At 55.7% G+C, this 57023-nt stretch carries 53 protein-coding genes and 6 pseudogenes (1 of these 59 running past the window's edge); 36 read left to right on the top strand and 23 right to left on the bottom strand.

From position 1 onward, the window contains the following. The 5 genes and pseudogenes from EYC95_RS30340 to EYC95_RS10335 all read left to right on the top strand — a co-directional run. A pseudogene (locus EYC95_RS30340) lies at positions 1–197 on the top strand (CopD family protein); the annotation flags it as partial. Positions 198–433: 236 nt separating this feature from the next. Further along, positions 434–2038, top strand: a complete 1605-nt coding sequence (locus tag EYC95_RS10320) for a tetratricopeptide repeat-containing response regulator (RefSeq protein WP_131060257.1) — start codon at positions 434–436, stop codon at positions 2036–2038. Beyond that, positions 2035–2727 (top strand): sensor histidine kinase KdpD, encoded by a 693-nt coding sequence (locus EYC95_RS10325; protein WP_131060258.1) that lies wholly within the window; start codon positions 2035–2037, stop codon positions 2725–2727. The genes EYC95_RS10320 and EYC95_RS10325 overlap by 4 nt, the downstream gene beginning before the upstream one ends. 200 nt (positions 2728–2927) lie before the next feature. Further along, positions 2928–4169: a glutamine synthetase family protein gene (locus EYC95_RS10330; RefSeq protein WP_178083831.1), complete on the top strand. Its 1242-nt coding sequence runs from the start codon at positions 2928–2930 to the stop codon at positions 4167–4169. A 70-nt stretch (positions 4170–4239) separates the two neighbouring features. Continuing rightward, the gene (locus EYC95_RS10335; RefSeq protein ID WP_131060260.1) at positions 4240–5610 is read left to right on the top strand and encodes an MFS transporter; all 1371 of its coding nucleotides are present in this window, start codon (positions 4240–4242) and stop codon (positions 5608–5610) included. 64 nt (positions 5611–5674) lie between these two features. Here the strand turns inward: EYC95_RS10335 and EYC95_RS10340 are convergent, their stop codons facing one another. The 4 genes from EYC95_RS10340 to flgA form a co-directional block, all read right to left on the bottom strand. Next, a complete protein-coding gene (locus EYC95_RS10340; RefSeq protein WP_131060261.1) occupies positions 5675–6418 on the bottom strand; it encodes a flagellar brake protein in 744 nt (247 codons plus the stop codon). A gap of 92 nt (positions 6419–6510) precedes the next feature. After that, positions 6511–6978, bottom strand: coding sequence for a flagella synthesis protein FlgN (locus tag EYC95_RS10345; RefSeq protein ID WP_131060262.1), 468 nt, complete (start codon positions 6976–6978; stop codon positions 6511–6513). Between the two features lie 48 nt (positions 6979–7026). Continuing rightward, positions 7027–7353 (bottom strand): flagellar biosynthesis anti-sigma factor FlgM, encoded by a 327-nt coding sequence (gene flgM / locus EYC95_RS10350; RefSeq protein ID WP_131060263.1) that lies wholly within the window; start codon positions 7351–7353, stop codon positions 7027–7029. Positions 7354–7518: 165 nt separating this feature from the next. Next, complete coding sequence (gene flgA, locus EYC95_RS10355; protein ID WP_131060264.1) at positions 7519–8280, bottom strand: flagellar basal body P-ring formation chaperone FlgA; 762 nt, start codon at positions 8278–8280, stop codon at positions 7519–7521. Positions 8281–8362: 82 nt separating this feature from the next. Here flgA and EYC95_RS10360 point away from each other — a divergent pair, with 82 nt between their 5' ends. The 7 genes from EYC95_RS10360 (at position 8363) to EYC95_RS30345 (ending at position 14177) form a co-directional block, all read left to right on the top strand. Continuing rightward, positions 8363–9295, top strand: coding sequence for a chemotaxis protein CheV (locus tag EYC95_RS10360; RefSeq protein ID WP_131060265.1), 933 nt, complete (start codon positions 8363–8365; stop codon positions 9293–9295). A gap of 46 nt (positions 9296–9341) precedes the next feature. Further along, complete coding sequence (gene cheR, locus EYC95_RS10365; RefSeq protein ID WP_010457158.1) at positions 9342–10169, top strand: protein-glutamate O-methyltransferase CheR; 828 nt, start codon at positions 9342–9344, stop codon at positions 10167–10169. A 360-nt stretch (positions 10170–10529) separates the two neighbouring features. Beyond that, positions 10530–10937: a flagellar basal body rod protein FlgB gene (flgB, locus tag EYC95_RS10370; protein ID WP_131060266.1), complete on the top strand. Its 408-nt coding sequence runs from the start codon at positions 10530–10532 to the stop codon at positions 10935–10937. Positions 10938–10940: 3 nt separating this feature from the next. Further along, positions 10941–11384: a flagellar basal body rod protein FlgC gene (gene flgC, locus EYC95_RS10375; protein ID WP_007899122.1), complete on the top strand. Its 444-nt coding sequence runs from the start codon at positions 10941–10943 to the stop codon at positions 11382–11384. A gap of 15 nt (positions 11385–11399) precedes the next feature. Beyond that, complete coding sequence (gene flgD, locus EYC95_RS10380; RefSeq protein ID WP_131060267.1) at positions 11400–12122, top strand: flagellar hook assembly protein FlgD; 723 nt, start codon at positions 11400–11402, stop codon at positions 12120–12122. 31 nt (positions 12123–12153) lie between these two features. Then, on the top strand, positions 12154–13467 hold the full coding sequence (gene flgE / locus EYC95_RS10385; RefSeq protein ID WP_131060268.1) for a flagellar hook protein FlgE: 1314 nt from the start codon (positions 12154–12156) through the stop codon (positions 13465–13467). 395 nt (positions 13468–13862) lie between these two features. After that, positions 13863–14177: a histone-like nucleoid-structuring protein, MvaT/MvaU family gene (locus EYC95_RS30345; protein ID WP_256656946.1), complete on the top strand. Its 315-nt coding sequence runs from the start codon at positions 13863–13865 to the stop codon at positions 14175–14177. A 308-nt stretch (positions 14178–14485) separates the two neighbouring features. Here the strand turns inward: EYC95_RS30345 and EYC95_RS10395 are convergent, their stop codons facing one another. The 7 genes and pseudogenes from EYC95_RS10395 to EYC95_RS10430 form a co-directional block, all read right to left on the bottom strand. Beyond that, positions 14486–14926 (bottom strand): DUF411 domain-containing protein, encoded by a 441-nt coding sequence (locus EYC95_RS10395; RefSeq protein WP_131060269.1) that lies wholly within the window; start codon positions 14924–14926, stop codon positions 14486–14488. A 27-nt stretch (positions 14927–14953) separates the two neighbouring features. Beyond that, positions 14954–15226, bottom strand: coding sequence for a heavy-metal-associated domain-containing protein (locus tag EYC95_RS10400; protein WP_131060270.1), 273 nt, complete (start codon positions 15224–15226; stop codon positions 14954–14956). 113 nt (positions 15227–15339) lie between these two features. Continuing rightward, positions 15340–17527 (bottom strand): annotated as a pseudogene (locus tag EYC95_RS10405) (heavy metal translocating P-type ATPase). A 72-nt stretch (positions 17528–17599) separates the two neighbouring features. Continuing rightward, on the bottom strand, positions 17600–17836 hold the full coding sequence (locus EYC95_RS10415) for a DUF2933 domain-containing protein (RefSeq protein ID WP_256656936.1): 237 nt from the start codon (positions 17834–17836) through the stop codon (positions 17600–17602). 124 nt (positions 17837–17960) lie between these two features. Further along, positions 17961–18359: a hypothetical protein gene (locus tag EYC95_RS10420; protein ID WP_131060272.1), complete on the bottom strand. Its 399-nt coding sequence runs from the start codon at positions 18357–18359 to the stop codon at positions 17961–17963. Between the two features lie 99 nt (positions 18360–18458). Continuing rightward, positions 18459–18854, bottom strand: coding sequence for a hypothetical protein (locus tag EYC95_RS10425; protein WP_131060273.1), 396 nt, complete (start codon positions 18852–18854; stop codon positions 18459–18461). A gap of 802 nt (positions 18855–19656) precedes the next feature. Beyond that, the gene (locus tag EYC95_RS10430; RefSeq protein WP_131060274.1) at positions 19657–22551 is read right to left on the bottom strand and encodes a ribonucleoside-diphosphate reductase subunit alpha; all 2895 of its coding nucleotides are present in this window, start codon (positions 22549–22551) and stop codon (positions 19657–19659) included. 732 nt (positions 22552–23283) lie between these two features. On the opposite strand from EYC95_RS10430, the gene EYC95_RS10435 reads away from it, so the two are divergent. Next, positions 23284–23997, top strand: coding sequence for a response regulator (locus tag EYC95_RS10435; protein ID WP_131060275.1), 714 nt, complete (start codon positions 23284–23286; stop codon positions 23995–23997). Then, a complete protein-coding gene (locus EYC95_RS10440; protein WP_131060276.1) occupies positions 23994–25604 on the top strand; it encodes an ATP-binding protein in 1611 nt (536 codons plus the stop codon). The genes EYC95_RS10435 and EYC95_RS10440 overlap by 4 nt, the downstream gene beginning before the upstream one ends. 54 nt (positions 25605–25658) lie before the next feature. Here EYC95_RS10440 and EYC95_RS10445 read toward each other — a convergent pair whose 3' ends face one another. After that, on the bottom strand, positions 25659–26384 hold the full coding sequence (locus tag EYC95_RS10445) for a 4'-phosphopantetheinyl transferase (RefSeq protein ID WP_218568840.1): 726 nt from the start codon (positions 26382–26384) through the stop codon (positions 25659–25661). Positions 26385–26610: 226 nt separating this feature from the next. Beyond that, positions 26611–26754 (bottom strand): annotated as a pseudogene (locus EYC95_RS10450) (dienelactone hydrolase family protein); the annotation flags it as partial. Positions 26755–26926: 172 nt separating this feature from the next. On the opposite strand from EYC95_RS10450, the gene EYC95_RS10455 reads away from it, so the two are divergent. From EYC95_RS10455 to EYC95_RS10470, 4 genes are all read left to right on the top strand, one after another. After that, positions 26927–27529 (top strand): hypothetical protein, encoded by a 603-nt coding sequence (locus EYC95_RS10455; RefSeq protein ID WP_131060278.1) that lies wholly within the window; start codon positions 26927–26929, stop codon positions 27527–27529. A 222-nt stretch (positions 27530–27751) separates the two neighbouring features. Further along, positions 27752–28429 (top strand): response regulator transcription factor, encoded by a 678-nt coding sequence (locus EYC95_RS10460; RefSeq protein WP_131060279.1) that lies wholly within the window; start codon positions 27752–27754, stop codon positions 28427–28429. Then, positions 28426–29772, top strand: a complete 1347-nt coding sequence (locus EYC95_RS10465) for an ATP-binding protein (protein ID WP_131060280.1) — start codon at positions 28426–28428, stop codon at positions 29770–29772. The genes EYC95_RS10460 and EYC95_RS10465 overlap by 4 nt, the downstream gene beginning before the upstream one ends. Positions 29773–30084: 312 nt before the next feature. Next, a complete protein-coding gene (locus EYC95_RS10470) occupies positions 30085–32109 on the top strand; it encodes a hypothetical protein (protein ID WP_131060281.1) in 2025 nt (674 codons plus the stop codon). 85 nt (positions 32110–32194) lie between these two features. On the opposite strand, the pseudogene EYC95_RS30860 reads toward EYC95_RS10470, so the two are convergent. Beyond that, a pseudogene (locus tag EYC95_RS30860) lies at positions 32195–32295 on the bottom strand (IS110 family transposase); the annotation flags it as partial. Between the two features lie 391 nt (positions 32296–32686). Between EYC95_RS30860 and EYC95_RS10475 the strand changes: the two are divergent. Further along, positions 32687–33043: a DUF6124 family protein gene (locus EYC95_RS10475; RefSeq protein ID WP_131060282.1), complete on the top strand. Its 357-nt coding sequence runs from the start codon at positions 32687–32689 to the stop codon at positions 33041–33043. A gap of 147 nt (positions 33044–33190) precedes the next feature. Here EYC95_RS10475 and EYC95_RS10480 read toward each other — a convergent pair whose 3' ends face one another. Beyond that, on the bottom strand, positions 33191–34189 hold the full coding sequence (locus EYC95_RS10480; RefSeq protein ID WP_131060283.1) for an AraC family transcriptional regulator: 999 nt from the start codon (positions 34187–34189) through the stop codon (positions 33191–33193). Positions 34190–34528: 339 nt separating this feature from the next. On the opposite strand from EYC95_RS10480, the gene EYC95_RS10485 reads away from it, so the two are divergent. Then, entirely contained in the window at positions 34529–35863 is a 1335-nt protein-coding gene (locus EYC95_RS10485) for a dicarboxylate/amino acid:cation symporter (protein WP_131060284.1), read from the top strand. A gap of 144 nt (positions 35864–36007) precedes the next feature. Then, positions 36008–37189, top strand: coding sequence for a CaiB/BaiF CoA-transferase family protein (locus EYC95_RS10490; RefSeq protein ID WP_131060285.1), 1182 nt, complete (start codon positions 36008–36010; stop codon positions 37187–37189). Positions 37190–37299: 110 nt separating this feature from the next. Here EYC95_RS10490 and EYC95_RS10495 read toward each other — a convergent pair whose 3' ends face one another. After that, positions 37300–37794, bottom strand: coding sequence for a SprT family zinc-dependent metalloprotease (locus EYC95_RS10495; protein ID WP_046046499.1), 495 nt, complete (start codon positions 37792–37794; stop codon positions 37300–37302). Between the two features lie 150 nt (positions 37795–37944). Next, positions 37945–38547 (bottom strand): Yip1 family protein, encoded by a 603-nt coding sequence (locus tag EYC95_RS10500; RefSeq protein ID WP_131060286.1) that lies wholly within the window; start codon positions 38545–38547, stop codon positions 37945–37947. Positions 38548–38827: 280 nt separating this feature from the next. Here EYC95_RS10500 and EYC95_RS10505 point away from each other — a divergent pair. From EYC95_RS10505 to EYC95_RS10525, 5 genes and pseudogenes are all read left to right on the top strand, one after another. After that, positions 38828–38956 (top strand): annotated as a pseudogene (locus tag EYC95_RS10505) (tRNA 2-thiocytidine(32) synthetase TtcA); the annotation flags it as partial. 392 nt (positions 38957–39348) lie between these two features. Further along, on the top strand, positions 39349–40356 hold the full coding sequence (locus EYC95_RS10510; RefSeq protein ID WP_256656937.1) for a site-specific integrase: 1008 nt from the start codon (positions 39349–39351) through the stop codon (positions 40354–40356). Further along, positions 40353–42005: a hypothetical protein gene (locus EYC95_RS10515; RefSeq protein ID WP_131060287.1), complete on the top strand. Its 1653-nt coding sequence runs from the start codon at positions 40353–40355 to the stop codon at positions 42003–42005. Before EYC95_RS10510 ends, EYC95_RS10515 begins: the two co-directional genes overlap by 4 nt. After that, a complete protein-coding gene (locus tag EYC95_RS10520) occupies positions 41968–44298 on the top strand; it encodes a hypothetical protein (RefSeq protein WP_131060288.1) in 2331 nt (776 codons plus the stop codon). The genes EYC95_RS10515 and EYC95_RS10520 overlap by 38 nt, the downstream gene beginning before the upstream one ends. A 1-nt stretch (position 44299) precedes the next feature. Then, positions 44300–44710 (top strand): hypothetical protein, encoded by a 411-nt coding sequence (locus EYC95_RS10525; RefSeq protein ID WP_131060289.1) that lies wholly within the window; start codon positions 44300–44302, stop codon positions 44708–44710. Between the two features lie 321 nt (positions 44711–45031). On the opposite strand, the gene EYC95_RS10530 is transcribed toward EYC95_RS10525, so the two are convergent. Beyond that, positions 45032–45262, bottom strand: a complete 231-nt coding sequence (locus tag EYC95_RS10530) for a helix-turn-helix domain-containing protein (RefSeq protein WP_131060290.1) — start codon at positions 45260–45262, stop codon at positions 45032–45034. A 102-nt stretch (positions 45263–45364) separates the two neighbouring features. Between EYC95_RS10530 and EYC95_RS10535 the strand changes: the two genes are divergently transcribed. The 4 genes from EYC95_RS10535 (at position 45365) to EYC95_RS30580 (ending at position 48073) form a co-directional block, all read left to right on the top strand. Further along, positions 45365–45955, top strand: a complete 591-nt coding sequence (locus EYC95_RS10535; protein ID WP_131060291.1) for a hypothetical protein — start codon at positions 45365–45367, stop codon at positions 45953–45955. Beyond that, a complete protein-coding gene (locus EYC95_RS10540; protein ID WP_131060292.1) occupies positions 45952–47352 on the top strand; it encodes a DEAD/DEAH box helicase in 1401 nt (466 codons plus the stop codon). Before EYC95_RS10535 ends, EYC95_RS10540 begins: the two co-directional genes overlap by 4 nt. A gap of 144 nt (positions 47353–47496) precedes the next feature. After that, the gene (locus EYC95_RS30865) at positions 47497–47769 is read left to right on the top strand and encodes a BPSL0761 family protein (RefSeq protein WP_305955862.1); all 273 of its coding nucleotides are present in this window, start codon (positions 47497–47499) and stop codon (positions 47767–47769) included. A 181-nt stretch (positions 47770–47950) separates the two neighbouring features. Next, positions 47951–48073, top strand: a complete 123-nt coding sequence (locus tag EYC95_RS30580; protein ID WP_256656938.1) for a hypothetical protein — start codon at positions 47951–47953, stop codon at positions 48071–48073. A 110-nt stretch (positions 48074–48183) separates the two neighbouring features. On the opposite strand, the gene copD is transcribed toward EYC95_RS30580, so the two are convergent. The 4 genes from copD to EYC95_RS10565 form a co-directional block, all read right to left on the bottom strand. Then, the gene (gene copD / locus EYC95_RS10550; RefSeq protein WP_131060293.1) at positions 48184–49128 is read right to left on the bottom strand and encodes a copper homeostasis membrane protein CopD; all 945 of its coding nucleotides are present in this window, start codon (positions 49126–49128) and stop codon (positions 48184–48186) included. Between the two features lie 3 nt (positions 49129–49131). Next, a complete protein-coding gene (copC, locus tag EYC95_RS10555; protein ID WP_131060294.1) occupies positions 49132–49515 on the bottom strand; it encodes a copper homeostasis periplasmic binding protein CopC in 384 nt (127 codons plus the stop codon). Between the two features lie 332 nt (positions 49516–49847). Continuing rightward, the gene (locus EYC95_RS10560) at positions 49848–51236 is read right to left on the bottom strand and encodes a heavy metal sensor histidine kinase (protein ID WP_131060295.1); all 1389 of its coding nucleotides are present in this window, start codon (positions 51234–51236) and stop codon (positions 49848–49850) included. Further along, positions 51233–51916 (bottom strand): heavy metal response regulator transcription factor, encoded by a 684-nt coding sequence (locus tag EYC95_RS10565; protein WP_131060296.1) that lies wholly within the window; start codon positions 51914–51916, stop codon positions 51233–51235. The genes EYC95_RS10560 and EYC95_RS10565 overlap by 4 nt, the downstream gene beginning before the upstream one ends. Positions 51917–52119: 203 nt before the next feature. Between EYC95_RS10565 and EYC95_RS10570 the strand changes: the two genes are divergently transcribed. The 6 genes from EYC95_RS10570 (at position 52120) to EYC95_RS10595 (ending at position 56911) form a co-directional block, all read left to right on the top strand. After that, positions 52120–52479: a co-regulatory protein PtrA N-terminal domain-containing protein gene (locus EYC95_RS10570; protein WP_131060297.1), complete on the top strand. Its 360-nt coding sequence runs from the start codon at positions 52120–52122 to the stop codon at positions 52477–52479. Positions 52480–52640: 161 nt separating this feature from the next. Beyond that, positions 52641–53201: a plastocyanin/azurin family copper-binding protein gene (locus EYC95_RS10575; protein ID WP_131060298.1), complete on the top strand. Its 561-nt coding sequence runs from the start codon at positions 52641–52643 to the stop codon at positions 53199–53201. A 149-nt stretch (positions 53202–53350) separates the two neighbouring features. Beyond that, complete coding sequence (locus EYC95_RS10580) at positions 53351–53887, top strand: plastocyanin/azurin family copper-binding protein (protein WP_131060299.1); 537 nt, start codon at positions 53351–53353, stop codon at positions 53885–53887. A gap of 97 nt (positions 53888–53984) precedes the next feature. Next, positions 53985–54236 carry a DUF2933 domain-containing protein gene (locus EYC95_RS10585; RefSeq protein ID WP_131060300.1) on the top strand — a complete coding sequence of 84 codons (252 nt, stop codon included), beginning with the start codon at positions 53985–53987 and terminating at the stop codon, positions 54234–54236. Between the two features lie 2 nt (positions 54237–54238). Continuing rightward, on the top strand, positions 54239–56599 hold the full coding sequence (locus EYC95_RS10590) for a heavy metal translocating P-type ATPase (RefSeq protein WP_131060301.1): 2361 nt from the start codon (positions 54239–54241) through the stop codon (positions 56597–56599). Between the two features lie 111 nt (positions 56600–56710). Next, complete coding sequence (locus EYC95_RS10595) at positions 56711–56911, top strand: heavy-metal-associated domain-containing protein (protein WP_131060302.1); 201 nt, start codon at positions 56711–56713, stop codon at positions 56909–56911. Positions 56912–56966: 55 nt separating this feature from the next. On the opposite strand, the pseudogene EYC95_RS10600 reads toward EYC95_RS10595, so the two are convergent. Then, a pseudogene (locus tag EYC95_RS10600) lies at positions 56967–57023 on the bottom strand (transposase) (its annotated part continues 204 nt past the right edge of the window); the annotation flags it as partial.

Raw genomic sequence — 57023 nt, forward strand, 5'->3', positions numbered from 1 at the left:
TGCTGGTGCTGGCCGCACTGAACCGATTTCACCTTGGCCCGCTTTTGGAGCGGTCGTTGCGGGAGGGGGAATATCGAGTGGCGGCGAATGCGTTAAGGCGCAGCGTGTTGGTCGAGTTATCGACAGCGGTTTTGATTGTGGGGCTAGTGGCTTGGTTGGGAACGTTAAGTCCTGATATGGAGATAACATCCAAATAGCGTTGCCAAAATTCGTTCATCATCGCTATTGCGAGCGAGCAGGAGCTTGACTTCCTGATTGGCCATGGGTACGTCGGGCTCATCCATGAAACCAAAGTGCAGGACAATCCCGTTTCTGAATAACACCTTCAAATATTTAGAGACACTTGAAAGGCGGGATTTCTCAAGGGAACTGCACTACTGGCCGATAACCCGAACGGTCATGGTCTTCTTCTCAAATTGCCTGGAAATCTTCGATGCTGTCGTATCACCAAAAGAGTTTTCTGATCGTCGATGATTTCTCGGATTTCCGCAGTTCCGTCAGGTCCATGCTGCGTGAACTGGGGGTCAAGGACGTCGACACCGCGGATACCGGTGAGCAGGCGCTGCGCATGTGTTCGCAGAAGGCCTACGATTTCATCCTGCAGGATTTCCACCTCGGCGACGGCAAGAAGAACGGCCAGCAAGTCCTCGAAGACTTGATGATCGAGAAGCTGATCAGCCATGAAAGTGTGTTCGTCATGGTTACCGCCGAAACCAGCCAGGCCATGGTGCTCAGCGCGCTGGAACACGAGCCCGACGCTTACCTGACCAAACCGTTCAACCGTTCCGGCCTGGCCCAGCGCCTGGAGCGTCTGGAACAACGCAAGAATTTGCTCAGGCCGATCCTGCAAGCGCTTGATCGTGGCAAACCGCTCGAAGTACTCAATGCCTGCATCGAGCTGTGCAAGAAGGACATCCGTTATTCGCCGCTGTGCCTGCGTTACCGCGCGGACGCCTTGCGCGACCTGAATCAGAACGAAGCGCTGGAACGCCTCTACGACAGCATCATTGCCGATCGCCCCTTGCCGTGGGCGTTTGCCGGGCTGGGCAAGTTGCTGTTCAAGCGCGGCCAGGTTAGCCAGGCCAAGGGCATCTACGAAAAAGCCCTGAAAGTGTTTCCGATGATGCCGGCGCTGTATGACGGCATGGCCGACGTGCTGGTGGTCGAAGGGGATAACAAGGGCGCGCAGAAAGTATTGGAAGAGGCCATTCGCCTGTCGCCGCTGGCCGTGCGCCGGCAAGCGCTGCTGGGCAAACTGGCGATGGCCAACGAAGATTTCGACACGGCCTCCAAGGCGTACCGCCAGGCTGTGTCCCAAGGCGCTCAATCGCGTTTCAAGGATGCCGAAAGCAACCTCGGCCTGGCCCACGCCTTGATCAGCAAAGGCAGCGAGAAAGGTCTGGATACCCGCACTCGACTGGAAATCAACACGACCCTCAGTCTGGTGGCCAAGGAAAACCCCAGCGATCCCGGCTTGCAGATTCGTGCGCGCCTGATGAAAGCCACCAGCCTGTTGCTCAACGACGCAGAAACCGCCGAGAAGCTCACCGAGCAGGCGATGATGCGCCTCGATGGCATGGAGCAGTTCATGAGCGCCGAAGCGGCGCTGTTAGTGGCCAAGCAGCTGCAAATGCTTGGCCAGGCGAGCGCCGGCGCGTCGATGCTGAAAAACTGTGCGGAAATCTACGGTGACGATCCGGTGGTGATGCAAGGCATCGCCAAACTGACCGATGACCCGACGATTCTCAACCAGAGTAACGCGGCCTCCGACCTCAACCGTCAAGGCGTGCAGGTGTACAAGACCGGCAACCTGGTCGAAGCTCGAGCGGTGTTTCGCAAGGCCCTGCACATGCAACCGAAGAACATCAGTATCGCGCTGAACATGGCGCAGTCGCTGCTGCACGGCACGGACACTAGCGTACCGTCGGCCGAACTGGATGAATGCCGGGCCTGCCTGAAACTCGTCGGCATGATGCCCGACACCGACGCGCGTTATCCGCGCTACCAGAAACTGAAAATCAAGGCGTTCAGCGGATGAGCCAAGACAACTCTGCACTGGATTTTTCCACGGTGATTGCCTCCACCGTCCACGACATGAAGAACTCGTTGGCCATGCTGATGCAGGCTCACAGCCAATGGCTGGCGCGCTTGCCGGATCCCGAGCAGCACAGCCCGGAGCAGGGTGTCATCGAGTACGAGTTCGCTCACCTTAACGGCATGCTCGTGCAGTTGCTGGGGCTGTACAAACTGGGCGTCAATCAGATGCCGTTGCAACCGGCCTACCATGATCTGGATGACTTCCTCGAAGCGCAGTTGGCCTGTCATCAAGAGGTGTTCGCCAGTCGCGGCATTGTCGCGACCTACGAAGTCGACCCGTTGAGCCCCCTGGGTTTCTTCGACCGGGAGCTGGTGGCCTCGGTGCTGGCCAATACCATCACCAACGCCATTCGTTACGCCCGCCAGTCGCTGCTGATCAGCGTCAGCGATGAGGGCGGTCAACTGGTGCTGACCATCAACGACGATGGCGACGGTTATCCACCCGCGATGATCGAGCTTCAGTCGGATTATGTGCAGGGCATCAACTACAGCAGTAGCAGCACCGGTCTGGGCCTGTACTTCGCCGGACGGATCGCCGCGCTGCACCAGCGTAATGGCGTCGGCGGGCGCACCAAAATCAGTAACGGCGGCCCGTTGGGCGGCGGCCTGTTCAGTCTCTATCTGCCCTGACGTTCTTTTTGTGTGGCGCTGCTTGATATTCCGAACAGGCGGAGCCTATTTTGTACGGGTCGCCGCTCGCGGCTCCCACAATTACAAAGGATTGCGTCATGACAACCGATGGCCAGCGTTCACTCGCGCAGCGATTGACGGGCATTGATGAGATTGAATGTGTTACGCCGGATTTGAACGGCGTGCCTCGTGGCAAGGTAATGACGGCCGAGGGGTTTCTCGAAGGGCGGCGTTTGCAGATGGCGCGGGGTGTGCTGCTGCAATGCATCATGGGCGGATATCCGCCAGCACGTTTTTACGGCAGCGATGATGGCGACCTGGCACTGGTGCCTGACCCTGCGCACATCCACCGCTTGCCCTGTAGCGATCAACCGCGGGCATTGGCCATTTGCGACGCCGATGAACTGACCGGTGAGAGCTCGAAGCTGTCGACCCGCGGCCAACTTAAAGCGGTCATCGCGCGTTACGCGGCCCTGGGCCTGGCGCCAGTGGTGGCGACCGAGCTGGAATTTTTCGTGTTCGCGCCCAATCCCGATCCGACGCAACCGTTCCAGCCGCCGCTGGGCCTGGACGGTCGGCGTGAGGAAGGGCATTCGGCGTTCAGTGTCAGTTCCAATAACGGCTTGCGGCCGTTCTTCAGTGAAGTCTATGCCTGCATGGCGGCGCTGGGCTTGCCCCGGGACACGTTCATGCACGAGATGGGCGTCAGCCAGTTCGAGATCAACTTGCTGCACGGCGATCCGTTGCTGCTGGCCGACCAGACGTTCCTGTTCAAGCATCTGCTTAAAGAAGTCGCGCTCAAGCACGGCCTGATCGTGGTCTGCATGGCCAAACCGCTGGCGCACACGCCGGGCAGTTCGATGCACATTCACCAAAGCATCGTCGAGATCGGCAGCGGGCGGAATGTGTTCAGCGACGAGGCCGGTCAGCCGACGGCGACCTTCCGGCATTTCATTGGTGGTCAGCAGGCCGGGATGGCGGATTTCACCGCGCTGTTTGCGCCGAACGTGAATTCCTATCAGCGCTTGTGCCATCCGTTTGCCTCGCCGAACAATGCCTGCTGGTCCCACGACAACCGTGCCGCCGGATTGCGCATTCCGGCCAGTTCGCCGGCCGCTCGTCGGGTCGAGAACCGCTTGCCGGGTGCCGACGCGAATCCCTATCTGGCGATCGCCGCCAGCCTTGCCGCCGGTTTGCATGGTATCGAAAACGAACTGGAGCCGAGCGAGGCGATCCAGGGTGAATTCGACGTCCCGGATAATCTTGCGTTGCCGTGTACCTTGCATGCCGCTCTTGAACGTCTGAAACGTAGCCAATTGGCGAATGAACTGTTTGGCAAGGAGTTCATCGAAGGCTACGTCGCTTCGAAGACCATGGAGTTGACCAGCTTCTTTGATGAAATTACTCCCTGGGAGCGCCGTGTCCTGGCCGCCCAGGCCTGACGACCTGTCGTCTTCGGGCTATCTTTTCGGATAGCCCGTTTCTCACCGCAAGGAGCCGCTCGGAACGCCGATGCGCCAAATCTGGAAACCTTTTCGAGCGCTTTATTTTGCCTCGCTGATGATGTTGATCGGCTCAGGCTTGCTGAGTACGTATCTGGGCTTGCGCCTGGCGGCGGATAACGTCGACAGTTTGTGGGTCGGTGCGTTGATGGCGGCCAACTATTTTGGCCTGGTACTGGGCGGCAAGATCGGTCACCGACTGATCGCCCGGGTCGGGCATATTCGTGCTTATTCAGCCTGCGCCGGGATTGTCGGCGCGGCAGTGCTGGGTCATGGCCTGGTCGACTGGCTGCCGGCCTGGATATTCCTGCGGGTGATCGTCGGCCTCGGCATGATGTGCCAGTACATGGTCATCGAAAGCTGGCTCAATGAGCAGGCCGAAGCGTCGCAGCGCGGCACGGTGTTCAGCGGCTACATGATCGCTTCCTACCTGGGGCTGGTGCTGGGTCAGCTGATTCTGGTCATGCACCCGGCCCTGGGCCTGGAGTTGCTGATGCTGGTCGCTTTGTGCTTCGCGCTGTGCCTGGTGCCGGTGGCCCTCACACGTCGTATTCACCCGGCACCGCTGCATCCTGCGCCAATGGAACCGCGATTCTTCATCAAGCGGGTGCCGCAGTCGTTGAGTACGGTGCTGGGAGCGGGGCTGATCATTGGCTCCTTCTACGGTCTGGCGCCGCTGTATGCCTCGCAGCAAGGGTTATCCACGGAGCAGGTCGGTCTGTTCATGGGTAGCTGCATTTTTGCCGGGTTGCTGGTTCAGTGGCCGCTGGGCTGGCTGTCCGACCGTTATGACCGGGCGTTGTTGATCCGCTGTTTTGCGGTGATCCTGGCCCTTACCGCGTTGCCGCTGGCAATCATGCAACAGGTACCGCTGGAGGTATTGTTTGTCACCGGGTTCTTCTGTTCGCTGGTAATGTTCTGCCTGTATCCGCTGGCGGTGGCGTTCTCCAATGATCACGTCGAAGGCGATCGTCGCGTGTCCCTGACCGCGATGTTGCTGGTGACCTACGGCGTTGGCGCCAGTATCGGGCCGTTGGTGGCCGGGGTGCTGATGAAGCTGTTTGGCAGCCACATGCTGTATGCCTTCTTCAGTTTCTTCGCGTTGGTGCTGGTGTGGCGGATTCGCCCGAAAGCGGTCACCAACCTGCATCAGGTCGACGATGCGCCGCTGCATCACGTGGCCATGCCGGACAGCATGTCGAGTTCGCCACTGGTGGCGTGCCTTGACCCGCGGGTCGATGAGCAGGTGGTGCAGGATCAGATGCAGAACCCGATCAACCCAGAACCTGCGCCTGAACCCGAACCGGAACCCGAAACCGATCCACCGCCCGAAGACCCGGGCGCGGGCCGCGAGCAAAGTTTTACCGAAGCCAGGCCTTAAAACCGGCGTATAAAAAACGGGCAGTCACCGCAAGGGACTGCCCGTTTTTTGTTGAAGCGTTGTATCAGATGTCGTCTTTGTCGAAGCGGCGCGCTTCACGCTGAAGCTGATAGACGAACCGTTCGACCTGGCGCTGCACCAGTCCGCTCATGTTGTGAAAGCGGATGCCGGCGAAGGTGGTGGAGATTCTTTCTTCGAAGTGCAGGTAACGCAGTTCCACCGGCGCGGTCATGCTGCCGAATGGCAGATTGGCAACAAAGCGGTCGTAGACCTGACCCAGTTGCAGCTTGGCGGTGATGTCACCTTCAAAGCGCAGCTTGCAGCCAGTGGCCGAGATGTCCAGCAACTTGCCCCTGATCGGGAACTTGAGCTTTTCACCGCCCAGTTCGACATCGATCAGTTGCGCCAGCTTCAATGCCGCCCGAAAAGCATTGCGGCGCTGGTGGTAGACCACTTCATCAGGGAGAGTGCCACGGTAGCAGCGATCACCGGATTCATCGATGGTCAGCAGGCCATTGCTTTCCCAGGCAATGCGCACGCCGTCGTGGAAGCCTTCAACGCGAAATGGCTCGCCGGCCAGCAGATAACGTTCGCCGTCGCGAGGCACCATTTCGTCCAGGGCAATGCTGTTGCCGTCACGGTCGACGTCCACCAGATAACTCTGGAAGCGCTGGCTGCGTTCGTGGAACGTTATGATCAGCGGGTCATGGCTCTCTTGCAGCTGCCGCAGGTTACCGGCGATTTCCATCGGCGTGGATAGCACCTTGGGTGGCTGCGGAGCATCTTCCGCGTTTAAGGCATTGAACACGGTTCATCATTCTCCAGACAAAATATGACTGCGACTTGCCAGCATACTGCCAGCATGTGAGGCGTCTTCATAGAGCGTGCTCATTAACAGGCTCAAGCCTGACTAAGCGGGCGCGGCTTCGCTAGCATGGAGGTTGATCCGCGGGCATCGTAAAGCGCTGGCGGTTCACCGCCGTTGAGGATTTTCAGCTGATTGGCCGTGGCGGCCTGCTGGACCAGGATCGACTGGCCATTTTTGATGTTGGCCACCTGGCATTGAGCCAGGAGATCGGTCAGTTTGTCGCTCTGCTCCCGCAATTGATCGCCGATGCTCGACTGGCTGGCAAGTTGTTCCAGGCCGTTGCGATTGGTCGGCAGATTGAGGCTGGCGAGGATTTCACTGCGCTTGCGGCCATGCTGATCGAGCAAAATGATCAATGCCTGTTTCTGCGCCAGAATCTCTTCGAGCAGTGGCATGTCGCGACCGTGCAAGGCGAGGGACTCGGTTTGCAGTAACTCCAGCAAGTGCTGTGCTGGGGCGAAATCGTCGGTGATCAGTTGCAGTAAATTAGTGTCGTGCATGGCTGGCCTTGGGGTTTAAGCGTCCAAAAGCCTGGCGCGGGCCTTGGCCTAGCGCTGGGCTTCGAAGTTGAGCAGTTTGTTGGCTACACGGTTGCTGTCGACTTTATAGCTGCCATCGGCAATAGCTGCTTTCAACTCGGCCACGCGGGCGTTGTCGACGGCAGGCTGATCGCGCAGCTTGTCAGTGACCTTCTGCAACTGTTGAGCCTCATTGCTGAGGTGTACCGATTCCCCGCTTTTGGCGGTACTGGCCTGTTCGGCCGGGGTATTCAGCGGCGCGGATTTGCCGGTTTCGGCAGTTTCCTTCGCGGTGCTGGTACGCGTACTACCGGTAAGTGACGAGGAGCTGTTCAAACGGCTGAAATCGATGACCATGATAAAAACCTCTGGGTATTTGGACGCTTGCCATGTTTTCGGCTATCCCTGCGAAAACTTTAGGCCCATTTATCAATGAGCTTGCATGCGCCAGCGCTAGTCCTGCCTGCGGCACAGTTTAGGGAACAGCCGGGCGGAGCGCCATCTCTTCACCAACAGATCGCTCTACATGGCCACTTCCACCTGGCCCGGCGCTGTGACTTGCGCCTTGATGACCCGCTGGGAGTTAAGGTTTTTCACACGAATCTGTTCACGCAGGCCGCCGTTGGACAGGGCTTCGCCCGGCATACGCACACTGAGCGTACCACTGCGGGCGGTAATCACCACTTGATCGCCCTTGCTGATGACTTCCGCCTGTTCGAGATGAACCAGCGTCAGCACCTGATTGGCGACCGTTGGTCGGGTAAGTTTCTGCCCGACGGCCTGATCCATGGAGGTGAAGTAACCCTGGTTGATCAGGCTGATATCCCGCTCGCGCAACATGACGTCGCCGGGCTCGATGACCCCGGCGCGTTTAAGCGGGCGCGTGGTCGTGACAACGTCTCGAAACAGGCGGACTTGAGCGGGCACGAAGACTGTCCAGGGGGACATACTGTCGCAACGAACCTTGACCGTCACCCGCCCGATCGGGGTCGCCGGGCTCTCGAGGGTGGCTGTCAATTCCTTGTCGCACATGGGCATGCGCAGTCGCGGATCGAGCTGGTTGACCTCGATTTCGTAGCGTCCCTCCGTTTGACTGGTAGCCAAATAGTCTTCTACGGTGAATTCAAGAAAGCCCTGAGTGACGCCGATAAGCATGTCAGGCAAGGTAACCGCGTCAGCAAGGGCAGGGCTGCCAGCGTTGAACAGGCAAACGGCCGACATCGCGCAAAGCAATTTGCGGGAAGTTGATGTCAGGCGTCGGAAAAATGTCGGTTCTGTGTTCATAAGAGTTAAAAAGCAAGCGCCGTGCCGTTTAGCAATGAATGTGCGTCGCAACACACTTAAGCGTTGGTGTAGGAGTCTGTGCATGGCTGGTGTAATGGATGCGGTAAACCAGCGCACGCAACTGGTTGGGCAGAATCGCCTTGAGCTGTTGTTGTTCCGTCTCGACGGCCAGCAGCTGTATGGGATCAACGTGTTCAAGGTTCGGGAAGTGCTGCAATGCCCCAAACTGACCGTGATGCCCAAGTCCAGTCCTGTCGTGTGCGGTGTGGCAAATATCCGGGGGGCGACCATTCCGATTCTTGATCTGGCAATGGCGACTGGCTCCGGCGCACTTAAAGATCAGAGCAATCCCTTCGTGATCATCACGGAGTACAACACCAAGACCCAGGGTTTCCTGGTGCGATCGGTGGAGCGCATCGTCAACATGAACTGGGAGGAGATACATCCGCCACCCAAGGGCACGGGACGCGATCATTACCTGACGGCTGTGACTCGGGTCGACAATCAGTTAGTCGAAATCATCGACGTCGAGAAAGTGCTGGCAGAAGTGGCGCCGACACCGGAAGCGATTTCGGTTGGCGTGGTGGATGTCGAGACTCAGCACAAGGCGTTGTCCTTGCGGGTTTTGACGGTCGATGACTCGTCGGTGGCGCGCAAGCAGGTGACCCGCTGCCTGCAAACGATCGGCGTCGAAGTGGTGGCGTTGAACGACGGTCGGCAAGCGCTGGATTATCTGCGCAAGCTGGTCGACGAGGGTAAGAAGCCGGAAGAAGAGTTCCTGATGATGATTTCCGACATCGAGATGCCGGAGATGGACGGGTACACCCTCACGGCTGAGATCCGCAGCGACCCTCGCATGCAAAAGCTTCACATCATCCTGCATACTTCGTTGTCGGGTGTATTCAATCAGGCGATGGTCAAGAAAGTCGGTGCGGATGACTTCCTTGCCAAATTCCGTCCTGATGACCTGGCATCCCGGGTAGTCGACCGGATCAAAGCAGCAGATATCAGCTAGGGGCCTTCTGTCCCTGGTGGTTAACACGATTTAAGAGGCGGCATCTTTGTCTACGGGTAATTTGGATTTCGAACAGTTCCGGGTATTTCTGGAAAAAGCCTGTGGCATTTTGCTCGGTGAAAACAAGCAGTACCTGGTCTCGAGCCGTCTCAACAAACTGATGGAGCAGCAAGGCATCAAGTCCCTGGGTGAGCTGGTTCAGCGCATCCAGACCCAGCCGCGCAGCGGTTTGCGCGAGATGGTGGTGGATGCCATGACCACCAACGAAACCCTGTGGTTTCGTGACACCTATCCGTTTGAAGTGTTGAAGAACAAGGTGCTGCCCGAAGCGATCAAGGCGGCCCCCGGCCAGCGTCTGCGGATCTGGTCGGCGGCGTGTTCGTCGGGGCAGGAACCGTATTCGCTGTCGATGTCCATCGATGAGTTCGAGCGCGTCAACATGGGCCAGCTGAAGATGGGGGCGCAGATTGTGGCCACCGACCTGTCCGGCACCATGCTGACCAACTGCAAGACTGGCGAGTACGACAGCCTGGCCATCGGCCGTGGTCTGTCGCCCGAGCGCCTTCAGCGTTACTTCGACCCGAAAGGGCCGGGGCGCTGGGCCATCAAGGCGCCGATCAAGAGTCGCGTGGAGTTTCGCTCGTTCAACCTGCTGGACAGCTACGCGGCCCTGGGCAAGTTCGACATCGTGTTCTGCCGCAACGTGCTGATCTACTTCTCCGCCGAGGTGAAGAAAGACATCCTGTTGCGCATTCACAGCACGCTCAAGCCGGGCGGTTATCTGTTCCTCGGCGCCTCCGAAGCGCTGAACGGTTTGCCGGATCATTACCAGATGGTCCAGTGCAGCCCGGGGATCATTTACCAGGCGAAGTGATTTGTTGTCGTCATCCAAAAACGGGAGCCCTCATCGGCTCCCGTTTTTTTTTGTCCTGATGAATTCCCACGAGCGCCGCAATCTTTGTAGGAGCGAGGCTTGCCCGCGAAGACGGTGTGTCAGTCAATGATGATGCTGTCTGACACACCGTCTTCGCGGGCAAGCCTCGCTCCTACAGTGGTCGGTGTTGCCAGTGATAAGCGGCAGAAAAGCGGCAGGCGGCGGAAAACGGTTGCCGCTTTTCTGGCATTGCCGCCTTGCCACTGCCGGCAAAGCCCCGGTTTACGGGCTTTTTTGAATTGGCACGCCGCTTGCTATGTCTCTGTTACGAAAAATCAGGTCACCCGAAGGTTTCCCGACATGAGCATCAGCTTCGATAAAGCGCTCGGTATTCACGAACAAGCCCTGGGCTTCCGCGCGCAGCGTGCCGAAGTCCTGGCCAACAACATCGCCAACGCCGACACCCCGAACTACAAGGCTCGGGACCTGGAATTCTCCAAAGTGCTTGCCGCACAGAACGAGAAATCCAAGGGCGGCACTTTTGCCTTGAACATGACCAACAGCCGTCATATCGAAGCCGAAGGCCTGGGCAATGGCGACGAGTCGCTGATGTATCGCACGCCGATGCAGCCGTCGATCGACCAGAACACCGTGGATGCTCAACTGGAACAGTCGAACTACGCGGAAAACGCGGTTGGCTTCCAGGCCAGCTTCACCCTGCTCAACAGCAAATTCAAAGGGCTGGTATCAGCCCTGCGCGGAGAGTAATTCATGTCTCTATCCAGTGTTTTCAACATTGCCGGTAGCGGCATGAGTGCCCAGACCACTCGCTTGAACACCGTGGCTTCGAACATCGCCAACGCCGAAACCGTCTCTTCGAGCATCGACCAGACCTATCGCGCCCGTCACCCGGTATTCGCCACCATGTTCCAGGGCGGCCAGAGCGGCGGCAGCGATTCGCTGTTCCAGAACCAGGATGCCGCCGGTCAAGGCGTGCAGGTGCTGGGCGTGGTCGAAGACCAGAGCAACCTTGAAGCGCGTTACGAGCCGAACCATCCGGCCGCCGATGGCAAGGGCTACGTCTACTACCCGAACGTCAACGTCGTCGAAGAAATGGCCGACATGATTTCCGCCAGTCGTTCGTTCCAGACCAACGCCGAAATGATGAACACCGCCAAAACCATGATGCAGAAGGTCCTGACCCTCGGTCAGTGATAAGGGGCGACTCAGATGAGTGTTACCGATACCACCATCGGCGTGAGCATCAAGGACGTCTTGGCCAATTCTTCGGTCAAGAAAAACACCAGCGCTGACGGTCTGACGGTGGCGACAAACAGCGCCACTGGCAAGAAGGCGTTGGGCAAGGATGCGTTCCTGCAATTGCTGGTCACCCAGCTGAAGAACCAGAACCCGCTTGAGCCGCAGGACAACGGTGAATTCGTGGCTCAGCTGGCACAGTTCAGTAGCCTGGAAGGCATCACCACGCTGAACACTACGGTCAGCGGTATTGCCGGCAACTACAACTCCTCGCAGGCGTTGCAAGCGTCTTCGCTGGTGGGTCGCTCGGTGGTCGCGCAGACCGGCACGGCGGTCGTCGATACCTCCAAGAGTTTCAACGGCACGGCCGTGGTGCCGGCATCGGTGGATCCGGTCATGGTCAAGATCACCGACGCCGATGGCAAAGTTGTGCGCACCCTCAACCTGGGCAGCCAGAAAGCCGGCAACGCCAGTTTCATCTGGGACGGCAAGAACGATGCGGGCGAAGTGGCCAAGGCAGGCACGTACAAATTCGCCGCCACCGCGACTTACGACAGCAAGGCGACCTCGCTGGTTACTTACCTGCCGGCAACCGTCAACAGTGTGACCATCAGCCAGACCGGCGGTGAGTTGATGCTGAACCTGGCAGGCCAGGGCAGTGTTGCTCTGTCCAAAGTACAAACCATTGGTATATAGAGCCGGCTAACACGGCACAAAGGAGTGGAGTATGTCTTTCAATATCGGCCTTAGCGGTCTCTATGCAGCCAATAAACAACTGGACGTGACCGGCAACAACATCGCCAACGTCGCGACCACCGGTTTCAAATCGTCCCGTGCAGAATTCGAAGACGTGTACTCGGCCACTCGCCTGGGTACCGGCAGCAAGACCATCGGTAACGGCGTGCGTCTGGCCAACGTTTCCCAGCAGTTCGGCCAGGGCGACGTGAACAACACCGGCAACGTGTTGGACATGGGTATTCAAGGCAACGGTTTCTTCCTCCTCAGCGATAACGGTTCCCTGAGCTACACCCGTGCGGGTGCGTTCAAGACTAACGCTGAAAACTTCGTGGTCGACAACAACGGCAACCGTCTGCAAGGTTACGGCGCTGATGACAACGGCAAGATCATCAATGGCGTGCTGACCGACCTGAAAATCGACACCTCGAGCCTGTCGCCAAAGGCGACCACTCGCGTCGACCAGACGATGAACCTTAACTCCTCGGAAACCCTTCCGACCGTTACGCCGTTCACCCCGGCCGAGCCATTGAGCTATAACAAGCCAATCTCCACACCGATCTACGATAGCCAGGGTAACCAGCACACTCTGGATCAGTATTACGTAAAAACCGGTACTAACGCTTGGACCATATACTCCTATGTGGACGGTCGTTCGCCTTCCAACCCGGCCACCGAGCCACCGGTGCCAGTGACTGCCACCGTGACCTTCAACTCTGACGGTACCGTCAACACCATGACCGGCAGTGCCGGTTTTGCTGTGACCGGCAAAACCTTCAAGCTGACTGGCTGGGTGCCAGGCGTGGTAACCAATGCCAGCGTGACACCGAAAGTCTGGGGTCCTAACGGTTCGGTTCCGGCCACCGGTGGCCTGACCTTCGACATGACCAAAACCACCTCTTTCAACTCGGCGACTGCCCGTACCCAGCAGTATCAGGACGGCTACGCCACTGGCCAGATTTCCAGCCTGACCATCGACGAAAGCGGTGTCATGACCGCCAACTTCAGCAACCAGCAAACCAAGGCCATCGGCCAGGTAGCGGTCGCCAGCTTCGCCAACGAGCAAGGCCTGCAGCCAATCGGTGGTACCCGCTGGAAAGAAACCTTCGCCTCCGGCGTGGCCGGTGTCGATGCACCGAAAACCGGTACGCTGGGTGCGGTGGTGTCCAACTCCCTGGAAGAGTCCAACGTCAACCTGACCAACGAACTGGTTGATTTGATCAAGGCGCAGAGCAACTACCAGGCAAACGCCAAGACCATCTCCACCCAGAGCACCATCATGCAGACCATCATTCAGATGACCTGATGCTGGTTAGCTGAAAGCGCTGCACAAGGAGCCCCTCGCAAGAGGGGCTTTTTTGTGGTCGGGATTTTGTCAGGAGCGAAGGTGCTGGTTGTCTGTGCTGGCCTCTTTGCGAGCAAGCCCGCTCCCCCATTTAATCTGCTGTGAACACAAAACCTCTGAACACCGCAGACCCAATGGGGGAGCGGGCTTGCTCCGGGCGGCGTTCCGACGAAGGCGTCAGACCGACCACCACTTTCCTTCGGGCAAAAGAACCATATTTTTGCCTTCTCTGAACCAGTTCAGTTGTCGCAAGCAGCGACTGTAGCGATGATCGATCTGCAATATACTGTTAGGCAGCTATCTAAAAGAAATCCGTCATGTCTAAACTCGCAGAATTCCGCCAGCTCGAATAACACCTGGCCGAGCAACTTCAAGCGCTCGAAGCCCTGAAAGGCGATGCTGGCTTCAAGAAAGAAATCGAATTCGAGACCAAGCTGCGTGCTCTACTGGCCGAGTACGGCTACAGCCTACCGAACGTGATCAATCTGCTTGACCCGCAAGCGAGCCGTCGTGCTCCAGCTGCCGATTCCAGAACCGGTACCCGTAAGCCACGCCAAGTGAAGGTCTATAAAAACCCTCACACCGGTGAAGTCGTCGAAACCAAAGGCGGCAATCACAAGACTCTAAAGGCATGGAAAGCTGAGCATGGCTCCGCGAGCGTTGAGTCCTGAGTTACCAAGTGATTTCAGTTTGAGTACAAGCAAGGGCTCCTGCACCTCTTGTTGTTGGCGTGGTAGGGAACGCTTGGAAATCTTGAAATCAGAGAGACTGAAATCGCATCAGTTTGATGGGATCACGCGCTATAGGCTTGATTCAGACCCTCAAGCGCTTCTTTCACAGCAACGTAGGATACTCATCGGGCGGCGTGTGATTACTTTCCGTCTGGTTGGCAGCGGCAATCTGGCTGAACTGCGATTGAGCAGAACCATAGATTCGTCTTGTTGTGATAGGCCGTGGCTGGTTAGCCCTAACGTAGTCGTCAATGGCTAGGATAATCAGCGACTACTTGATCGGTACCCGTTAGGGGCTGACCTATCACCTGATACGGCTGTTTGGTTTGGCCGTACTCCATTCCAGGCGATCCAGCGGGCATACCCGGCACCGCAACTCCGACGAGGTCGGGGTGATTCTTCAGGTCGAGGATCTGTGCTACCGGTACATGGCCTTCGACAAATTTTCCGTCAATCATCGCGGTATGACAGGAGGCCAAGCGCGGAGCGACGCCGAGGCGCTGTTTGACTTCGCTCATGTTGGGCTCGACATGGTCGCGCACGCTGAAGCCATTAACTTCAAGATACTTTATCCAGTCCTTGCAGCAGCCGCAGTTAGGATCGCGGTAAACGTCGATGACTTCAGCGGCGTGTGCCGCTCCGGTCATGAGTAGTGTCGTGAACGCAGCGATACGCAGACTGGTATTCATGGGAGTTCTCCAGTTTAAAAAGAATACTTACCGACAGCAGCAACCGCCGCCGTTCCCGCCACAACCTGAGGTTTTGTTACTTGCTACGCTTTCCACTGTCGCCAGCTGTGCTGGATAGCCCGCGTCCTGCAGGGCGGCAAGCAGCGCATGGTTGTCCGAATCGCCGCTGACCTTCACCCGTCCGGCTTGTAGATCCACTGTTACGTCACTGACTCCTTCAAGTGGGCGCAGCGCTTCGGTGACATGTTTGACACATGAACCACAGCTCATGCCCTGGACTTGCAGTTCAACAGTTTTCATTGGTGACTCCTCACAACAACGTTGATCGTGGAAAGACGGACGCATGAGGCTTTTCTGCGACTTTGGCTTATCCTCAACCTTGCTGCCATGGCAAGGTCAAGCAGTCGTTTCATTCAATCAATGGAAGCTTGGCGCAGACGCAAGGCGTTGATTACCACCGACGCCGAGCTCACGCTCATGGCCAGTGCGGCAATTAGTGGTGACAGAAGGTGACCGGTAAGAGGGAAGAACAAGCCGGCGGCCAGTGGGATGCCCATGGCGTTGTAAGGAAGACGAAGGTCAGGTTCTGATGCATATTTCTCACCGTTGCTACTGACAGGCTGCGAGCACGCAGGATACCGAGCAGATCGCCCTTAACCAGGGTGACCTGAGCGCTGTTCATGCCACGTCAGTGCCTGTGCCCATGGCGATACCTGAGAGCCACCAGACGTTCTTTATCTTGTGGTTTTACCTCACCATGCACCTCCTCGATGCCCAACTGGCGAGCTACCGAGCGAGCGGTGGTAAGGCCGTCGCCAGTGGCCATGATGACCTTGATGCCATCCGCCTGCAGACGCTCGACGGCCAGCTTCGTGGTGGGTTTGATGGGGTCGGCAACAGCCAGCAAACCCGCGAGGGCGCCATTGACTGCCAGGTACATGATGCTCGTACCGTCGCCGCGTAGCTACTCGGCATGCACTTGCAGGCTCTCGGTGGAAACGCCCGCCTCCTGCATCAACGCGGTATTGCCTAGCATCAGGCGGCGACCCTCGACCTGACAGCTAACACCGATACCTGAGGCTGACTCGAAGGTTTCAGGTGTCACCAGTTTTAGCCCTGCGGCACGAGCCTGCTCGATGATGGCGTGGGCCAACCGATGCTCACTGCCCTGATCGAGACTAGCGGCCAGGCGCAGCACATCATCCGGAACAAATCCGGGTACGGCCTCGACGCTATGGAGCGCTGGTCGACCTTCAGTGAGGGTGCCAGTTTTGTCGACTATCAAGGTGTCTATTTTGCGCAGGTTTTCGATGGCGGCGGCATCGCGAAACAATACGCCGCTGCCAGCAGCCTTCCCGGTGGCGACCATGACTGACATCGGTGTCGCTAGGCCAAGGGCGCAGGGACAGGCGATGATCATGACCGCGACAGCGTTGATCAGTCCGAACACCCAACTTGGCTCGGGCCCCCACAGCCCCCCAACCGAGTAGAGTCAGCGCGGCGATAGTAATCACCACAATCACGAAGTAACTGGCAATCACGTCTGCCAGTCGTTGCATCGGCGCTTTTGAGCGTTGTGCCTGCACAACCATCTGTACAATCTGTGCGAGCAGGGTCGCCGACCCTATCTTCTGCGCCTGTATCACCAGACTGCCGTGGATGTTGAGGGTGGCTCCGATCAGCGCGTCCCCGGCCCTCTTCATTATCGGTATTGGTTCGCCGGTGAGCATCGACTCATCTACAGCGCTTTCGCCTTGCAACACCTGACCGTCGACAGGCACTTTTTCGCCCGGTCGCACACGTAACGTGTCGCCGCTGTGTACGTGGGTCAATGGGGTGTCTTCTTCGGTGCCGTCGGCATTGATCCGCCGGGCGTTTTTGGGTGCCAGTCCGAGCAGCGACTTGATGGCAGCCGAGGTTTGTGTGCGAGCCTTGAGTTCAAGCATCTGGCCGAGAAGGGTCAGTGAGATGATCACAGCCGCTGCTTCGAAGTACACACCGATGCGGCCCTCCATCATGAAGTTGCTGGGGAATACATCGGGGCCAGGGTGGCCACGACGCTGTAAAGGAAGGCCGCCGCCGTGCCGAGGCCGATCAGCGTCCACATGTTCGGACGTCGCTGAATCACCGCACACCACGCACATAAACGGCCAGCCAGCCCAAAGCACCACGGGTGTGGCCAGTCCCAGCTCGATCCAGTTTTGCGTGGGGCCGTGAAACAGCACCAAGGCATGGCCGCCTATGGCCAGAACGGTGACGATTATTGTCAGTGGCAATGTCCACCAAAAGCGCTGGGTGAAGTCCTTGAGTTCTAAGTTCTCTTCTTCCTCCAATTCGGGAATCACCGGCTCTAAGGTCATGCCGCACTTAGGGCAGACGCCGGGGCCGATCTGGCGAATTTTCCGGATGCATGGGACATGTGTATTCAGCGGCACCCGTTAACGGTTCTGCTGTTGTCTGATGGACGTGTTCGATTTTCAGTTGAGATATTCGATAACGCTCGGGCGCTGCCCTGAAGATCGTTTGGCATTTCTGGCTGCAGAATTGGTAGGTTTGCCACTCATATTTCGTGCTGAACTGGCTGTCGTTACTGGCGGTCATGCCACATACGGGTCATGGGAGCCGGTGAGTTGGGGTTCAGACTTCTGTAATGGGTCGTGCTCTGAACGAAGCTCAGGGGTGGGCATGAGCTAACTCCTGTTCGCATCCTTGGTTGAGGCTGAGGTTTCGCCGTGATGACTGTGACCACCGTGGTGGTGTCATCATGTAAGGCAGTAAGCCCAGCATATGGCCGTAGTGTTCTCTTGCCAGATAGAACAGCACGATCACCAGCAGCATGCCCAGCGCTATGCCGGGTTTGCTCCTCCAAAATGTTGGGGAGGTGTTAGCGGAATGTGGTGAATTCATCATGGTTCTGTACTCCTGAGGGACGTGCTGTTAGTGATACGTCGTATTGGCCAACGGGCGGAGGTTTTACCCTTGGCATATTGGCAAAGGTAAAACCGACGTTGCATTGCCTACAGGCTTGTACGCGTTACTTGCTCATCGGCATCTTCATCATGCTCGATTGCTGATCCATCATTTTCATCATCATGTTCATCATTCCCATCTCCATGCCGTCTTTGTTGCCGGCCATGCCCATGCCATGACAGTTCTTATGCATCATGGCCATGCTGTCCTTCATCGTCTGCATGCTCTCCTGCATGGCGGCGTGTCGCTCGGCAGGGGTCTTGGCGGCGGCTGCCTTGTCGTGTGCAGCCTGCATTTTTTGCATTTGCTCGGACATGACATCGTTTTGCATCGGCTTAGCTGCTTCGCTCGTCTGGGTGGGCGCGGTCGGCGTCTGCTCCGGGTGATGCTCATCGACTGCCGAGGCCATGAGTGGGCTGCTCACGAGCAGGGTGGCGAGGATACATTTCAATGAGGCATGCATGGCATTCTCCAAAGGGTGAGGACAACTCAGGTAATACCGAGCCGCACCAGGTTGGCGCAGTCAGACAATGCGCCGAAGATCGGCGCGCAGACGGTCGGATTAATCGTTGAAACGGACGAAAATCAGGCGGGCAGGCGGTCTGGCCGGTACAGGGCGCCGTAACGCAAGAAAGGCAAAAGCGGAGGGGTTGGCGGGATACAAAATCAGCAGCGCAGGGATCAGGAACAGAAACGTCCAACTGGACAGGTTAAATATTTGAAGATGGAGCGAAGGACTTACAGCTATCGCCGCATCGGCGCAGTGCTGAAGGCAACCGTGGGCATGGGTGTCGTGGCTATCGTGATCTTGCGCGGTGTTCAGCGAGACATGAGTTGTAGCCGGATTGTGGCTGGGCTGTGCCAGACATCCCTGGCTCGCTGCCAGACCAAACGCTAACACCCACAGCACGATGGCTAGGCGTATGAACGCTGGTTGACGATGGCGAAACCAGAACATGGAGAATCTCCGGTACTGATTAACGGGCTTTGATTCAAAATACAGCGCATCGAAGTGCCAAGGTTGATCCACATCAATTTATGCAGCCGGGTGTCGGCTCTTGTGGTGTGGTCAAATTGTATGGTCTACGTCGACCTTTCAGATGTTTACCCCTCTTTGCCGCTCTTTACTAGCAGCTTGTGGTGCACTGCCCTTTGATTGTCCTTGTGATTAAAGGGGGCGTTGAGTGCAGCGGTCGCAGTGACCAAAGCTGCTTTTGAATCAAATAATCTGAGCTGACGCCGGTTTTGAGAAAAACGAATCCGACTGTCTGATCCTGAGTGGGCTGCTCAAGGAACTGTTGCTGGGTAACTAGCCTCATCTAGGTTCCATGGCGTAAGGCAGCTATCAGACGCTCGCGGGGTTGGCCATGAGCAAGAGTCAGAAATGCTTCCGACGTTAGCGCAGTGTGAATATCGATGTTCCGGGAATGGGTCCACAGGTAGGTCATGCCGATGGTGCGAAGGACCTTTTCTGTGGTCGTAAGCGCTGCACCCCTGTCCCGGTATCGAACAGTCGCGTAGACATTGGGTAGGAAGGGGGGAGAGCCGTCCGCATCCACCAGTACGGCCATAGGTAGGCCGTCGGTGGCGATGAAGGATTTGATTCGGATGGCTTGCGATGTATACGTTCCCTGAACCTGTGATAGCAGGGCGGGGAGTATAGGAAGTTTGTATTGTACTGTTTACCAAAAACCCCCTTTGTTATCAGGGGGTTGATGGGGTTTTACAGACTAATGTATGCGTTTATTTGTACCTGAATTTCATTGGCAAGCTTCGCAATCCGGCTCGTCGATGGCGCAAGCTTTCGGCACTGGAGCAGGGCCGGCAGGTGCTGCCAGGACCGAATCTTCACCGTGGTTGCCGCCGCTGGAAACAGCGTTCAGCTTGCCGGTGTTGATGGTCGACTTCTCGGTGCTGGTCGCAGCCAGGGCACGGAGGTAGTAAGTGGTTTTCAGACCACGGTACCAGGCCATGCGGTAGGTCACGTCCAGCTTCTTGCCCGATGCGCCAGCGATGTACAGGTTCAGCGATTGAGCCTGGTCGATCCACTTCTGGCGACGGCTTGCCGCGTCAACGATCCACTTGGTGTCCACTTCGAAGGCAGTCGCGTAGAGCTCTTTGAGTTCTTGCGGGATACGCTCGATCTGTTGCACCGAACCGTCGTAGTACTTCAGGTCGTTGATCATGACCGAGTCCCACAGACCGCGAGCCTTCAGGTCGCGAACCAGGTACGGGTTGATCACGGTGAATTCGCCCGACAGGTTCGATTTCACGTAGAGGTTCTGGTAGGTCGGTTCGATCGACTGCGAGACGCCAGTGATGTTGGCGATGGTCGCGGTCGGTGCGATGGCCATGATGTTGGAGTTACGAATACCTTTCTGCACACGGGCACGAACCGGTGCCCAGTCCAGGGATTCGTTCAGGTCAACGTCGATGTACTTCTGGCCACGCTGTTCGATCAGGATCTGTTGCGAATCCAGCGGCAGGATGCCCTTGGACCACAGCGAACCCTGGAACGTCTCGTAGGCGCCGCGCTCGTCGGCCAGGTCGCAGGAAGCCTGGATCGCGTAGTAGCTGACCGCTTCCATCGACTTGTCGGCGAACTCGACGGCAGCGTCCGAACCGTAAGGGATGTGCTGCAGGTACAGCGCGTCCTGGAAGCCCATGATGCCCAGACCGACCGGACGGTGCTTGAAGTTGGAGTTCTTGGCTTGTGGCACCGAGTAGTAGTTGATGTCGATCACGTTATCGAGCATGCGAACGGCGGTGTTCACGGTGCGTTCCAGCTTGGCGGTGTCCAGCTTGCCGTTGACGATGTGGTTCGGCAGGTTGATCGAGCCCAGGTTGCAAACAGCGATCTCGTCCTTGTTGGTGTTCAAGGTGATCTCGGTGCACAGGTTCGAGCTGTGGACCACGCCCACGTGCTGCTGCGGGCTGCGCAGGTTGCACGGGTCTTTGAAGGTCAGCCATGGGTGGCCGGTTTCAAACAGCATGGACAGCATTTTGCGCCACAGGTCTTTGGCCTGGATGGTCTTGAACAGCTTGATCTTGCCCGGGTACTCGGACAGGGCTTCGTAGTACTCGTAACGTTCTTCGAAAGCTTTACCGGTCAGGTCGTGCAGGTCCGGTACTTCGGACGGCGAGAACAGGGTCCACTTGCCGTCATCGAAGACGCGCTTCATGAACAGGTCAGGGATCCAGTTGGCGGTGTTCATGTCGTGGGTACGACGACGATCATCACCGGTGTTCTTACGGAGTTCGATGAACTCTTCGATGTCCATGTGCCAGGTTTCCAGGTAGGCACAGACAGCGCCTTTGCGCTTGCCACCCTGGTTAACGGCGACGGCGGTGTCGTTCACAACTTTCAGGAACGGAACAACGCCCTGGGATTTGCCGTTGGTGCCCTTGATGTACGAACCCAGCGCACGAACCGGCGTCCAGTCGTTGCCCAGGCCGCCCGCGAATTTCGACAACATGGCGTTGTCGTGGATCGCGTGGTAAATGCCCGACAGGTCATCCGGCACGGTGGTCAGGTAGCAGCTGGACAACTGTGGACGCAGGGTGCCGGCGTTGAACAGGGTTGGGGTCGAGGACATGTAGTCGAAGGACGACAACAGGTTGTAGAACTCGATCGCACGGTCTTCTTTGTGCTTCTCTTCGATCGCCAGGCCCATGGCCACGCGCATGAAGAAGATTTGCGGCAGTTCGAAGCGGATACCGTCCTTGTGGATGAAGTAACGGTCGTACAGGGTTTGCAGGCCCAGGTAGGTGAACTGCTGATCGCGCTCGTGGTTGATCGCCTTGCCGAGTTTTTCCAGGTCGAAGGAGGCCAGGATCGGGTTCAGCAATTCGAATTGGATACCCTTGGCGATGTACGCAGGCAAGGCCTTGGCGTACAGGTCGACCATTTCGTGGTGGGTCGCGCTTTCGGCGACTTCCAGGAAGTTCAAGCCTTCTGCACGCAGGGTGTCCATCAACAGGCGAGCGGTCACGAACGAGTAGTTCGGCTCACGCTCAACCAGCGTACGGGCGGTCATCACCAACGCGGTGTTGACGTCGGTCAGGGCCACGCCGTCGTACAGGTTTTTCAGCGTTTCGCGCTGGATCAGGTCGCCGTCGACTTCTGCAAGGCCTTCGCACGCTTCGGTGACGATGGTGTTCAGGCGGCCCATGTCCAGGGGCGCAAAGGTGCCATCGGCGCGGGTGATTCGGATCGACGGGTGAGCGTTGACTGCTTCTTCGGCCGGTGCGTGGGCAGCGCGTTCTTTCGAACGACCGTCACGGTAGATCACGTAGTCACGGGCTACTTTCTGCTCGCCGGCACGCATCAGGGCCAGTTCAACCTGGTCCTGGATTTCTTCGATGTGGATAGTGCCGCCCGACGGCATGCGACGCTTGAAGGTCGCGGTGACTTGTTCGGTCAGGCGGGCAACGGTGTCATGGATTCGCGACGAGGCGGCAGCGGTGCCGCCCTCAACTGCGAGAAACGCTTTGGTGATCGCGACGGTGATTTTGTCGTCGGTGTAAGGAACGACAGTGCCGTTACGCTTGATCACGCGCAGTTGGCCAGGCGCGGTGGCGGACAGATCCGAAGTCGAATCAGCGGCCTGCGGCAAGGTGCCCTGCGGGTTCTCGCGAGTTGTGTCGGTTTGCATGGGGGGTTGTCTCCACATTCTCTATGTTTGTTTGGGCACCATCACGGTGCCCACCGTTCTGTCCTGAAGCACTACAACCGACGGGCGTCGGGCATAACAACTTCGGGACAGTAGGAAAAGGCTAATGATGCCGCTTCCTTGCCGAAGTCTTTAGTCGCGAGCCTGGGCTCGAAACCGGATTCCATTCAGGGTGACAGTAATGATTGCAACACCCGTACCGTTCTGGCTGTTCCGGCCTTAAAAAACGGTGCCATCCGCAGGTGCGGTTTGGGCTTGTAAAATCACGCTTGGTTCAACCGGAAACAGCAATAAAGCGCTTGAGTTTCTGGTCTGAAATGTGGTTGGGCTTTTTAAGCCAAAACCCTACATGTAGGGTTTTTTTGGCGCCGTGCTACAAGATAATGCGTTTTGGAGGGTGTTGCAACGTACTACCTGTGGATAAACCTGTGCGTAAATTGTGTGTGAAAGAGGGAACAGGCGTGTAGGCCGCGACCTAGCTGGAGCGGACCGTTTTTCACTGATTTTCAGCGATTGAAAACAGTCATTCGGATTTTTAAGGGCGCGAACCCTACCACAAAAAACCGGGTTGTCCGAACGCATTTGCCGGCTTGTGTTCTCGGCGTTCGGCGTTTATACAATCGGCCAGTGTGTATGCTTTCTTATCCTCCCTAATCATTACAAAAAGACGGGCGGATCCTTCCTTATTCGTGTTGTTGGCAAGCAGAGGTCACCGTGGAGCAAGAAGCCTGGCAGATATTGATTGTGGAGGACGACCAGCGACTGGCCGAACTGACCCGCGATTACCTGGAAGCCAATGGCCTGCGCGTATCGATCGAGGGCAATGGCGCCCTGGCCGCGGCTCGCATCATTAATGAAAAGCCGGACCTGGTGATCCTCGACCTGATGCTGCCGGGCGAAGATGGCCTGAGCATCTGCCGCAAGGTCCGAGACAAATATGACGGCCCGATCCTGATGCTCACCGCGCGCACCGATGACACTGATCAGATTCTTGGCCTCGACCTGGGCGCTGACGATTACGTGTGCAAACCGGTTCGTCCACGCCTGCTGCTGGCGCGCATCCAGGCCCTGTTGCGCCGCAGTGAAGCCCCTGAGGTGGCCCCGGAAAAACAACGGCGCCTGCAATTCGGCCCGCTGGTGGTGGACAACGCATTGCGCGAGGCCTGGCTGAATGACAACGGTATCGAACTGACCAGCGCCGAGTTCGACCTGCTGTGGCTGCTGGTGGCCAACGCCGGGCGCATCCTGTCCCGGGAAGAGATTTTCACCGCGCTGCGCGGCATCGGCTATGACGGCCAGGATCGCTCCATCGACGTGCGCATCTCGCGCATCCGCCCGAAAATCGGCGACGACCCTGATCATCCGCGACTGATCAAAACCATCCGCAGCAAAGGTTATCTGTTCGTTCCGGAAGCCTGCACCCTGTGAACTCGATCTTCCTGCGCATCTACGGCGGCATGTGCGCGGCGCTGATTCTGGTCGCGGTGCTCGGCGTACTGGCGTTGCACCTGCTCAATCAGGTGCGCAGCGAGCAATACCGCGAACGCCTGGCCCACGGCACCTTTTCGCTGATGGCCGACAACCTGCAACCAATGAACGAAACCGAGCGCCACCGGGCCTTGCTGGTGTGGGAACGTTTGCTGGGTATTCCGTTGGCGCTGAAGTCCTTTGCCCAGACCGATCTCGACCTGACGCAGCGCACCCGCGTGCTGCGCGGCCAGGCGCTGGTGGAGCAGACCGGCCCGCACGCGGCAAGGGTTTATCGCTTGGTCAGTGACAAGGAGCAGCTTGTTCTCACGGGCGAGGTGCAGCAGATCAGCGAGCAACTGGCGCGAGCGACCATTTACCTGCTGGCCGACGAACTGGTGCGCGTGCCGGTGGCCGACCAGCCCAAGCGCCTGGCGCAATTGAAACAAGACAAGGGCTTTGGTTTCGACTTGCGGCTGGTCACCGTCGAGCAGGCGGACATGGACGAAGACCAGAGCCGCCGGATCTCCGAAGGCGACACGGTGATGGCGCTGGGCAAGGGCGGCGACTCGATCCGGGTATTCGCCGGTATGGTCGGCACGCCCTGGGTCCTGGAAATCGGCCCGCTGTATCAGATGAATCCTTATCCACCCGAGTGGCTGGTGCTGATCGCGGCCCTCGGTTTGAGCCTGATCGGTTTGATCGTCTATCTATTAGTGCGACAACTTGAACGACGTTTACGTGGCCTCGAAGCCGCTGCCACGCGCATCGCCAAGGGCAGCCTGGAAACCCGCGTGCCGGCGCGCGGCGCGGACTCGGTGGGGCGACTGGCCTCGGCGTTCAACGGCATGGCCGAGCACTTGCAGCAGTTGCTGGCGATCCAGCGTGAACTGGTGCGCGCGGTATCCCACGAATTGCGCACCCCGGTGGCGCGCCTGCGTTTTGGCCTGGAGATGATCGGCTCGGCCACCACGCCGCAGGCCCTGGAGAAATACCGCGAAGGTATGGACCACGACATCGAGGACCTCGACAAACTGGTGGACGAAATGCTGACCTACGCGCGTCTGGAGCAGGGCTCGCCGGCGCTGAATTTCCAGCGGATCGATCTGGATGCGTTGGTCAATCAGGTGATCGAGGAGCTGGCACCGCTGCGCGCAGACGTCACTGTGCAGCGCGGGTTGTGCCTGTCCGCCGCCGATTGCGACGACGCCTGGGTCGAGGCCGAGCCGCGCTATTTGCACCGGGCGATCCAGAACCTGGTGAGCAACGCCATGCGCCACGCCTCGTCGCGGGTGACCGTCAGTTATCAGGTGGGGCAGCAGCGTTGCCGGGTGGACATCGAAGATGACGGACCGGGCGTGCCGGAGTCGGCGTGGGAGAAAATCTTCACCCCGTTCCTGCGTCTTGATGACAGCCGCACCCGGGCGTCGGGCGGGCATGGATTGGGGTTGTCGATCGTGCGGCGGATCATCCATTGGCATGACGGGCGGGCGTTGATCAGCAAGAGCCAGAGTCTGGGCGGGGCGTGCTTCAGCCTGAGTTGGCCGAGGAATCAGGAGAAGCGGTGAGATGTGCGGCGATCCGACTTGCCCGCGAAGAGGCCCGAACCGACACTAAAGATCTCAGGCCTTGATACTGACCAGACTCAACAACTGTCCGTCCACCATCCCAAACTGCGCGTCCAGCTCAGCGCCATTGCGCCATTCGCTGGACAGATCAGTCAGCAGCCGCAACCGCACTTCACCCGCCTCGGTCCATTCCAACACCTCGGCATGTTCAAAATAGAACCGCTGCTGAACAATCGGATACAGCGCCTTGAACAAACTTTCCTTCACCGAAAACGTCAGCGTCACCAGCATCGCTAGCTGATCACGAGGGGCCGCCGCCATGCGCTGCAACTCTTGCGGGGTGAGGATTTCCCCGGCCAGGCGTTCGGCCCGTTCAGGGTTGAGCAGGTTTTCCAGGTCCATCCCCAAACCACGCCAATCGGCTTTCTTCGCCACAATTGCCGCAGCCCGGCCGGTGCTGTGGGTGATTGAGCCGCTGATATGCGCGGGCCACACCGGGGCCCGGTCTTCACCGATGGCCGGGGTAAAACTCAGCCCCTCCAACTGCTGCAACGCCGCCCGGGCGCAGACCCGGCCGGCCAGAAACTCGGCCTGACGCTTGGCGACCGAGCGCTGAATGCTCGCCGGCGGTTCGATGGCGCTGCGCTGGAAGTCATCGTTGGCCAGTTGCGAGGTATCGAAGTGCGTACTCAACAGCACCGTATCGGGCAGCACAAACGGCAGCGGCCAATGGGCATCGAGCGGGGTGCAGCAGACGGGTAGGGCGGGGACGGGATTCATGACGGGCATTTTGCCGGGTTGCCTTGGTGCTGGGTAGTGGCAGCGGGCTTTTGTGGTGAGGGGATTTAGCGAAACGTCGCACCGCCCCGTTGGGTGGCGAAGCCGCCCCAAAACCTGCAACCTCGGTATATCAGATACACCGAGTGCGCCGGTTTCACGACTGCTGCGCAGCCGAACGGGGATAAATCCCCTCGCCACAACGCCCCTTGCGACAGGGGCTAACTGTTCAACCAAAGATCTTCTTGAAGAACGCCTGCATATCCGCCCAGGACTTTTCATCCGCCGCCTTGCTGTAGCCAATATCCGGCCCACCATGATCGCCATGGCCCAACCGATCCGCATCCGGATCACTGAGCCCATGCTTATACCCTCCCGAGGGCGAGGAAAACGCGCAGGGTCGGATCTCCTGCATAAAAGTCATTAAAACAGCCGAGTCGATTTGATTCAGCTCAGGTTCAGAGTGCGTTCAGGGGGAGTTCAGGGGTGGTTGCGTAACCTTGCCCCGTACCCAAAAAGCAAATAGCGCATGAGGAAACTCCCCAATGACTAGCTTCAAAAAACTGCTTCTGGCTTTCACCGTCCTAAGCGCGAGCACCGCCGCTTTCGCCTCCGACGACAATTTCGCCAGCCTTACGCTTGGACAGACCAGCGACAAGATCAAAAAGTCCCACGCCCTGAACGACAACCTCAACAGCCCGAACGCCGACGGCGTGATCGGCAAGGACACCACCTGGGGTGTGCGTCTGGGCCAGCAAAACAGCCAGGGCCGTTACTACGCCACTTACGACAACGTGTCGGGCTCGCACAATGGCATAAAGCTGCGTCAGGAAAACCTTCTGGGCAGCTACGATCTGTTCTACCCGGTGGGCGGCAGCACCAAACTGTTCGGCGGTGCCACGGCCGGTCTGACCAAAATGACTCAGGAGTCCCCGGGCTTCAGCCGCGACAGCAACATCGGTTACGCCATCGGCGGTCAGGTCGGCGTGTTGCAGCAAGTGTCGCAAAATACCTCGGTCGAGATGGGTTACCGTTACCTGCGCAGCAACGCCAACACCGAGATGAGCGAGCGCGGTGGCAGCAAACAGGGTTCGCTGGACCTGACCAGCAGCGCCCAGACGTACCTGTCGGCGAACTACGCTTTCTGACAAAGGGATGCGCGAATGCCAGTCAGTTAAGCGCAATCCCTGTGGGAGCGGGCTTGCTCGCGAAGACGTAGTCTCAGTCGACATCACTGTTGCCTGACACACCGCTTTCGCGAGCAAGCCCGCTCCCACAGGTTCCGCGGCCTGACTGGCTGGCATCGCCCTGTCCCGCATAGAGGTGCGAAACTGTGCTGCTGGAGATAACGATTTGCCTAGGAGAGCGTTATGAAACTGCTGGTCGTCGAAGATGAAGCGCTGTTGCGCCATCACCTGCAAACCCGCCTGACGGACAGCGGCCACGTGGTCGAGTCCGTGGCCAACGCCGAGGAGGCGCTGTACCAGGCCGAGCAGTTCAACCATGACCTGGCGGTGATCGACCTCGGCTTGCCGGGCATGGGCGGGCTCGACCTGATCCGTCAACTGCGCTCGAGCGGCAAGACCTTCCCGATCTTGATCCTCACCGCGCGCGGCAACTGGCAGGACAAGGTCGAAGGCCTCGCCGCCGGCGCCGACGATTACGTAGTCAAGCCGTTCCAGTTCGAAGAGCTCGACGCGCGCCTGAATGCCTTGCTGCGCCGCTCCAGCGGTTTCACCCAGTCGACCATCGTCGCCGGGCCGCTGCTGCTGGACCTCAACCGCAAACAGGCGTCCCTTGATGAACAACCGCTGGCGCTGACCGCGTACGAATACCGAATCCTCGAGTACCTGATGCGGCATCACCAGCAGGTGGTGGCCAAGGATCGCTTGATGGAACAGCTCTACCCGGACGACGACGAGCGCGATCCGAACGTCATCGAAGTGCTGGTCGGCCGTCTGCGCCGCAAACTCGAAGGCCCGGCCGGTTTCAAACCGATCGATACCGTGCGTGGTCTCGGCTACCTGTTCAATGAGCGCTGCACTTGATTCGTTCTCTTCGTGTCCGGTTGATGCTCGCCGCCACGATCCTGGCGGTGCTGTTCATGCTGGCGTTGCTGCCAGCGATGCAGGGCGCGTTCAGCCTGGCGTTGCAGGATTCCATCGAGCAGCGCCTGGCATCGGACGTCACCACGCTGATCTCCGCCGCGCGAGTGGAAAACAACTCTTTGCAGATGCCGGCGCAGTTGCCCGATGAACGCTTCAACCTGACCGACAGCCGCTTGGTTGGCTACATCTATGACCGCGAAGGTCACCTGGTGTGGCGCTCGAAGGCCACCCGCGAAGAGAAGATCAACTACAAACCGCGTTACGACGGACGCGGCAACGAATTCGCGCGCATTCGCGAGGCCGACGGTCAGGAATTCTTCGTCTATGACGTCGAGGTCAAACTGCTCGGCGGCAAAAGCGCGGCGTTCAGCATCGTGGCCCTGCAACCGGTGCGCGAATACGAAGTCACCCTCGAAGGCCTGCGCGAAAACCTCTACCTCGGTTTTGGCGCCGCATTGCTGGTGCTGCTGGCGCTGCTGTGGATCGGACTGACCTGGGGTTTGCAGGCCTTGCGTCGGCTCAGTCAGGAACTCGACGAAATCGAAAGCGGCGCCCGCGAAAGCCTCAGCGAACAACACCCACGCGAACTGCTGCGCCTGACCGGCTCCCTCAACCGCTTGCTGCACAGCGAACGCGAACAGCGCAGTCGCTACCGTGATTCCCTCGACGACCTGGCCCACAGCCTGAAAACCCCGCTGACCGTGTTGCAAGGCGTCAGCGAAGACATGGCTCAACGCCCGGAAAATCGCGATCAGGCCTGGGTGCTGCAAACCCAGATCGAACGCATGAGCCAGCAGATCGGCTATCAACTGCAACGTGCCAGCCTGCGCAAAAGCGGTCTGGTACGCCACCAGGTGCGCCTGCGTCCGGTGCTGCAAAGCCTGTGCGACACGCTGGACAAGGTCTACCGCGACAAACGCGTGCGCGTCGCTTTCTATCTGCCGGATCAGTGTTACGTGCCGATCGAGCAAGGCGCGCTGCTGGAAATGATGGGCAACCTGCTGGAAAACGCCTATCGCCTGTGCCTGAGCGAAGTGCGCATCAGCGTGCGCGAAACCCTGAGCGGGGTTGAGTTGTGCGTTGAAGATGACGGGCCGGGCGTGCCACCGGACCAGCGGGCGCGGATTCTGCAAAGGGGCGAGCGACTGGATCGCCAGCATCCGGGGCAGGGGATTGGGTTGGCGGTGGTGAAGGACATTATCGAGAGCTACAGCGCGAAGCTGACGCTCGGGGATTCGCCGATGGGCGGGGCGGCGTTCCGGATTCATTTTCCGGTGGTTTAGTGGTTGGCTTTACTGGCGCATATCGCGAGCAGGCTTGCTCCCACATTGATCTCCTGAATTCACACAATTTTGTGTTCACTGAAGATCCCTGTGGGAGTGAGCCTGCTCGCGATGGGGCCAGTCAATTCAACCCAAAAAATCAATGGTCTTGAGGGCGGCACGCCCCGTATTAGCCCGATTCACTTCGCTGACCATTCGTCGCAAAACACCACCTACCTGTTATTTCTGACAGTAGCGAGTTTCACCTTTTCCGTGTGAGATGGCCTCAGGGCCCGAGAGGGCTAAAGCCTTGTCACCCTGCGGGAGAAAATAATGGATATCCAGTCAGCGGCGTTGAACCAGTTATTTGTGCTTTTTCCAGTGATCATTCCAGGCTGGATCACTCCGGTTCGTCCTGCGGGTATTGCCGCTGGTGGTATTCCCCACTCTATTTACGATGATCAACCCAGGGGGCTTGAGTGCCTGGTCGATCCATGGACCGAGCCCCTGATGGCGGTCACGGCGGTGGATGATCGAGTGGATTTGTACATCGAAGGCGTAGCCGCATCGGTGGATGGCAAAACCATCAGTCCAGGTGAAGAGCTGTTGCGTGTGCGCCTGTACGTGCCCCGAGGGAGATTGAGGGACGGCATCAACAGGATTTTTTACAGAGTCACCCGGCCCAGTGGTAGCTTCGAAGACTCTCGAATACTCGAAGTGCTGTACCACCTTCGGGCACCCGGCGCACCTGCCCCGACAAATACCCGTCTGCAAATACCGGCCGATGTCCGTTCGAACGGCGTCGATGCCGAGCGGGCCAGGCAAGGTGTGATGTTCGGATTCGATTATTCCAATCGGCGAGCCTTCGACCTTATTCGCCTGACACTGGGTGTGGTGCAGGTTGAACGCGAAGTAACGCCCGCAGAGGCGGGACCGGGATTGCCCGTTGTGACACAAACGCTGTTTACCGACACCTTCAGCCAAAGTGGCGATGACGCTCAGACGGCGGTCGAGTATTCCGTCACTGACCAACTGGGCAATTTCAACCAGTCCGCGACTGAGTACATCGATGTTCGCGTCAGCCGTATTACATTGGCGATGGCGATACTTCGAGAAATTCCGACCGAGAACAATGACGACCCCAATACTGTGGACCTTGGCAAGTTGAACGGCGGGCCGTTGTGGGCTCTGATCCATCTGATCGAGAGCATATGGAATGTAGGGGATGACATTCGCCTGAGTTTTACTGCTCTATTGAACGGCCGTCCGGTCGCCACTCATGAGCAAACTCTGCGAATCACGCAGACGCCAGGGCAAATCGCCTGGGATATCTCCAACAGCAAGGTAATTGCCGACAGTACCGTAATGGTCACGTACGAGCAGATCCGCGCAGGTACGGTGATTGCTACTTCGACAACTGCCGAGGCGAAGGTGATCGGCAAGGCAATAGATGAGAAGCCCGTTATCATCAAGGCTGAAGACTCCAAGGGCGTCGTTATCCCGAACGGTGAAACCACCTTCGACACCACCGTGATGCTGACAGGCTCCGCTAGCATGGGACAGAAGGTGAAGATCTTCGACGGCCCCACCCCTATGGACGAAGCCACAGCCGACCTGACGTCGGGCATCTGGACCAAATGGTTCACGGGTCTGAGCGTGGCCGCGCACAGCTTTACGGCCCAGGCGCTGTATGGCACGGGCCAAACCTCTGCCGCGCATACCCTGATCGTCATCGCCGAGGTGGCGCCCACCATCAGTTCGGTGAAGGACTCCAAGGAAGTGGAAATTCTCCATGGAGGCCCCACTGTGGACACGCGCGTGACGTTGACCGGTACTGCCAGAAAGGGCCAAAAAGTTCAGGTTCTCGATGGCGGCACCGATAGGGGGGAGGCCACTGCCGATCCAGTTACCGGTATCTGGAAGCGGGAGTTGTCGGGTCTGATTATTGGGGGACACACCTACACTGCCAAGGCGCTCTATGGTATGGAACTCGTTTCCAACGCCCGGAGTTTGGTCAGATACGCTCCGCTGCAGCCCCCGTCGATCACAGGGGTTTACGCCAACGGGGTACGAATCCTACCCGGTGGTACGCTTAGGACGCCAGCCACAATTCACTTCACTGGCACGTGTTCTCCAGGGCCGCAGGGGTATGCATATTTTTGGTTCAATGGCGTGCGCAACAACGGCTGGGTTGTCAATATCTCTACAAATGGCACCGTCTGGACCTCGAACAGCGTCTTTGTTCAGTTCTTCGCCGGGGGACAGCCTATCCCCCAGGCGATCACGTTATTAGACGATCGAATCGGCCATAGCCTCCGGAGCCCCACCTACACATTTACCCCAACATACACCCCCTAAAAATAGAGCATTTCAGGGGACAGATTTATTTATCCTGCCGCGCAAACCCAGCACCAAGCGACGCAAGTAAAAAATGTGGGCGATTTTATGTTGTAGGGCAACCCTGAAACCTCAGGCCGGTTGGTATTCACTCTGATTTTTCATCAGGGCAAATGCTACTCGGCAGAGTTTCCGGGCGAGGGCCACACTGCCCGTCCTCAGGACCTGCGTGAGTTTTAAACGGAGATGTTTAAAACACATCTCCAGAAACTCACTCAGGCTACACATCCTTGCGCCGTTGCCTACGACTACGCCAGAATCCGCCGGCTTGTGCGCCTGGGGCGTGGGCTCTATCGTTTCCGGGTCGCTGACGAATCAGCGATCGGGTTTAGCGATCCGATCCCCTACACAGACGCAAAAGCGCCCAAGTTTGATTGCAGTTTCTAGTGCCTGCAATTCGCGTAATGGTGGCTGTGCGTGGGAGACCTTCGAGGTCTACCCGGGGTTTCTGTGACCCGGATCGCTAACCTGCGTACAGCCGCCACCTTTACTTGTTTAGCGATAGGTCGTGGTGGCTCAACCAATCACGGAGCTTCACATGTTCAAAATTACGCCCAACCCACCAGAAGCCGACGACGTTTCGCCGTACGATTCCACCGACTCCAAAAAACTCAACGAAGCCGCCGACCGCGCCCTCGATTACTACCTCAAACCGGTCATCCCCAAAGACTCGCCACGTATACCCAGCACGATCTACTTCGTCGCCCCTGATACCGATGACGAAACGTTGCTGGTCAACGCTTGTGAGTCCATGGCATCAGCAAGTGTGATGCTGAGTAATTTTGCGGGGTTGATGGAGGGGCCGCATCGCAACACCGTGTTGGGGATTCAGCAGGTGGTGATGCTGGGTGAGCTGGCGGTGAACCGGATGCTGGACAGGCTTGATCCGCCTTAGCCACCAGTCAGGTAGACCGCGTCATCGTTCTTCGCGAGCAGGCTCACTCCTACAGGGATCTTCAGCGAACACACTATTTGTGTACGCCCTAGATCAACTGTAGGAGTGAGCCTGCTCGCGATGGGGCCAGCCAATTCAACCCAAAAATCAGTTCTCTTGTGCGCGATAAGCCCCAGGTGTAAGGCCAGTCCACTTCTTGAACGCCCGATGAAACGCCGAAGGCTCGGAAAACCCCAGCTGCTCGGCAATCTGCTGCAACGACAGATCCGCCCGCCCCAAGTGATAGATCGCGATGTCCCGGCGCAACTGATCCTTCAATTCCTGAAAACTCGACCCCTCTTCCCGCAAGTGCCGGCGCAAGGTCTGCGGGCTGATGTGCAGGTGCGCAGCCACGGCCTCAAGATCCGGCCAGCGTGTACTGTCGCGGCTGAGCAAACGGCGCAACTGGCTGCTCAGGCTGTCGCCGTCATCCGGGCGCGACAGCAGGTCGGCGGGGGAGTATTGGAGGAAATGTTTGAGGGTGCGTTCGTCCTGCAACAACGGCATGTGCAGGTAGCGGCTGTGAAACAGCAGGCTGCTCTGGGTTGCGGAAAACACCTTGGGGCAGGGGAACAGCAAGTCGTATTCGGCACCGTGCTCGGGCCTTGAATAACTGAACGTCGCCTGCTCCAGCCGAATGCGCTGGCCGATCAGCCAGCTGCCGAGGCGATGCCACACCATCAGCTGGCTTTCGGTGAGGAAATGGTCCGGGTCCTGGAATTTCGAGTCATCGAGGCTCAGGCGGATCATGTCGTCTTCGTGGGTCAGGGTCAGGCGGGGACCGTCGGGGAACAAGCTATAAAACAATAATCCGCGATGCAGCGCCTTATCGAGGTTGCGGCAGTGGATCACGGCGTGGCACATCATCGCGAAGGTGCCGGTTTTACTCGGCGTCGGCCCGAAACCGAGGTACTCGTCGTCGAGCGCAAGCCACAAACCCTGGATCAATCGCGTGAACTGCTCCGGCGCAATCCGCGCCCGTGGCTCGTCGAGCAATTCGGGGCTGATCCCCAATTGCTGCAACAACTCTGAATAGTCATAACCCAACCGGCGGGCGCCACCGAGGACGGCACGGGCGAAATGACTGGCGATGGTGCGTTCGCGCATAGAAGGCAGGTCTGTCCATTGAGCGTCGGATGGTAGCCGTGGTGGCCGACGATGAACAAGGCGGATATCCGCCAAATTGCAGGATGTGATTTAGTCGAAGGGCGGAAATCCGCCACACCAATGTAACCGGACAGTGACCCAGAAAAACCTGTAACCCTTGATGTCAAAAGGCTTACAGGCTTTTTGACGAAGGTGGCACGGGGCTTGCGATACAAGTCGCAGAGGTCTGCCGTCGCGCAGCTCGACAAAACAAATCCCTCCAGTGCAGGAGGGTTCGCAAATGAGGTGTCGTTGACAACAGATGGATGTTGTCGCGGGACGCTCTTGAGGAACTTTGCAATGACGACTCGTCAGCCACTGTACAAATCCCTGTATTTCCAGGTGATCGTTGCTATTGCCATCGGCATCCTGCTCGGTCACTTCTACCCGCAGACCGGTGTGGCCCTCAAGCCGCTGGGTGACGGGTTTATCAAACTGATCAAAATGGTCATTGCGCCAATCATCTTCTGTACGGTCGTCAGCGGTATCGCCGGCATGCAGAACATGAAGTCGGTCGGCAAAACCGGCGGCTATGCGCTGCTGTACTTCGAAATTGTTTCCACCCTTGCCTTGCTGATCGGTCTGGTCGTGGTCAACGTCGTGCAACCGGGCGCCGGCATGCACATCGACGTGACGACCCTGGACACCAGCAAAATCGCTGGCTTCATCTCGGCCGGTAAAGACCAGAGCATCATCGCCTTTGTCCTCAACGTGATCCCGAACACCATTGTCGGCGCCTTCGCCAACGGCGATATCCTGCAAGTGCTGATGTTCTCGGTGATCTTCGGTTTCGCCCTGCATCGCCTGGGTGCGTACGGCAAGCCGGTGCTGGACTTCATCGATCGCTTTGCGCACGTGATGTTCAACATCATCAACATGATCATGAAGCTCGCTCCAGTCGGCGCATTCGGCGCGATGGCCTTCACCATCGGTGCCTACGGTGTCGGCTCGCTGGTGCAGCTGGGTCAGCTGATGATCTGCTTCTACATCACCTGCATCCTGTTTGTGCTCCTGGTACTGGGCGCCATCTGCCGCGCGCACGGTTTCAGCGTCATCAAACTGATTCGCTACATCCGTGAAGAACTGTTGATCGTGCTGGGTACTTCCTCTTCGGAATCGGCTCTGCCACGCATGCTGATCAAGATGGAACGCCTGGGCGCGCAGAAGTCGGTTGTGGGTCTGGTGATCCCGACGGGCTACTCGTTCAACCTCGACGGTACGTCGATCTACCTGACCATGGCCGCTGTGTTCATCGCTCAGGCGACTGATACCCCAATGGACCTCACCCACCAGATCACTCTGCTGCTGGTGCTGTTGCTGTCCTCCAAAGGTGCTGCGGGCGTGACCGGCAGTGGCTTCATCGTGTTGGCGGCCACCCTGTCGGCCGTAGGTACTCTGCCGGTGGCCGGTCTGGCGCTGATCCTCGGTATCGACCGCTTCATGTCCGAAGCCCGTGCACTGACCAACCTCGTTGGTAATGCTGTTGCGACCCTGGTCGTGGCCAAGTGGGTGAACGAGCTGGACGAAGACAAGCTGCAAGTCGAGCTGGCTTCCGGCGGTCGCGGTATCTCCGACGAACGTGAAGAAGACGACTTGGGCGTGGCCGAAGGCCCAACCCCAAGCAACGTCAAGTAAGACTCTCTGCATTGAAAAACCCGCTTCGGCGGGTTTTTTCATGCCTGGGATTTGAGCGTAACGGTCACCGTTGCTGACACTTCAGGTGATTGCTGCAATGCGTTTGCCTGCCTAGGCTGGAAGCATCGTTCACGGAGGTCGCTCATGCCCGGTCCACTGGCATCACTCAAGGTTCTGGATTTCTCGACACTGCTGCCGGGGCCGTTTGCTTCGTTGCTGCTGGCAGACATGGGCGCAGAAGTCTTGCGCATCGAATCGCCGACCCGCATGGATTTGCTGCGGGTGTTGCCGCCGCACGATCACGGGGTGTCGGCCAGCCACGCGTACCTCAATCGCAACAAGCGCAGCCTGGCGCTGGACCTCAAGCAGCCCGAGGCGCTGGAAGTGATCAAGCAGTTGCTGGCGGACTATGACATCGTACTGGAGCAGTTCCGTCCCGGCGTGATGGAACGCCTGGGCCTGGGTTATGAAGCCTTGAAGGCGATCAATCCGCGGCTGATCTACGTGTCGATTACCGGTTATGGCCAGACCGGCCCCTACAAGGACCGCGCTGGCCATGACATCAACTACCTGGCGCTGGCAGGGCTGGCGAGCTACACCGGTCGCACCGAGAGTGGGCCGCTGCCGTTGGGCATGCAGGTGGCGGATATCGCCGGAGGTTCGCTGCACGGCGTGATCGGGCTGCTGGCGGCGGTGATCGCTCGGCAGCAAAGCGGGGTCGGGCAGCATCTGGATGTAAGCATGACCGATTGCGCCTTCAGCCTGAACGCCATGGCCGGCGCCGGGTATCTGGCCTGTGGCGTGGAGCCGGGCAGGGAAGATCAGATGCTCAATGGCGGCAGCTTCTACGACTATTACCGTTCGCGGGACGGGCGTTGGTTATCGGTGGGCAGTCTGGAGCCGGTCTTCATGCAGCAACTGTGTACGGCGCTGGGGCGGCCGGAACTGGCGGCCAAGGGCCTGTCGTCCAAGCCCGCCGAGCAACAGGCGCTGAAGAATGAGTTGAAAGCCGAATTCGAGAAGCATGACTTTGCGCAGCTGTGCGAGTTGTTTGCCGGGGTTGATGCGTGTGTCGAGCCGGTGCTGAGTTTGGGTGAGGCAGTGCGGCATCCGCAATTGCAGGCGCGGGAGTTGGTGACGGAGGTGCCGCGGGGGGACGGTTCTACGCAGGCGCAAATGGCCTGTCCGTTGAAGTTCTCAGAGGGGTTGCCAGCGCCCCGGCATATTGGTGCGGTGTTGGGGCAGCATACGGATCAGGTGTTGGGGGAGTTGGGGTTTGGTGCTGCGCGGATCGAAGAACTGCGGCGTAACAAAGTGGTTCTTTAGCGGTTGTACTGGCCTCTTCGCGAGCAAGCCCGCTCCCACATTGGAACGCATTTCAAATGTGGGAGCGGGCTTGCTCGCGAAGAGGCCGGCACTGGCACCAAAAATCTGACTTACTCGACCCGCATCTCCCCACTAAACACCAACGTGCTCCGGCACCTGCGACACAAATACCGCCGCCCCTGCCGCACCAGTCCATGGCGCTGCGCGGAAAACGGGAAATCGCTGTCAACGCACGGGCATTTGTAGATATAGCGAGTCACGCTGCGGCGTTTGACGTCGTAGGTGTGGCAGCGATTGGGCGGCAGTTCGTACACGCCACGCATGATCAATTGCCACTCTTCACCGTGCGGCTGAATGCGGTCGCCAAACAGTTGATGGGCGATCAGGTGCGCCACTTCATGGGCCACGGTCTGCTTGAGGAAGTCTTCAGTGTTTTCCCGGTACAGCTGCGGGTTGAAGCGCAGCAGGTTCTCGTGCAGATGCGCGACACCGGCTTTTTGACCGCGCAGCTTGAGGCTCACCACGGGGCGTTTGAAAGGTCGTTTGAAAAAGGATTCGGCTAATTGGTAACAGTCTTCGACGCGGGTATTGAGTTGCTCGGGCATGCTTGATGGATCTCCAGAGACGTCGAGTATGCCGCAACGCCGGGGCCTTGCGAATCGTCGAGGCGCCGAATGGTCTTTACCCCCTCACACATTAGAAGGCCGCCTTGCGGCGGCCTGTGTTGGCAGATCTTGTTTTTGGGTGATGTGTTGCTAATTGGTATAGACCGGCCCCACGCCGAGTCCCCAGACAATCACTGTAAACGCCATGATGGCGACCAGCACCACCAAGCCTACGGCAAGCACCGAACTGGAAAACAGGAAGCCCTCGTCGGATGGAATGTTCATGAAAGTGGGTAGCCCCACATACAGTAAATACACCGTGTAGCAGATGGCCGCCGTCCCGACGATCATCCCCAGCCACATGTGTGGGTACAGCGCCGCCAGACCGCCGATGAACAGCGGGGTCGCGGTATAGGTCGCAAATGCAACGCAGCGGGCCAGACTTGGATTGGCGTCATAGGTACGGGCCATCCAGTGGATGAATGCGCCCATGACCGCGACACCGCCGAGCATCGCCAGGTAAGACATGATCGTCATCCATAGCGCGCTTTCCTGGGTCAACATCACCGGCGCCCGGCTGCCGATGACCCAGCCGACCTGAGTGGTGCCGATAAACGCCGACACGGCGGGGATCGCCGCCAGAATCAGCGTGTGAGTCAGGTACATGTGGCTGATGCTTTCCTCTTGGTCGCCACGGATTTCTTTCCATTCCTGGTCGGGGTGGGTGAAGAGCCCCACTACGTGATGGATCATGCCAGTCACTCCTCTTGTTTTTACCGTCGCCCCCCAGTGGAGCGCCTACAGGCCAACGTGGCCAAGTAAGTAAAAGGTCTGGATATGTGTGCGACCTTATGTCGCAGTATAGAAAGGTCTTAACGGCGCAGGTGTGAGGGCGTTAGAGCAAATTGCGCTGTAAACACTGCTGTTAATCGCCGCAAGGTCTGTCACCACAATCCCTGTGGGTGGGCTCTTCGCCGACGAGGAGTTTTTGCGTAAAATGCCGCCTTTCGTCACACCTCACGGATCTCGCGTCATGGGCACACTCACGGTCAACCAGAACAAACTGCAAAAGCGCCTTCGCCGCCAGGCAGGTGAGGCTGTTGCCGATTTCAACATGATTGAAGACGGCGACAAGGTCATGGTCTGCCTGTCCGGTGGCAAGTTATAGACAAAGAATATTTTGTAATGAAAGAGCCGGCAAAAATTGTCCTAATTCCTCCTGTTTATTGGTGTTTTTATCGTCTTTTTTGACAAATATAGTTTCAAGGCTAGTCTTTAAGCCATTGGGTTATAGGACTACGCATTTTGTCAAATATTAGAATCAAGCAATATCAGTTCAATTCTTTGCCCTTCATATCAATCGTGGATGAAACGGATTGTCCGGTCGATCCATATGTCTCGTGTTACCTCAATGTTCTATTGTCCAGCAGGACGGTCAATACAACTCTTAGGTGCGCAAATGAACTTCTATTTGTTCTGCGGCACTTCTCTGAAAAAGGAATTGATCTTCCTGCACGGGTTGCTGCAGGCGAGTTAATATCACCTAAGGAGTACATGCAATTTTACGATAGGTGTTGTTTTCAAAAAGATAATTCGGAGGATCACACTTCCATAAAATTTCTGGAAATTAATAATAAGCATCTGAGAAACATTCTAGTCGCCAACCAAAAAAATATTGCAAAAGTAGCCAGTGAAACGTTGCAAGGACGTGTACGACGGCTTAGGCAGTTTATAAGTTGGCTATTTGAACAGTTTCACGAAGTGCAAAGTGTTGATGAGGTTGCTTATGAGAGATTTGTTAGCTTGATTTCAAGCATCAAGCTAAATGAAGAGGGATTAGGAAGGAATAGAACTCAGGCCGTTAGCAATCCTGAAGAATCGGTGATGCCTGATTCAGTTTTTGTACAGCTGTTAGAAATGATCCTGCCTTCATCTCCCAATAATCCGTTCAAGGCTTCTAAGATTAGGAACTACTTAATCGTTTCTTTACTAGTTCAAAGCGGTATCAGGAGAGGTGCGCTAGCAAAATTGAAGATTTCCGACTTCATTTTCCACGGAACCTATGACCAAATTTCTATTTATCGATCTGGTAACGACCCAACAGACCCTCGGGCTGAAAAACCCAATCAAAAGACAAAGGCGCATCTGGCTACGATTAATCCAGTCCTGATGGAGCAGGTCAAGTTGTACATCGATACAATAAGAGTCATATTTCCTAATGCGCAATTTCATGACTTCGTGCTAGTTAGCGAAAATGACTCCAAAGGTACTATAGGTCAGCCCCTCTCAATGAAAGCGATAAACGCTATTTTTCAAAAACTGTCTAAAGCGTTAGGATTCCATGTCCACCCTCATCTACTACGCCATAAATGGAATGAAACTTTCGATGAGGAAGGAACACGCAAAGGGATTGACTCGACTTTACTTGAGGATATTAGAAAATATGCGATGGGGTGGTCACAAAACACATCGATGACCCAGGTTTACAACGAAAAGCGACTCGCACTCAAAGCACGAGAACTCTCAAAAATCCATCAGCAAAGAGTGGACCAACATAAATGATAGGAGATAAGAGTTGTCATATTGTTTCTCTTGAAAATGAACAGATTTTACTGTTTACCGCTAAATCGGGACTGACAGTAAATGCCTTCGACGACTTCTGGATAATACGCCCGAACAAAGGAAAAGGATGGCGGATTTCCGTCGACTGGGTTCACTCATCGGATATGGCAGACGATGATCGAGAGTTGATTATGGGTGTTTTAATGCACTATGCCCGTACCATGGCTGCAAGCACGGCCTCAGGTATAGTATGCAACATTAAGCCGTTCGTGATGAATGGCATCCCCTCGCTGGTTCAAATCAAAGCGATATGGAGCGGACTGAAAACAAATAATAAGAAAGGCCTTAATCAATTCTTTAGGACTCTGTCCAGACAAGGCAATAAGCGGTTTGATGAGTATCATGGCTTTACCAGTACTCATTTGGATAAAAATAAAACCAATATTTTGGATCCGTCCAGCGGCGCATTGAGTGAAATTGAGTTTGATTCGTTAGCCACTCAGCTGAATCAAAATTTACAGAAGTTCGACTGGGCTTGCGACCGAGAGTTTATTTTCTTCCAGTCGCACGTACTTTTTAGTCGCCTTAGAAGTCGAGTCACGAGTAAACTTTTGCTCTCAATTGTAAGGCGCCCGATTCAGATCGCGCTCCTGAAATGGTCGGATGTGATCCCCTCAGGGGCGAGTTTTCATGACGTTGGAATTCATGCTGCTGACGAAATTGGCACGTTGGGCGGCCAAACCTTACAGCTCAGAGTATTTATTGCAAAAACAAAAGGAGCAGCTTTCTCAAGAGATTTTCCCGAACGCTATCCGCTACACCTTTCCGAAGATCTTTCCAAGGTACTTATAGAGTATAAGAATGTAATTCTGAAAGGACTCACCCTCCTGATGCAGTCAGTAGGGATCAAGATGGATCAATCGGAATTACTGAGTCTAATGGGGAATATGCCCATGTTTCCAGATGTAAGCCTCTTTAATTTAAGATTGGACTCCATTGATTTGTTTAAAAGCATGTTTACACCAAAGTCTACGGCTTATCACGTATCGGAGGCGTCGATTACACAAGCCTTGAGGTGGATTCGGTTGACTTCTGATCGTACCACCGACTGCGTAGCCACCTCTAACAGAATTCGTCATACCGTATTAACCCGGGGAGCTCAGGATGGTTTATCTGCTATCCATTTAGCTAAGATAACAGGTGTTACCGTGCCAGCTGCTAGGCATTACATAGACTTAAATTACCAATCCAGAAGAGAGATCGATTCCAAATATATTGGGAATGAATTCCTCCGGAAAGCGTTTAGTTGTGCTTTAACGGAAGTTTCGGGAGGCGACTCGACAATAGTCGATCGCAAATTTAACCCTGTGGGCGCACCCTATAATATGCTTTCATGCGTGACTTGTTCAACAGCAATGGGGAGGCCTTTGGGATGCTATGGATGCCCAAACTTTCGCCCGATTCTTGAAGCTGATCACAGGTCAGTTTTAGGAGGGGCGGAGGAAAAACTGGCTGTCAATCGCAATTCCCTAATAAATCCTCTTTACGGTCGTAGTATCGAGAAGTTGGAAAAGCAAATTTTGTGGGTCAAACTAACGATTACGGTTTGCGATGAAGTCCTTGCAGGGCGGCATGTCATTGATGCTTAATAAATACTTAACTCGGTTGGAGAAGCTCACTGCCGATTATCGAAAAGCACCTTTGGAGCAATTTGAAGGGCCTAATGGGAAGAAAGCAGAGTTTGATGACCTGCTTTGGTACTACGTGGATCCTAATACCGGTCGTAGAACGAGATATTTGGCTGGATTACATGGGTGTAAGGGGAAAGGCAACGCTGGCAACCGTCCCGAAAAAGTTCTTCCTTCTCCTTACGATCATTTGATCAAGGTGTGGATTATAGAGACAACAAATACCAATATTTCCGCAGGCGAGAAACAAGCTCGAACTTCGACAGCTAGAAAACTATTGTCCTTCATGAACGGTGACCTTTATGTTCAAACAGAATCTTCAATCCTTGACCTGAACTTAGGCTTACGATTTGCTGACCGACTGCGTCCGTTTCTCGTATTTTGCTCTGGTAAGGGGTTGATGCGAAAACTAGAGTTAAACAACACTGACGACAGAGATAGAACGGGGCATGCTAGCTTCGATAACACCTTGGAAAAACTGCCGGATACTCAAACTCTGCTTGCCTTAGGAATAATATTTACAGACATTTTTGAGCATGTGGATGTAAATGGCACGTTGAGTTATGGCGAAAGGATAAATTTTCATGATGCACTGGTGGTGACATTTGCATTGTTGTCCCTCGCATCGCCTAATAGAAGTGCTGCGGAAATACCAGTCCTCCCGAAGCAACGGCTTCATTCGCACTCCGAGGGCGATGGGGAGCCTGTTTATTATCTCGACTGGATCGGAAGTAAGGGCTATAAAAACAACAAAAACCACCTTCTTGCCGCCCTGGCCGAGCCGATAACAAAAGCCATTAACTTTTTTTATAAGGCGTGCGAGCCAGCGAGAATTTTATGTCGGTTCTACGAAAATCCCAAGCGAAGCTTGAAGGCTCTGCTAGGAGAGTTTGAGATAGCGCCAGAACTAGCAAAAAATTTATGCCTAACCGAGCCGACCAATCTTTTCACGTTGGGTTATGCCTTAGGGTTCTATGGTGTCGATGATAATGTACAGGTTCTCAAGAAAGGAGTTAAACTTGATGCTACCTTGCATAGGCAGAACAAAAAATATTTTCAACCAATACCTATCTATTCCTTGAAAGCCCAAGATCAGCTATCTGTTGCGCAAAGCGAGAGCACGCTATCCTCAAGCCTACCCAAATTGTTTGGATATACCTTTATACCTAAGCTATTCGACGACAAAGTCACTATCTCGGTCAGCGAAGTTCAAGAGTGGTGGATATCTTTTTTTAGAAATCGTATTTTGCCGGAATTTCCATTGTCCTTTTCAACCGGGGAATCCAGCATTAGATTGAAAGACGCAATGTTCTGCTTTTTAGGAAGCTGGTATTATGGTGCGTCGAAGTTCGCAGGGGGTGGGGGGAAATCATTTCAAAAAACTAACTACGCTGTAGTGCCCTTAGGGGCCCTAGGTCGCTCGGTAGTACGTAGACTAACTGGTCGGGGTGGTAAGGACATTGGATCGATTTTTGAGAGTCATGGGTTTGCATCAGAACTAGGATTGCAATTGCATAGTCTACGCCATTTATCAAACACTCTTGCCGATTTAAGCAGCATTCCTGTCGAAATTATTACCGCATGGTCTGGTAGAAAAGATTCTCAACAAACTCACACTTATATCCATACTGACCACGGCGAAAAGATCAGTCGGGTGAGTGCGATAATAAATCCCCCGCTTATGGATGCTCAGACTATTCGAATTGTCTCTCAAAAAAATCTTGCGCAATCCACGAATCTGCCTGCATCTGTCACTTCTACGGGCCTTTGCACTCAAAATCTCAATGTAACGCCATGCAATTATTTGAACGATTTTGTATCGCAGTGCTTTAAATGTCCGGAAACTTGCCACGTTGCGGGTGATGAAAGAGCTATCGATCTATTCGAGAAAGATTTTTCGTTTCAAACGGCGAGATTAGACAGTGTAGCGTGCGATCCAAGACTTCCAACTTCCGACGCTATGAAAAGTTGGTTTGTCATCCACTCACGCAATACGCATATTTTGTCCCATCTGGTCGATCTGATGAAGAAGAGCCCTGTTGGTACAATTATTCGGTACTCGAATAAGGATGGTGAATTCAATTTGATTGACTTAACCACCAAAAAGATTACAAAAGTCGCCTGCAGCCTCCCTGATTCCGAGACGCAATTGAAATGTATAATTGAAGCTAAGGTAGCGAGTGCTGTGCCGAGCACCAACCTGCAGTTGCGCTCTATTTTGTCGGTTTTCGGTTTGTCCGATGAGGAGGTTTGAAATGGCATCGCCCAAGATTTCTATTCAGCAACAGCGCAAGATTGAGATAATGTTAACCCAGTGGAAGGGCAAGCTTACGTGGGCTACTTTGGTAGCGAGGGTTGAGCTAGAACTAAGAATTCAAGCTACTAGACAAACTCTCTGCACGTACGTTGGTATTAATTTATGCTATAAAAACAAAAAGGCGCAACTGCGGGGAGCTACTTCCTCCCTGTACACAAAGATAACGGCATCTGAAGTAAAGCTCGTTGCGCAAATAGAGAGTTTGAAAGCTGAGATTGTGGTGCTAAGAAGGAATAACTCAGAACAACTTCGCATGATCGAAAGAATCTTTTCAAATGCTAATGCGATTCCTAATTTTGATCTTCGCGCATTAATTAAGAAAAGGCCCGAGGAGATCCAAAAGGGTTAGCAGTTTTGACTTGATTCTTAGTATCTCGTGTTTGGCGAGGAATGGAAGAAGATTCAGGTGTAACGACCGCTTAGGCTCCCGACTTAGGCGTTTGTTCGAATGCTCTATTCCTCCAGCATTAAGTTAGCAAGACGCTTCACCCATTGAAAGTTCGCGCGTATCGGCATTGTTCCCATTGGCTCGCTGCTGTTCACCGGAGGCGCTTAAGAATTGTGCACCTATAGCAGGCACGAAGCGGCTCACTACCACCACGTTGGGATGGCGGAGCCTGATGCAAGGTAATAGCAGCGGTCCCCCAGACTACTGAAACACCAGTATTGATCAACCGAGTTGCCAGTCTGACACCCGTGGCAGAAGACAGGACGGATCGCATTCGAGCTCTTCTGCGATGCGATATAGCTTTTCAACGGTGATGTTAACTTCACCACGCTCAATCCTCCCCACATAGCTGCGGTCGATGTTGCAGGCCAGCGCCAGTGCATCCTGGGAAATTCGACAGGCCTTCCTCTGTGCCCGGATGCGTTCCCCTAACGCTTTCGCCAACTTATCCATGACCGCCTCAATTCTCCTCGAGGCGGCACTATCGTGTGTTTGCGGATGCACGAGCCACGGACTATAATCCGCATTTTTCGCTATTACTCTTCTGGTGCCTCAATGAAATCGGCCACGTTCATCTTCGACAGGCGGCTGTATGAGATCCTTCAGGAAGACGGGCGCACAAGGTTTACTATCCGTGAACTCCGAGATGCGTACGCCAAGCGCCTGGATGGCATCACTTTTCGCATCGGCGATGTACGCCGCTACGTGTATGAGCACATACGCCGGATGATTCGTATAGGCTGGCTCGTATACGACGAAGAGCGTCGTGCGCGGGGGCAGGTCTACCACCTGCGTCCGATGCCAGCACATCTGCAGCCAGAGTTGATCGACAACGGGTTTGAGAACAGCCTCAAGACTGCCTTGCAACCAGAGCGGCTGCGGTCACCATCTGAAAGTGCGGCTGTAACGCTCAAACCTTCGCCCGATGTAGATAAACACTTGGAAGCGCTTCATAAAGAGATCCGATTGGACTTTCTCTCCGCGATGGGTGAGGCAGAGCGATACAAGCTGCTTCTGGACGATATGCCGCATCTCCGGGACAAAGTCGAAGGCGAGTATCTGGACGCTAGAGACCGCAGTTCTCGCCTGTTGGGTCATCTCCGTGCGATTGAAAAGACACTCAAGACGCTTGCCACCGCACGATGACCACATCGCTGCGAGACTGGCAAAGCAACTGCATCAACACGGCGTTGAAGCACTTTACCTCCACACCACACTTCTTCTGCCAGGCAACACCGGGTGCCGGCAAAACGCGCATGGCGGCAGAGCTGGCAAGCAGACTGCTCAGCCAGGACAGGATCGATCTGGTGCTGTGTTTTGCACCATCCTGCCAAGTTGTCGAGGGCTTTCGTACGACCTTTGCTACTGTGCTTGGCCGGCGTTTGGACGGGCAAATCGGCGCAATGGGAGCGGCATTCACCTACCAAGCCATGGAATACCGAGATGAGGGGTTCTGGCAGTTACTTGATGACTACCGCGTACTCGTGGTCTTCGATGAAATTCACCACTGCGCCGGCCACGATCCTATTCTGAGCAACGCTTGGGGCCAGCAGATACTGCACCGGATTCAAGACCGCGCCGCCTTCACCTTGGCTCTCTCCGGCACCCCATGGCGTTCGGACGACAAGGCTATTGCACTAGCTCGGTACTCGTCACCCGAGGGGCACTTAATCTGCGACTACCGCTACGGACTAAGAGAGGCTATCGCTGATGGAGTGTGCCGTTCCCCCCGTATCGTCCTGCTCGATAATCAGAAGGTGAAACTCACCGAGGATCACGGCACGGAGAGCAATGTCAGGATGTTTCCAAGCATCGCTAAACTACTGGGGGAATCGCCAGTTACCTATGAAGAATTGCTACGCCACGACGAGGTAATCGATCAACTGCTCGGTCTTGGTTGCAGCAAGTTGGACGAGCTTCGGTTCGTCAAGCCTAATGCGGCTGGCTTAGTAGTTGCCACCGACATTGAGCACGCCCAACAAATTGCCCTAGCCTTGGTCGCCAGGGGTGAAGGTTGCCGCATTGTGACCAACAAAATCCCGGATGTGCAGCAAGTGATTAATGCGTTCAGGGAGAGTAACTGTCGCTGGATCGTCGCCGTGGGAATGATCAGCGAAGGTACCGACATCCCCCGCCTACAGGTCTGCTGCTACCTCAGCCGCATCCGCACCGAGTTGCATTATCGGCAAGTGCTGGGGCGCATACTGCGGCGCATCGGCGAACCCGATGACCAAGCATGGCTGTTCATGCTTGCCGAGCCAACGCTGCAGCGCCTAGCGGGGCGAATCGCTGATGATTTGCCGGATGACTTAGCGGTGCTGAAAGAGATACAGATGCCAAGCCCCACTCCAATCTCAAAGACGGCTCTGATTGAAACCATCGGGGATATTGATGGCCTGGATAACAGTATTGGAAGTGGGCCATGCCACGGTATTGGGTTAGGCGCCGCGAACGTTATCTCTCTGGGAGGCTTGGAAGCCGAGCCAAGTTATCAGGTGAGTTTTTCCCAGCACTATAGACAGCTTTTGCTGGCTTGCTTTTGATGCCTGGGAAACCTCACCCAGTTTTTCACACCTGCTTTCATAATTGGGCAGGATCGACTGCTTCATCGACTAGCAAACTAATCGGGAGATGAGCATGGAAACCAAAACTCATGTATCGGTAGACATGACTTGCTGAATCAGGAGATGACAGAATTGACCCTTCCTCACGAAAGAACCCGCAGTGTCATCAAAACCGAAGAGTTCCTGCGAGAACTCGCTCGCAGCGCTGAATTGCCACAGGAAGTCCGGAGCCATGCGAAAAGCCTGCTCAGGCACTATCCGTCTGCCGGCCAGATATTTTCGGTGGGGCGTCTTGAAGAGTGTTTGATGAGCTCCGGGTCAGAGGATGAACTCAGACGGCGGGTAACTGCTTTCCATCAGCGGCTGTTCAGTTCGTCATTGGACTTCACGCTATAAGAAGTGGGGGCCGCACAGCCGTGCAGTGATTTTACCCCGTCGGCAACCTTGTTGTTGCGTGGCTGCTATCGCCACAGCTGTGTAAGGGGCCGGCGAACACATCTTCCGAGCCAGGCCGATAAGGGCGATTGTGTCCGCGTATTTTTAAGCGGACGCAATTACCCTTAACGTCAGGATCGCCATGCGCCAACTACGTAAGTCCTACCCGAAATCCTTCAAAACCCATCAGGTGGACACCATCGCCTTTGGCGTCGGCCCCCGGGGTCAGGAAGGTGTGTTGGCCGGACGCCAACAAATTACCTAGTAGGTGTCAAGATATTCATTCAGTTGGCTTGCTCGGTTAAGCACTTTTCCCCCTGAATTTGCTGAGCCATTGGTGTCAGTATATTTTTTTCCGCACCATAATGTGGTTTATTAACTTTTGACCGAGCTCATATCCATCTCCGGGCTCAAAGTTCCTAGCCAAGCGACTAGACACACTATGATTATTGCTACCGAGAACTCTATGGTCATACTGCGCCGCAAAACATTAACGACGCCGGTGTATTCGCCGCTCTGAATCGATCTTTCTAAAAGTGGACTCAAGTGAAAACGGTTCAGCGTAGCTAATACAATCATCGCTGCAAATAGTAAAATTTTTAAACAAAGCAGCACGCCATAAGTGCTAAACGTTATCCCAACTAATGTTGGACCTACAATGAATAGATAATTTACTATACCGGTAATGCTTAGACTCACTACGATAAATGCACCAGCTGATTCAAACCCGGTAAGAGCTCGGGAGAGAATTCGCACCTCTTGCTCGCCATTTAAAATCTTAGTGCGCAGCAGTAAAGCGAATGCGGCCAGAGCTCCCATCCAGGCGCCGGCGGCCAAAAGGTGAAAAATATCACTAGCGAAATGCATATAACGACGATTGCCTTCATCCATCGCTCCATGCCCTGTCCACGCCAAGGTTGCGAGAGCTGTAGCACCGAAGAAGGTAACCGCCCAGAGGCTGAGGGTCGGGAAGCGTTTGTTTAGTGTGACAGCTATGCCTGCTAGAATAAGGGCTGCTATTCGGACCATCCAGGTGAGTCCGACGTCGGTACCAGTAAGTACCATTTCGAAGATGTGCTGGCGAAGCTCCATAAACTCTGAAACGCCGCTCATTGCTTTCGCAAGCAGCAACATCGCGGCAAGAGACAGAAGTACACCAACAACGACTGTACTAAAAAGGAGCGACTCAAAATTTAAGACCGTGCCGGATACCCGTTCTTTTCCCCTAAGGCTATACAAGCCAAAAATTGCTAATCCAAATAGCAGCATCAGGTCTAAATAAAGAACGAAGCGAAGGGCGATGTTTATTGAGTCGCTCATGGATCATTTCACTTTAAAAGAGAAGTTACCTGTGATGGGATGAGTATCGGAAGAGACCGCCCGCCATTCGACCTTATAAGTACCGGTGGTTAACGGAGCGGCAGGCGTGATAACCATCATTTTTGGATCGGCGCCTCCTGCGACACCAGCCTTAACGCCCATTGGAGAGTTCGGCATGCCAGGCATGTCGGTCATGATCAGTTTTGCCCCTGAGAACTGAGTCGTAAGGTTCTCCGAGAAGTGCAGCTCGATTTTAGACGGCGCAGCGGACGTCGAGCCTTCTGCAGGGGTAGAAGACACTAGCTTTGGATGCGCCTGGGCGATGGCGCTCACGAGCAAGCCGGCGGTAAGTGCAACAGCTACGATAGTAGTTTTAAAGAATGACATGCAAGACTCCTCACAGCTAAAGCTGTTGGTTCGAGGTTTGATGGAGTAGATCTAGTTTTTATTTCTCAATTCCGGTTAAGACCACAGGCGAATACCCAGCGTGTGCCGCGGACTGAAGCTAGGTAACAGATCAGGGGAACCGCGTTAAAGAGCTAGGACACGATGCCACATGACTGCCGACTGTTGGATTACATTTCAGTAAGCTTTGCGCGTGCTCTCTGGTCCAGAATTGGGGGGCATGTGGCCTAACTGAACCTCTGAGGTTCGTAGGGAAGTCACTTCGTCTAGGACGCAGTCGCTACCTTTACTTCGATGCGGTGCCTGAACAAGGATCAGGCACGTTTCAATCCGACACTGGGAAGTTCCATATGGAAGGCTGTTTTTCCATTGGATGAGTCACACCAGATCTTGCCTTCATGGGCTTCTATGATCGACCGCGTAATTGAGAGCCCCAGTCCAGCGTTGCTGGGGCTTCCTTCGCGCCGTGCCGGATCTGCGCGGTAGAAGCGATCGAAGAGCTTTTCAAGGTGCTCGGGTGCAATGGTCTCTCCTGGATTTTCCACGACCACCAATGTCGAGGTACCTTTCTGTTGGATATCGACCCTGATGGTTTGGCCCTCCGGGGTGTACCGCAGCGCGTTCGACAGCAAGTTCGAGATTGCTCTGTGCAACATCAACACGTCCCCCCGGACACGTCCTGCTCCCGAAACGGTCAGTTCGATACCGCTCTCATCCGCCAGTAGGCGGTAATACTCGAGCAGCTTCTCCACAACCTCCAATAGGTCAATCTGCTTGTTCTCAGGCTTGATTAGCCCGTTGTCGGACTTCGCCAGGAAAAGCATGTCATCAATCATCTTCGACATACGCTTCAAGTCATCCAGATTCGAATACAGATTATTTTCGTAGTCCTCAGTATCCCTTTTTCTAGAGAGCACCACTTCGGTATGGGTCATCAGGTTGCTTAGCGGGGTGCGCAGTTCGTGAGCGATATCCGCTGAAAAATTGGATAATCGCACAAAAGCATCATCCAGCCGGGACAACATCGCATTGAACGACGACACCATCTGTTGCAGTTCTTTGGGGACCGGCGCTAGAGGGATGCGGTCTTTGAGGGATTTGGCTGACATCGACGCCGCGACCATGGTCACCTGACGAATAGGACGCATGCCGCTGCGTGCAACCATCCAGCCTAATGCCGCGCTGACGAGTGCGCTGATGACCAACCCTATCCAGAACCATTGCTGAAGGGTTTTGAAGAAGGCCATGTGATGAGTAACATCGAAGATCAAGATTACGGTCAGCGGCTTTTCCTGACCGACCATTGTCGCTTGTGCTGTCATGCCTCGGAACATCTGCTCTTGGTCTTGCCATTCCCACACACTGTTGTTTGTCGTCAGGCGGAACTGCTCAGGGACATTTACTGGCCCCGGATCAGCGAAAAGCACCTTTCCATTACTGTCCAAGATCAGGGCAGTCAAATCACGGTGAGCCCCCAGCAGCGCTTTCAACTGAGGTTTTAGCTCGTTGAATTGATCGACACTGCTCAGCTCCCCCAGGATTCTTTGAGTCGAATAGAGCTTTTCGTTCAGGGTCTGCTGATCCAGCATTTTGAAATGACGCTGGCTGAGGTGGTTAATGCTGAGTCCGGCGACGGTGAGCACAGCCGTTACCGCAAGCATGAACATCAGGCTCATGCGTGTAGTCAGGGATAGACTGTTCATTCCGACTCCGGGGCATCAAGCATATAGCCCATACCTCGGGCGGTCTGGATCAATTTCAGTTCAAAATCATCGTCAATTTTCGCTCGCAAACGTCGGATAGCAACTTCGATCACATTGGTATCACTATCGAAATTCATGTCCCAAACCTGGGAAGCGATCAAAGATTTCGGTAGCACTTCGCCGCGCCGGCGCAGCAGCAGTTCGAGCAACGAGAATTCTTTTGCCGTCAGGTCAATCCGCTTTCCACTGCGTACAGCACGACGTTTCAGCAGATCGACTTCAAGATCTGCTATTTTCATAATGGTCTGCGTGGGCAAGCTATTGCCCCGGCGGAGCAGCGTCCTGACCCGGGCTAGCAATTCGGAAAAGGCGAATGGCTTGACCAAATAGTCGTCTGCACCCAACTCCAATCCTTTGACGCGATCTTCGACGCCATCACGTGCCGTCAGAAACAGCACCGGGACATCTTTCCCCGCTGCTCGCACCATCCGCAGTACGTCCCAGCCATCCAGGCCCGGCATCATCACGTCCAGAATCAACAGGTCATACGCTTCGCTCAGTGCATGCTGAAGTGCATCTGTTCCCGTCATGACTCGGTCGACGTTGAACCCAGCCTCAGTGAGGCCTTGCTGCAGGTAAGTGCCTATTTTTGGCTCGTCTTCAGCGACCAGAAGTTTCATGAGGGCAGTTTCCAAATGTTGTGTGGCCTGAGTGTGCAGCCAAATAGCCCCCCAACCATAAGCTTACGAAAATGTAATCCTAGCTTCAGGCCTCTGTCAGGGAGCTTTGTCTAGTGTGCAAGCATGAGCACTAGGTTGTGCTCTCGGCCCTCGAATCAACAACCAGAGGTGCCGGCCACAGCTTCTTGTGAGGAGACTACCTTATGAAATTGCTTAAACATCTGCTTCTCGTTGGTTCGTTCCTGCTGTCCTCAGCTGTCTGGGCAGAATCGGGGGGTGATCGCACCATCCAGCGCATTGAACAACTGCGGGATAAGGCCGAAGCCGTATTGATCCAGGCGGAGAAGGCACCCCCTGGCCAGCGCCATGTACACATGAAGGAGCACATGAAGATGCTCGATGAGATGATGAGCGAGCTTCACAAAGGACACCCAGCTCCCGGTACATCTGCGCAAGAGCATCTTGCTTGGATGGAGCGGCACGACAAATTGGTGGATGACGCCCTCGGGCAGATGATGCGGGAGCACAAGCTAATGATGGCTGACAAAGAGTGCCATCCATAAGAAATCCCCTTCAAGGCCTTCCGTGATTGCTCCTTTGGCCTAGCGGCGCCACAACGGCGCCGCGTTTTTTCAAGCTGACTAATTTGTAGTTTTGGGGTGAGCCCCCCGGCAGGAGCCGGGGAATAGCATGAGATTTCCAACCACCTCAGTGAGGTTTCATCATGAAACGTTCACGTCTCCAACTGTTGATCGCCGGACTTCTCTTCGTAGCTGCAACTCAAGTCTTTGCGCAAACGCCTGGCAGTGAAACCAGCATTGGCCGACAGGCCCAAGCAACCCCTGCTACGCGTACCGTTTTCGTCAAGATGGATGACATCAGCTACGGCCAGAAGTCGATCGATGTGAAGCCTGGCGAGACCGTCCGCTTCGTGTTGAAGAACGACGGGGCGCTGATGCACGAGTTCAACATCGGCAAATCCGCATCGCAGCTGGAACATCAACGCGAGATGGCGGCGCTATTCAAAGACGGCACGCTGACGCCGACAGGCAAGGCGAAGTCGATCGTCTGGCGGGAGCACTTCACTGCCCCTAGCGATTCCGATCCTCCGGGATATCCGGAGGTCATTGAGGCAAAACATGACGATCCTAACGCCATCCTCGTAGAGCCTGGGACGACGAAGGAATTCGTCTGGACATTCGCCGATGTGTCCAACCTGAACTTTGCCTGCACCCTGCCAGGACATTATCAGGCAGGGATGGTGGGTGAGTTCGTAATGCGTTGAATCGACGACCAGGTGCCCCGGCGCTGTGTGCCGGGCAGCACCTGATCTCAGCTAACTTCACCGATATGTAATTTTTGCGTAAGTGAGCTGGCAGCTCAGCCTGGCTAGCATCAAGGCGTTTTAAACCACTCAGTCCTGCGAGGTTCACCATGAAAGCTAAGTCCGCATTCCTGCTTTTCGTTGCCAGCCTTATGTTTTCAGCGTCTGCAGCGATGGCCAACCTGAGCCACGGTAATGTAGACATTGGTCAGCCAGGCGATTCTCAAAAGGTAGATCGCATCATCGAAGTGAAGATGGGCGATAGCTTCTTCGAGCCAAAGAGCATTGATGTCAAACCGGACGAAACAATTCGCTTCGTGCTCAAAAACGAGGGCACGTTGCTACACGAATTCAACATCGGCAAAGCCGCTGCCCATGCCGCGCATCAAAAAGAGATGGCGGCCATGTTCCAGAACGGCTCGCTTAGTCCTACTGGAAAAGGGCAAGCCATGAGCGATATGGACCACAACATGGTCGGTATGAAGATGGACGGGATGGCGCACAACGATCCCAACAGCGTTCTGATCGAACCAGGGACAACCAAAGAGCTTGTCTGGACCTTTTCCAAGAGCACAGGCCTGGAGTTTGCCTGCAACGTTCCGGGCCACTATCAGTCGGGGATGGTGGGTCAGTTTGAAGTGAAGTAAGCGCGGTTTGATCGATATCACAGCCTCAGAGCGAGCGTTGACTACTCTCAGTCGCAGACGTCACCGCAGCTCTTGCCAGGACACTGGGGACCACATCATGACTAATCATCCGCATTCGGTTGAAAATTCGCCTTCTTCTTTCTGGAGAAGCAAAACGGGTGTCGTACTGATCATGCTAGTTGCGATCGGTGTTTTCTACGTCGTCCGGGAACACTTCAGCCATGTTTCACCTTATCTGCCCTATCTGATCCTGTTGATCTGCCCGTTGATGCATTTTTTCGGGCGCGGTCACGGCGGTCATGGTCGACACGTGAGCTCCGAATCCAACAAGGACGATAAAGGAAACTAGTCATGTCTAACGCCACGAGTCACCGCGACCATGATCACGTCCATCCGGTGAAATCCCACGATGGTGGTCTACACGATCCAGTGTGCGGCATGGCAGTTACCCCGCCGAGCACGTTCAGTGAGCTATACGAGGGGCGGGCATATCAGTTTTGCAGCCTGAAGTGCCAAGAGAAGTTTCGAGCAGAACCCCAACGTTATGCTGCGAATCCGTCGGGTACCAATCACTCTAGTCGCACTGAACCCGCGGCTGAGCCACAGCTGGGTACTGAATTCACTTGCCCTATGCACCCAGAGATACGACAGCCTGACCCCGGCACCTGTCCTAAATGCGGAATGGCATTGGAACCTGTCATGCCAGGGTTGGAAGAGGAGGAAAACCCCGAGCTCAAGGACTTCACCCGTCGCTTTTGGTGGTCGTTACCGTTAACCGTGATCGTGACCGTGCTCGCCATGGCGGGACATTCATTACACCTCCTCTACGGAACCACACAGAACTGGGTGGAGCTGGTCCTTGCAACCCCGGTGACCCTATGGGCCGGCTGGCCCTTTTTTGTGAGGGCCGTAGCGTCCATTCGTCATCGCAGTCCAAATATGTGGACCTTGATAGGACTGGGTACAGCAGCGGCCTATCTTTACAGCGTCGTGGCGACGTTTTTTCCCCAGAGCTTTCCCACCAGCTTCATGCAAGATGGCCGCATCGGCGTCTACTTCGAAGCTGCCGCGGTCATCGTCTCACTCACCCTGCTTGGGCAGATTCTCGAGCTCAAAGCCCGCTCGCAAACCTCCGCCGCCATTAAATCTCTTCTGGGTCTGTCTCCGAAAACCGCACGCAGGATCAATGCCGATGGCACAGAAGAAGACATCCCTCTGACGCATGTCCACAAGGGTGATCACCTCCGGGTAAGGCCAGGTGAAAAGGTGCCTGTTGATGGCTCAGTACTGGAAGGCGAAAGCGCCGTCGACGAGTCGATGCTGACCGGAGAACCCGTGCCGGTGATGAAGATAGCTGGAGATAGTCTGATCGGAGCCACGCTCAATACCCATGGCAGTCTGGTGATGGAGGCACAGAAGGTTGGGGCCGAGACCATGCTGTCGCAAATCGTACAGATGGTGGCCCGTGCCCAACGTTCTAAAGCCCCCATGCAACGCATGGCTGATGCCATTGCCGGCTACTTTGTGATGGGCGTCATCGCTATTGCGGTGCTGACGCTCTTGGGCTGGGGGCTCTTTGGTCCTGAACCCAGTTGGGTTTTCGGCCTGATCAATGCGGTCGCCGTGCTGATCATTGCCTGCCCCTGTGCTCTGGGGCTCGCGACGCCTATGTCGATTATGGTGTCCACCGGTAAAGCAGCCAGCATGGGCGTGCTGTTCAGAGATGCCAGTGCCATCGAGAACCTTTGCAAGATCGACACACTGATTGTCGATAAGACCGGCACCCTGACAGAGGGACGTCCAGTGTTTCACAGCGTGGAGGCTGCACAGAACTTCGACCCCAATGATGTTCTTCAACTCGCTGCCAGTCTCGATCAAGGCAGTGAGCATCCTCTGGCTCACGCAATCGTTGATCACGCCCGAGCTGAAAACCTTGTATTGAGCAAACCCGAATCGTTCGAGTCCGGATCCGGGATTGGTGTCAGCGGTATGGTTAGCGGCAAGAAAATTCAACTGGGCAATACCGCCTTGATGGAAGAAGCAGGCGTGAGTATCCGGCCCCTCCAATACCGTGCAGAGCTGTTACGACTTGAAGGTATCAGCATCATCTATGTTGCGGTCGACGGAGTACTGGCTGGATTGCTCGCAGTGTCAGATCCGATCAAACCAACCTCCAAAGAGGCTGTCACCAAGCTCAAGGCTGACAATGTAAAAATCATCATGGCCACTGGTGATGGCCTCACCACGGCACGAGCTGTCGCCAAGGAGATGGGTATTGAAGAAGTCCACGGTGAAGTGAAGCCTCAGGACAAGGAGCGCTTGGTCGCGGACCTTCAGCAATACGGTCGGCGGGTTGCCATGGCTGGCGACGGTATCAATGATGCGCCTGCCTTGGCCCGAGCAGATGTGGGCATCGCCATGGGGACCGGGACAGACGTCGCGATGAACAGCGCGCAACTGACCTTGGTTAAAGGCGACTTGATGGGAATTCTTCGTGCGCGAGCCCTTTCTGTCGCGACCGTAAAAAACATGAGGCAGAACCTGGGCTTCGCTTTTCTCTACAACTCGATGGGTATACCACTCGCTGCGGGTCTGTTGTATCCACTGACCGGGCATCTGTTATCACCGATGGTCGCGGCCATCGCGATGAGCGTCAGCTCTGCATCTGTTGTTTTCAATGCATTGAGGCTGAGAAACATCCGTATAGATTGAAGCCTGGGAACCATTCAAACCGGGGCGCAGACACTACTTGACCTTCCTATCGTGTCAACGTTGATGCTGTGGTTGCGGCTAAAGTAGCCGCTCAATACGAGAGGAATAACTATGTTCGTCTTAGATGTGTCCGGCATTGGTTGCGGCAGCTGCGTTAGCAAAATCACCAAAGCCATTCAATCGTTGGATAACGAGGCAACTGTTTCGGTGGATCGTGCTGCCGGTAAGGTCAACGTGGAAAGCATCGAAAGCCCGGAGCGAGTCCGCGCTGCTGTTGAAGCGTTGGGGTTTCCTTCCAAGGTCAGCGCCTGAGTGCGCTGATCTGCTCCAGCGTTAACGCCCTCATGCACAGACTCTCCTGGGCTCATTTCAGATACTCACCGAGCTCCAGCTCCGACAGTGCTGAAGACTCAATGACCACTGT

The organism is Pseudomonas sp. BGI-2 (assembly GCF_004310295.1).
GTDB lineage: Bacteria > Pseudomonadota > Gammaproteobacteria > Pseudomonadales > Pseudomonadaceae > Aquipseudomonas.

Bases quoted from the DNA above. Each gene is read 5' to 3' on its own strand.
- EYC95_RS10360 (WP_131060265.1), top strand. From the start codon at position 8,363: ATGGCTGGTGTAATGGATGCGGTAAACCAGCGCACGCAACTGGTTGGG.
- EYC95_RS30580 (WP_256656938.1), top strand. From the start codon at position 47,951: ATGCGCCAACTACGTAAGTCCTACCCGAAATCCTTCAAAACCCATCAG.
- EYC95_RS10490 (WP_131060285.1), top strand. From the start codon at position 36,008: ATGCCCGGTCCACTGGCATCACTCAAGGTTCTGGATTTCTCGACACTG.
- EYC95_RS10415 (WP_256656936.1), bottom strand. From the start codon at position 17,836: ATGATGAATTCACCACATTCCGCTAACACCTCCCCAACATTTTGGAGG.
- EYC95_RS10420 (WP_131060272.1), bottom strand. From the start codon at position 18,359: ATGCATGCCTCATTGAAATGTATCCTCGCCACCCTGCTCGTGAGCAGC.
- EYC95_RS10520 (WP_131060288.1), top strand. From the start codon at position 41,968: ATGAAGTCCTTGCAGGGCGGCATGTCATTGATGCTTAATAAATACTTA.
- EYC95_RS10595 (WP_131060302.1), top strand. From the start codon at position 56,711: ATGTTCGTCTTAGATGTGTCCGGCATTGGTTGCGGCAGCTGCGTTAGC.
- flgC (WP_007899122.1), top strand. From the start codon at position 10,941: ATGTCTCTATCCAGTGTTTTCAACATTGCCGGTAGCGGCATGAGTGCC.
- EYC95_RS10480 (WP_131060283.1), bottom strand. From the start codon at position 34,189: ATGCGCGAACGCACCATCGCCAGTCATTTCGCCCGTGCCGTCCTCGGT.
- EYC95_RS10470 (WP_131060281.1), top strand. From the start codon at position 30,085: ATGGATATCCAGTCAGCGGCGTTGAACCAGTTATTTGTGCTTTTTCCA.
- EYC95_RS10510 (WP_256656937.1), top strand. From the start codon at position 39,349: ATGCAATTTTACGATAGGTGTTGTTTTCAAAAAGATAATTCGGAGGAT.
- EYC95_RS10475 (WP_131060282.1), top strand. From the start codon at position 32,687: ATGTTCAAAATTACGCCCAACCCACCAGAAGCCGACGACGTTTCGCCG.
- EYC95_RS10535 (WP_131060291.1), top strand. From the start codon at position 45,365: ATGAAATCGGCCACGTTCATCTTCGACAGGCGGCTGTATGAGATCCTT.
- EYC95_RS10590 (WP_131060301.1), top strand. From the start codon at position 54,239: ATGTCTAACGCCACGAGTCACCGCGACCATGATCACGTCCATCCGGTG.
- EYC95_RS10325 (WP_131060258.1), top strand. From the start codon at position 2,035: ATGAGCCAAGACAACTCTGCACTGGATTTTTCCACGGTGATTGCCTCC.
- EYC95_RS10530 (WP_131060290.1), bottom strand. From the start codon at position 45,262: ATGGATAAGTTGGCGAAAGCGTTAGGGGAACGCATCCGGGCACAGAGG.
- EYC95_RS10330 (WP_178083831.1), top strand. From the start codon at position 2,928: ATGACGGCCGAGGGGTTTCTCGAAGGGCGGCGTTTGCAGATGGCGCGG.
- EYC95_RS10400 (WP_131060270.1), bottom strand. From the start codon at position 15,226: ATGAAAACTGTTGAACTGCAAGTCCAGGGCATGAGCTGTGGTTCATGT.
- flgM (WP_131060263.1), bottom strand. From the start codon at position 7,353: ATGGTCATCGATTTCAGCCGTTTGAACAGCTCCTCGTCACTTACCGGT.
- EYC95_RS10570 (WP_131060297.1), top strand. From the start codon at position 52,120: ATGAAATTGCTTAAACATCTGCTTCTCGTTGGTTCGTTCCTGCTGTCC.
- EYC95_RS10585 (WP_131060300.1), top strand. From the start codon at position 53,985: ATGACTAATCATCCGCATTCGGTTGAAAATTCGCCTTCTTCTTTCTGG.
- EYC95_RS10445 (WP_218568840.1), bottom strand. From the start codon at position 26,384: ATGAATCCCGTCCCCGCCCTACCCGTCTGCTGCACCCCGCTCGATGCC.
- EYC95_RS10455 (WP_131060278.1), top strand. From the start codon at position 26,927: ATGACTAGCTTCAAAAAACTGCTTCTGGCTTTCACCGTCCTAAGCGCG.
- EYC95_RS10320 (WP_131060257.1), top strand. From the start codon at position 434: ATGCTGTCGTATCACCAAAAGAGTTTTCTGATCGTCGATGATTTCTCG.
- EYC95_RS10485 (WP_131060284.1), top strand. From the start codon at position 34,529: ATGACGACTCGTCAGCCACTGTACAAATCCCTGTATTTCCAGGTGATC.
- EYC95_RS10430 (WP_131060274.1), bottom strand. From the start codon at position 22,551: ATGCAAACCGACACAACTCGCGAGAACCCGCAGGGCACCTTGCCGCAG.
- flgE (WP_131060268.1), top strand. From the start codon at position 12,154: ATGTCTTTCAATATCGGCCTTAGCGGTCTCTATGCAGCCAATAAACAA.
- copC (WP_131060294.1), bottom strand. From the start codon at position 49,515: ATGTCATTCTTTAAAACTACTATCGTAGCTGTTGCACTTACCGCCGGC.
- flgA (WP_131060264.1), bottom strand. From the start codon at position 8,280: ATGAACACAGAACCGACATTTTTCCGACGCCTGACATCAACTTCCCGC.
- copD (WP_131060293.1), bottom strand. From the start codon at position 49,128: ATGAGCGACTCAATAAACATCGCCCTTCGCTTCGTTCTTTATTTAGAC.
- EYC95_RS10560 (WP_131060295.1), bottom strand. From the start codon at position 51,236: ATGAACAGTCTATCCCTGACTACACGCATGAGCCTGATGTTCATGCTT.
- flgD (WP_131060267.1), top strand. From the start codon at position 11,400: ATGAGTGTTACCGATACCACCATCGGCGTGAGCATCAAGGACGTCTTG.
- EYC95_RS10515 (WP_131060287.1), top strand. From the start codon at position 40,353: ATGATAGGAGATAAGAGTTGTCATATTGTTTCTCTTGAAAATGAACAG.
- EYC95_RS10395 (WP_131060269.1), bottom strand. From the start codon at position 14,926: ATGAATACCAGTCTGCGTATCGCTGCGTTCACGACACTACTCATGACC.
- EYC95_RS10460 (WP_131060279.1), top strand. From the start codon at position 27,752: ATGAAACTGCTGGTCGTCGAAGATGAAGCGCTGTTGCGCCATCACCTG.
- EYC95_RS10575 (WP_131060298.1), top strand. From the start codon at position 52,641: ATGAAACGTTCACGTCTCCAACTGTTGATCGCCGGACTTCTCTTCGTA.
- flgB (WP_131060266.1), top strand. From the start codon at position 10,530: ATGAGCATCAGCTTCGATAAAGCGCTCGGTATTCACGAACAAGCCCTG.
- EYC95_RS10500 (WP_131060286.1), bottom strand. From the start codon at position 38,547: ATGATCCATCACGTAGTGGGGCTCTTCACCCACCCCGACCAGGAATGG.
- EYC95_RS10425 (WP_131060273.1), bottom strand. From the start codon at position 18,854: ATGTTCTGGTTTCGCCATCGTCAACCAGCGTTCATACGCCTAGCCATC.
- EYC95_RS10335 (WP_131060260.1), top strand. From the start codon at position 4,240: ATGCGCCAAATCTGGAAACCTTTTCGAGCGCTTTATTTTGCCTCGCTG.
- EYC95_RS30865 (WP_305955862.1), top strand. From the start codon at position 47,497: ATGACAGAATTGACCCTTCCTCACGAAAGAACCCGCAGTGTCATCAAA.
- EYC95_RS10540 (WP_131060292.1), top strand. From the start codon at position 45,952: ATGACCACATCGCTGCGAGACTGGCAAAGCAACTGCATCAACACGGCG.
- EYC95_RS10565 (WP_131060296.1), bottom strand. From the start codon at position 51,916: ATGAAACTTCTGGTCGCTGAAGACGAGCCAAAAATAGGCACTTACCTG.
- EYC95_RS10345 (WP_131060262.1), bottom strand. From the start codon at position 6,978: ATGCACGACACTAATTTACTGCAACTGATCACCGACGATTTCGCCCCA.
- EYC95_RS10525 (WP_131060289.1), top strand. From the start codon at position 44,300: ATGGCATCGCCCAAGATTTCTATTCAGCAACAGCGCAAGATTGAGATA.
- EYC95_RS10495 (WP_046046499.1), bottom strand. From the start codon at position 37,794: ATGCCCGAGCAACTCAATACCCGCGTCGAAGACTGTTACCAATTAGCC.
- EYC95_RS10580 (WP_131060299.1), top strand. From the start codon at position 53,351: ATGAAAGCTAAGTCCGCATTCCTGCTTTTCGTTGCCAGCCTTATGTTT.